Source organism: Jannaschia sp. R86511, assembly GCF_042466345.1.
GTDB lineage: Bacteria > Actinomycetota > Actinomycetes > Actinomycetales > JBBAYJ01 > Aquipuribacter.
Window position 1 is genome coordinate 903166 of sequence record NZ_JAXHCD010000001.1, and the last position, 55877, is coordinate 959042.

At 75.2% G+C, this 55877-nt stretch carries 56 protein-coding genes and 1 tRNA gene (2 of these 57 only partly in view); 31 read left to right on the forward strand and 26 right to left on the reverse strand.

The window, feature by feature from the left end; translation table 11 throughout:
- On the forward strand, positions 1 to 461 hold the final stretch of the coding sequence (locus SJY06_RS04495; protein ID WP_380165048.1) for a DUF2252 domain-containing protein. It extends 964 nt beyond the left edge of the window; only the last 461 of its 1425 coding nucleotides appear in the window; the start codon falls outside the window, past its left edge; its stop codon occupies positions 459 to 461.
- 466 nt (positions 462 to 927) lie between these two features.
- Positions 928 to 1848: an endonuclease/exonuclease/phosphatase family protein gene (locus tag SJY06_RS04500; protein ID WP_380165050.1), complete on the forward strand. Its 921-nt coding sequence runs from the start codon at positions 928 to 930 to the stop codon at positions 1846 to 1848.
- A 114-nt stretch (positions 1849 to 1962) separates the two neighbouring features.
- Here the strand turns inward: SJY06_RS04500 and SJY06_RS04505 are convergent, their stop codons facing one another.
- Together SJY06_RS04505 and SJY06_RS04510 are read right to left on the reverse strand one after the other, a co-directional pair.
- Positions 1963 to 2925, reverse strand: a complete 963-nt coding sequence (locus tag SJY06_RS04505; protein WP_380165052.1) for a TIGR03557 family F420-dependent LLM class oxidoreductase — start codon at positions 2923 to 2925, stop codon at positions 1963 to 1965.
- An 82-nt stretch (positions 2926 to 3007) separates the two neighbouring features.
- Complete coding sequence (locus SJY06_RS04510) at positions 3008 to 3595, reverse strand: HdeD family acid-resistance protein (RefSeq protein WP_380165054.1); 588 nt, start codon at positions 3593 to 3595, stop codon at positions 3008 to 3010.
- Between the two features lie 190 nt (positions 3596 to 3785).
- Here SJY06_RS04510 and SJY06_RS04515 point away from each other — a divergent pair, with 190 nt between their 5' ends.
- Positions 3786 to 5210 carry a sensor histidine kinase gene (locus tag SJY06_RS04515; protein WP_380165056.1) on the forward strand — a complete coding sequence of 475 codons (1425 nt, stop codon included), beginning with the start codon at positions 3786 to 3788 and terminating at the stop codon, positions 5208 to 5210.
- Positions 5211 to 5258: 48 nt separating this feature from the next.
- Here SJY06_RS04515 and SJY06_RS04520 read toward each other — a convergent pair whose 3' ends face one another.
- The 5 genes from SJY06_RS04520 to SJY06_RS04540 form a co-directional block, all read right to left on the reverse strand.
- Positions 5259 to 7073, reverse strand: coding sequence for a SpoIIE family protein phosphatase (locus tag SJY06_RS04520; protein ID WP_380165058.1), 1815 nt, complete (start codon positions 7071 to 7073; stop codon positions 5259 to 5261).
- Between the two features lie 40 nt (positions 7074 to 7113).
- A complete protein-coding gene (locus SJY06_RS04525; protein ID WP_380165060.1) occupies positions 7114 to 7686 on the reverse strand; it encodes a hypothetical protein in 573 nt (190 codons plus the stop codon).
- A 140-nt stretch (positions 7687 to 7826) separates the two neighbouring features.
- Positions 7827 to 8114, reverse strand: coding sequence for a DUF1905 domain-containing protein (locus SJY06_RS04530; RefSeq protein ID WP_380165062.1), 288 nt, complete (start codon positions 8112 to 8114; stop codon positions 7827 to 7829).
- Between the two features lie 9 nt (positions 8115 to 8123).
- Complete coding sequence (locus SJY06_RS04535; RefSeq protein WP_380165064.1) at positions 8124 to 9365, reverse strand: MFS transporter; 1242 nt, start codon at positions 9363 to 9365, stop codon at positions 8124 to 8126.
- A gap of 72 nt (positions 9366 to 9437) precedes the next feature.
- Positions 9438 to 10400: a DMT family transporter gene (locus tag SJY06_RS04540; RefSeq protein ID WP_380165066.1), complete on the reverse strand. Its 963-nt coding sequence runs from the start codon at positions 10398 to 10400 to the stop codon at positions 9438 to 9440.
- On the opposite strand from SJY06_RS04540, the gene SJY06_RS04545 reads away from it, so the two are divergent.
- Positions 10399 to 11808 (forward strand): PLP-dependent aminotransferase family protein, encoded by a 1410-nt coding sequence (locus SJY06_RS04545; RefSeq protein WP_380165068.1) that lies wholly within the window; start codon positions 10399 to 10401, stop codon positions 11806 to 11808. The two genes, SJY06_RS04540 and SJY06_RS04545, sit on opposite strands and share 2 nt — an antisense overlap.
- Here the strand turns inward: SJY06_RS04545 and SJY06_RS04550 are convergent.
- Genes SJY06_RS04550 through arsM form a run of 3 tightly spaced genes read right to left on the reverse strand, consistent with a single transcriptional unit; the run spans position 11789 to position 14117 of the window.
- Complete coding sequence (locus SJY06_RS04550; protein ID WP_380165070.1) at positions 11789 to 12217, reverse strand: arsenate reductase ArsC; 429 nt, start codon at positions 12215 to 12217, stop codon at positions 11789 to 11791. The genes SJY06_RS04545 and SJY06_RS04550 overlap by 20 nt on opposite strands.
- On the reverse strand, positions 12214 to 13353 hold the full coding sequence (gene arsB / locus SJY06_RS04555) for an ACR3 family arsenite efflux transporter (RefSeq protein ID WP_380165072.1): 1140 nt from the start codon (positions 13351 to 13353) through the stop codon (positions 12214 to 12216). The genes SJY06_RS04550 and arsB overlap by 4 nt, the downstream gene beginning before the upstream one ends.
- Positions 13350 to 14117 (reverse strand): arsenite methyltransferase, encoded by a 768-nt coding sequence (gene arsM, locus SJY06_RS04560; RefSeq protein ID WP_380165074.1) that lies wholly within the window; start codon positions 14115 to 14117, stop codon positions 13350 to 13352. Before arsM ends, arsB begins: the two co-directional genes overlap by 4 nt.
- A gap of 120 nt (positions 14118 to 14237) precedes the next feature.
- Here arsM and SJY06_RS04565 point away from each other — a divergent pair, with 120 nt between their 5' ends.
- From SJY06_RS04565 to SJY06_RS04575, 3 genes are read left to right on the forward strand one after another with little or no spacing between them, the layout of a single operon-like run.
- Entirely contained in the window at positions 14238 to 14585 is a 348-nt protein-coding gene (locus SJY06_RS04565) for an ArsR/SmtB family transcription factor (protein ID WP_380165076.1), read from the forward strand.
- A 54-nt stretch (positions 14586 to 14639) separates the two neighbouring features.
- Positions 14640 to 15473 carry a PH domain-containing protein gene (locus SJY06_RS04570; protein ID WP_380165078.1) on the forward strand — a complete coding sequence of 278 codons (834 nt, stop codon included), beginning with the start codon at positions 14640 to 14642 and terminating at the stop codon, positions 15471 to 15473.
- On the forward strand, positions 15470 to 16321 hold the full coding sequence (locus SJY06_RS04575; protein ID WP_380165080.1) for a hypothetical protein: 852 nt from the start codon (positions 15470 to 15472) through the stop codon (positions 16319 to 16321). Before SJY06_RS04570 ends, SJY06_RS04575 begins: the two co-directional genes overlap by 4 nt.
- 7 nt (positions 16322 to 16328) lie before the next feature.
- Here SJY06_RS04575 and SJY06_RS04580 read toward each other — a convergent pair whose 3' ends face one another.
- Genes SJY06_RS04580 through SJY06_RS04595 form a run of 4 tightly spaced genes read right to left on the reverse strand, consistent with a single transcriptional unit; the run spans position 16329 to position 19115 of the window.
- Positions 16329 to 17435: an NAD(P)-binding domain-containing protein gene (locus tag SJY06_RS04580; protein ID WP_380165082.1), complete on the reverse strand. Its 1107-nt coding sequence runs from the start codon at positions 17433 to 17435 to the stop codon at positions 16329 to 16331.
- Positions 17436 to 17442: 7 nt separating this feature from the next.
- Positions 17443 to 18132 (reverse strand): hypothetical protein, encoded by a 690-nt coding sequence (locus SJY06_RS04585; RefSeq protein WP_380165084.1) that lies wholly within the window; start codon positions 18130 to 18132, stop codon positions 17443 to 17445.
- A gap of 26 nt (positions 18133 to 18158) precedes the next feature.
- Positions 18159 to 18635: an HIT family protein gene (locus SJY06_RS04590; protein ID WP_380165086.1), complete on the reverse strand. Its 477-nt coding sequence runs from the start codon at positions 18633 to 18635 to the stop codon at positions 18159 to 18161.
- Positions 18636 to 18689: 54 nt separating this feature from the next.
- Positions 18690 to 19115 (reverse strand): VOC family protein, encoded by a 426-nt coding sequence (locus SJY06_RS04595; protein WP_380165088.1) that lies wholly within the window; start codon positions 19113 to 19115, stop codon positions 18690 to 18692.
- A 98-nt stretch (positions 19116 to 19213) separates the two neighbouring features.
- On the opposite strand from SJY06_RS04595, the gene SJY06_RS04600 reads away from it, so the two are divergent.
- The 5 genes from SJY06_RS04600 (at position 19214) to SJY06_RS04620 (ending at position 23440) form a co-directional block, all read left to right on the forward strand.
- Positions 19214 to 20689 carry a DUF5129 domain-containing protein gene (locus tag SJY06_RS04600; protein ID WP_380165090.1) on the forward strand — a complete coding sequence of 492 codons (1476 nt, stop codon included), beginning with the start codon at positions 19214 to 19216 and terminating at the stop codon, positions 20687 to 20689.
- Positions 20690 to 20780: 91 nt separating this feature from the next.
- Complete coding sequence (gene bla / locus SJY06_RS04605; protein ID WP_380165092.1) at positions 20781 to 21794, forward strand: class A beta-lactamase; 1014 nt, start codon at positions 20781 to 20783, stop codon at positions 21792 to 21794.
- A complete protein-coding gene (locus tag SJY06_RS04610) occupies positions 21779 to 21910 on the forward strand; it encodes a hypothetical protein (RefSeq protein WP_380165094.1) in 132 nt (43 codons plus the stop codon). Before bla ends, SJY06_RS04610 begins: the two co-directional genes overlap by 16 nt.
- A gap of 88 nt (positions 21911 to 21998) precedes the next feature.
- Entirely contained in the window at positions 21999 to 22754 is a 756-nt protein-coding gene (locus SJY06_RS04615) for a MerR family transcriptional regulator (RefSeq protein WP_380165096.1), read from the forward strand.
- Positions 22751 to 23440, forward strand: coding sequence for a GPP34 family phosphoprotein (locus SJY06_RS04620; protein ID WP_380165098.1), 690 nt, complete (start codon positions 22751 to 22753; stop codon positions 23438 to 23440). The genes SJY06_RS04615 and SJY06_RS04620 overlap by 4 nt, the downstream gene beginning before the upstream one ends.
- 25 nt (positions 23441 to 23465) lie before the next feature.
- Here the strand turns inward: SJY06_RS04620 and SJY06_RS04625 are convergent, their stop codons facing one another.
- Positions 23466 to 24377: a GGDEF domain-containing protein gene (locus SJY06_RS04625; protein WP_380165100.1), complete on the reverse strand. Its 912-nt coding sequence runs from the start codon at positions 24375 to 24377 to the stop codon at positions 23466 to 23468.
- Between the two features lie 182 nt (positions 24378 to 24559).
- Between SJY06_RS04625 and SJY06_RS04630 the strand changes: the two genes are divergently transcribed.
- Together SJY06_RS04630 and SJY06_RS04635 are read left to right on the forward strand one after the other, a co-directional pair.
- Positions 24560 to 25360: a GAF domain-containing protein gene (locus SJY06_RS04630; RefSeq protein ID WP_380165102.1), complete on the forward strand. Its 801-nt coding sequence runs from the start codon at positions 24560 to 24562 to the stop codon at positions 25358 to 25360.
- Positions 25361 to 25448: 88 nt separating this feature from the next.
- Positions 25449 to 26180 (forward strand): GAF and ANTAR domain-containing protein, encoded by a 732-nt coding sequence (locus SJY06_RS04635; protein ID WP_380165104.1) that lies wholly within the window; start codon positions 25449 to 25451, stop codon positions 26178 to 26180.
- A gap of 9 nt (positions 26181 to 26189) precedes the next feature.
- Here the strand turns inward: SJY06_RS04635 and SJY06_RS04640 are convergent, their stop codons facing one another.
- Positions 26190 to 26900 carry a DUF305 domain-containing protein gene (locus tag SJY06_RS04640; RefSeq protein ID WP_380165106.1) on the reverse strand — a complete coding sequence of 237 codons (711 nt, stop codon included), beginning with the start codon at positions 26898 to 26900 and terminating at the stop codon, positions 26190 to 26192.
- A 215-nt stretch (positions 26901 to 27115) separates the two neighbouring features.
- Between SJY06_RS04640 and SJY06_RS04645 the strand changes: the two genes are divergently transcribed.
- Positions 27116 to 28894, forward strand: a complete 1779-nt coding sequence (locus SJY06_RS04645) for an LVIVD repeat-containing protein (RefSeq protein ID WP_380165108.1) — start codon at positions 27116 to 27118, stop codon at positions 28892 to 28894.
- Between the two features lie 249 nt (positions 28895 to 29143).
- Here the strand turns inward: SJY06_RS04645 and SJY06_RS04650 are convergent, their stop codons facing one another.
- From SJY06_RS04650 to SJY06_RS04660, 3 genes are all read right to left on the reverse strand, one after another.
- The gene (locus tag SJY06_RS04650; protein ID WP_380165110.1) at positions 29144 to 29599 is read right to left on the reverse strand and encodes a hypothetical protein; all 456 of its coding nucleotides are present in this window, start codon (positions 29597 to 29599) and stop codon (positions 29144 to 29146) included.
- A 154-nt stretch (positions 29600 to 29753) separates the two neighbouring features.
- Positions 29754 to 30215 (reverse strand): hypothetical protein, encoded by a 462-nt coding sequence (locus tag SJY06_RS04655; protein ID WP_380165112.1) that lies wholly within the window; start codon positions 30213 to 30215, stop codon positions 29754 to 29756.
- 45 nt (positions 30216 to 30260) lie between these two features.
- Complete coding sequence (locus SJY06_RS04660; RefSeq protein ID WP_380169672.1) at positions 30261 to 30851, reverse strand: META domain-containing protein; 591 nt, start codon at positions 30849 to 30851, stop codon at positions 30261 to 30263.
- Positions 30852 to 31134: 283 nt separating this feature from the next.
- On the opposite strand from SJY06_RS04660, the gene SJY06_RS04665 reads away from it, so the two are divergent.
- A complete protein-coding gene (locus SJY06_RS04665) occupies positions 31135 to 33192 on the forward strand; it encodes a heavy metal translocating P-type ATPase (protein ID WP_380165114.1) in 2058 nt (685 codons plus the stop codon).
- On the opposite strand, the gene SJY06_RS04670 is transcribed toward SJY06_RS04665, so the two are convergent.
- Entirely contained in the window at positions 33189 to 33539 is a 351-nt protein-coding gene (locus tag SJY06_RS04670) for a hypothetical protein (protein ID WP_380165116.1), read from the reverse strand. The two genes, SJY06_RS04665 and SJY06_RS04670, sit on opposite strands and share 4 nt — an antisense overlap.
- A 201-nt stretch (positions 33540 to 33740) precedes the next feature.
- Between SJY06_RS04670 and SJY06_RS04675 the strand changes: the two genes are divergently transcribed.
- Both SJY06_RS04675 and SJY06_RS04680 read left to right on the forward strand, forming a co-directional pair.
- Entirely contained in the window at positions 33741 to 34160 is a 420-nt protein-coding gene (locus SJY06_RS04675) for an ATP-binding cassette domain-containing protein (protein WP_380165118.1), read from the forward strand.
- 24 nt (positions 34161 to 34184) lie between these two features.
- Positions 34185 to 35288 carry an ATP-binding cassette domain-containing protein gene (locus tag SJY06_RS04680; protein WP_380165120.1) on the forward strand — a complete coding sequence of 368 codons (1104 nt, stop codon included), beginning with the start codon at positions 34185 to 34187 and terminating at the stop codon, positions 35286 to 35288.
- A 3-nt stretch (positions 35289 to 35291) separates the two neighbouring features.
- Here the strand turns inward: SJY06_RS04680 and SJY06_RS04685 are convergent, their stop codons facing one another.
- Both SJY06_RS04685 and SJY06_RS04690 read right to left on the reverse strand, forming a co-directional pair.
- Positions 35292 to 35657, reverse strand: a complete 366-nt coding sequence (locus tag SJY06_RS04685) for a roadblock/LC7 domain-containing protein (RefSeq protein WP_380165122.1) — start codon at positions 35655 to 35657, stop codon at positions 35292 to 35294.
- Between the two features lie 261 nt (positions 35658 to 35918).
- A tRNA-Lys gene (locus SJY06_RS04690) sits at positions 35919 to 35991 on the reverse strand.
- A 142-nt stretch (positions 35992 to 36133) separates the two neighbouring features.
- On the opposite strand from SJY06_RS04690, the gene SJY06_RS04695 reads away from it, so the two are divergent.
- Entirely contained in the window at positions 36134 to 37135 is a 1002-nt protein-coding gene (locus SJY06_RS04695) for a hypothetical protein (protein ID WP_380165124.1), read from the forward strand.
- A 48-nt stretch (positions 37136 to 37183) separates the two neighbouring features.
- Here the strand turns inward: SJY06_RS04695 and SJY06_RS04700 are convergent, their stop codons facing one another.
- Together SJY06_RS04700 and SJY06_RS04705 are read right to left on the reverse strand one after the other, a co-directional pair.
- Positions 37184 to 37858 (reverse strand): response regulator, encoded by a 675-nt coding sequence (locus SJY06_RS04700; protein ID WP_380165126.1) that lies wholly within the window; start codon positions 37856 to 37858, stop codon positions 37184 to 37186.
- The gene (locus tag SJY06_RS04705; protein WP_380165128.1) at positions 37851 to 39086 is read right to left on the reverse strand and encodes a sensor histidine kinase; all 1236 of its coding nucleotides are present in this window, start codon (positions 39084 to 39086) and stop codon (positions 37851 to 37853) included. Before SJY06_RS04705 ends, SJY06_RS04700 begins: the two co-directional genes overlap by 8 nt.
- 102 nt (positions 39087 to 39188) lie before the next feature.
- Between SJY06_RS04705 and SJY06_RS04710 the strand changes: the two genes are divergently transcribed.
- Genes SJY06_RS04710 through SJY06_RS04720 form a run of 3 tightly spaced genes read left to right on the forward strand, consistent with a single transcriptional unit; the run spans position 39189 to position 43335 of the window.
- Positions 39189 to 40349 (forward strand): hypothetical protein, encoded by a 1161-nt coding sequence (locus SJY06_RS04710; protein ID WP_380165130.1) that lies wholly within the window; start codon positions 39189 to 39191, stop codon positions 40347 to 40349.
- Positions 40349 to 41941: a hypothetical protein gene (locus tag SJY06_RS04715; RefSeq protein WP_380165132.1), complete on the forward strand. Its 1593-nt coding sequence runs from the start codon at positions 40349 to 40351 to the stop codon at positions 41939 to 41941. The genes SJY06_RS04710 and SJY06_RS04715 overlap by 1 nt, the downstream gene beginning before the upstream one ends.
- Entirely contained in the window at positions 41938 to 43335 is a 1398-nt protein-coding gene (locus tag SJY06_RS04720) for an acyltransferase family protein (protein WP_380165134.1), read from the forward strand. Before SJY06_RS04715 ends, SJY06_RS04720 begins: the two co-directional genes overlap by 4 nt.
- A gap of 15 nt (positions 43336 to 43350) precedes the next feature.
- Here SJY06_RS04720 and SJY06_RS04725 read toward each other — a convergent pair whose 3' ends face one another.
- Positions 43351 to 45033: a cyclic nucleotide-binding domain-containing protein gene (locus SJY06_RS04725; protein WP_380165136.1), complete on the reverse strand. Its 1683-nt coding sequence runs from the start codon at positions 45031 to 45033 to the stop codon at positions 43351 to 43353.
- Between the two features lie 128 nt (positions 45034 to 45161).
- Between SJY06_RS04725 and SJY06_RS04730 the strand changes: the two genes are divergently transcribed.
- The 5 genes from SJY06_RS04730 (at position 45162) to SJY06_RS04750 (ending at position 52374) form a co-directional block, all read left to right on the forward strand.
- On the forward strand, positions 45162 to 48059 hold the full coding sequence (locus SJY06_RS04730) for a hypothetical protein (RefSeq protein ID WP_380165138.1): 2898 nt from the start codon (positions 45162 to 45164) through the stop codon (positions 48057 to 48059).
- Positions 48060 to 48491: 432 nt separating this feature from the next.
- Positions 48492 to 49478: a S1C family serine protease gene (locus SJY06_RS04735; RefSeq protein WP_380165140.1), complete on the forward strand. Its 987-nt coding sequence runs from the start codon at positions 48492 to 48494 to the stop codon at positions 49476 to 49478.
- A gap of 72 nt (positions 49479 to 49550) precedes the next feature.
- Positions 49551 to 50546 carry an endonuclease/exonuclease/phosphatase family protein gene (locus SJY06_RS04740; RefSeq protein ID WP_380165142.1) on the forward strand — a complete coding sequence of 332 codons (996 nt, stop codon included), beginning with the start codon at positions 49551 to 49553 and terminating at the stop codon, positions 50544 to 50546.
- Positions 50547 to 50706: 160 nt separating this feature from the next.
- Positions 50707 to 51195, forward strand: coding sequence for a nitroreductase/quinone reductase family protein (locus SJY06_RS04745; RefSeq protein ID WP_380165144.1), 489 nt, complete (start codon positions 50707 to 50709; stop codon positions 51193 to 51195).
- A 36-nt stretch (positions 51196 to 51231) separates the two neighbouring features.
- A complete protein-coding gene (locus tag SJY06_RS04750; protein ID WP_380165146.1) occupies positions 51232 to 52374 on the forward strand; it encodes a N(5)-(carboxyethyl)ornithine synthase in 1143 nt (380 codons plus the stop codon).
- Positions 52375 to 52437: 63 nt separating this feature from the next.
- Here SJY06_RS04750 and SJY06_RS04755 read toward each other — a convergent pair whose 3' ends face one another.
- Positions 52438 to 53577, reverse strand: a complete 1140-nt coding sequence (locus tag SJY06_RS04755) for an MFS transporter (protein WP_380165148.1) — start codon at positions 53575 to 53577, stop codon at positions 52438 to 52440.
- 66 nt (positions 53578 to 53643) lie between these two features.
- On the opposite strand from SJY06_RS04755, the gene SJY06_RS04760 reads away from it, so the two are divergent.
- The 4 genes from SJY06_RS04760 to SJY06_RS04775 all read left to right on the forward strand — a co-directional run.
- A complete protein-coding gene (locus SJY06_RS04760; RefSeq protein ID WP_380165150.1) occupies positions 53644 to 54330 on the forward strand; it encodes a TetR/AcrR family transcriptional regulator in 687 nt (228 codons plus the stop codon).
- Positions 54331 to 54502: 172 nt separating this feature from the next.
- A complete protein-coding gene (locus SJY06_RS04765) occupies positions 54503 to 55009 on the forward strand; it encodes a GNAT family N-acetyltransferase (protein WP_380165152.1) in 507 nt (168 codons plus the stop codon).
- Positions 55010 to 55094: 85 nt separating this feature from the next.
- Complete coding sequence (locus SJY06_RS04770) at positions 55095 to 55508, forward strand: hypothetical protein (RefSeq protein WP_380165154.1); 414 nt, start codon at positions 55095 to 55097, stop codon at positions 55506 to 55508.
- 127 nt (positions 55509 to 55635) lie between these two features.
- Positions 55636 to 55877 carry the 5' end (the start) of a hypothetical protein gene (locus SJY06_RS04775; protein WP_380165156.1) on the forward strand. It continues 1486 nt past the right edge of the window, so the window shows 242 of its 1728 coding nt (coding positions 1-242); it begins with the start codon at positions 55636 to 55638; the stop codon falls past the right edge of the window.

Here is a 55877-nt window from a genome sequence, read left to right on the forward strand (position 1 = left end):
TGGCCACCTACGGCGGCCAGCCCTACGACCTGCCGATCGGGCGCAGCGCCCCCGGCGTCGGCCGCGACGGGCGCCGGGTGGTCGCCGCCCAGCGCGTCCTGCAGGCCCAGTCCGACCCGTTCCTGGGCTGGTCCGGGCTGAGCGCCGACGAGGCGCCGGGCGGTCGGGCGCTGGACTTCTACTGGCGGCAGCTGCGCGACATGAAGGGCTCGATCGACACCCGGCACCTGCCCGCGTCGCTGTTCGAGGCCTACGCCGGGCTGTGCGGCACCCTGCTGGCCCGGGCCCACGCCCAGAGCCCCGCCTGCCCGGTGGTCGCGGCCTACCTGGGCCGCTCCGAGGCCTTCGACGACGCGGTCACCCGGTGGTCCGTGGCCTACGCCGACCAGGTCGAGGCCGACCATGCCGCCGTCACCGAGGCCGTCCGCACCGGCCGCCTCCCCTGCGACCCCGGCGTCTGACCCACCCGCCCGCCTTCGGGCCCGGCCGCCCGCGCCGCCTGGCCGCCTTGCGCACCGGCCTGAGGGCGGGCGTCGATCGACAACGTCTTGATCCTTGCCGTCGTCGACCGCCTGCAGGCCAGGTCCGGTCGACAACGTCTTGATCCTCGTCGTGGTCGATCGCATGCGGGCCAGGTCCGGTCGACAACGTCTTGATCCTCGTCGTGGTCGATCGCATGCGGGCCAGGTCCGGTCGACAACGTCTTGATCCTCGTCGTGGTCGATCGCATGCGGGCCGGGGGCGATCGACGACGTCTTGATCCTTGTCGTCGTCGACCTGCCCCGGAGGCGGGTCATCGTGGCCGCCCCGGCGTCGAGGCGGGGCGTAACCGAGGCATCACCGTCTGTTGTTCTGCCGGTCGACGGCTGGCCACCTCCCGCCCCTAGCGTCCGATACGTCCGTTTGACGCCGTCGGGAGGAACCCCCGTGAGAACTCAGCCGCCCCGCCCCGCCCTCTGGGGTCCGTTCGCCGCCGCGGTCGCCGCCCTGGCGCTGGCCCTCACCGCGATCGTCGCCGCCCCGGCCGCCGCCGCCCCGCCCGAGGACGACGAGCTGCGCGTCATGGCGTTCAACCTGCGCTTCGCCAGCGACACCGGGGCCAACTCGTGGCCCGAGCGCCGCCCCGTGGTCCGCAGCCTGCTGCTGCACCAGCGCCCCCACGTCATCGGCACGCAGGAGGGGCTGTTCGAGCAGCTCAAGGACATCCAGCAGGACCTGCCGGGCCGCTACGACAGCATCGGCCTGGGGCGGGAGGGTGGCTCCCGGGGTGAGGCCATGCAGGTGTTCTACGACACCCAGCGCCTGGAACCCCTGGAGTACGACCACTACTGGCTGTCCGACACCCCGGACGTGATCGGGTCCAAGACCTGGGGCGGCTGCTGCCCGCGGATGGTGACCTGGGTCCGGTTCCGGGACCTGGTCGACGGCGGCGAGCTGTACCTGCTCAACACCCACCTGGAGGCGTTCGACGCCACGACGCGGGCCCTGTCGGCGGACCTGATCCTGCAGCGCGCGGTCGAGGACTTCGACCCGGACCTGCCGGTGGTGCTCACGGGCGACTTCAACGAGCCGGCCGCCGAGGGCCGCACGGTCTACGACACGCTCGTCACCGACGGCCCGTTCGTCGACACCTGGCAGACCGCCGAGACCCGCAGCGAGCTGTTCGGGACGTTCCACGGCTACGGCCCGCTGACGCCCGGCGGCGACCGGATCGACTGGGTGCTGACCACCCCCGACGTCGTCACCCGGCACGCCGAGATCGACACGTACTCCCGTCGCGGTCAGCTGCCCAGCGACCACCTGCCCGTGGTGGCCGACCTCGTCCTGCCCGCTCCGCCGGTCGGCTGACCCGACGCCGGCCGTTCCGACGCAACGGCACTTTGCGTCGGGATCGTTCCGACGCAACGGCACCCTGCGTCGCATAGACCGACGCAGGGTGCCGTTGTGTCGAGCCCCGGGCGGTCAGGAGCCGAGCGCGCGGACCCGGTCGAGCAGGCCGTCGGAGGCGGCGTCGAGGAACGCGTGCGGGTCGGGGCCGACGTCCATCAGCACCAGCCGGTCGAAGCCGGCCTCGGCGAACGGGCGGGCCTTGTCCAGGTGCTGGTCCATGTCCGGCCCGCACGAGAACTGGCCCGTGATGTCGTCGGGGCGGACCGTCGAGCTGGCCGCGTCGAAGTTGACCGGGTTGGGCAGCTCGGCCATGACCTTCCAGCCGCCGAGGGTCCAGCGGCTGGTGCGCATGGCCTCCTCGGCGGCGGCCTCGACGGTGGGGGCGAAGGCGATCGGCACCTCGGCGTAGCGGGGCCCGGACCCGCCGGCCTCGCGGAAGGCCTCGACCAGGCCCGGGTCGGGCTCGGTGGCGAACAGGCCGTCACCGAGCTCGGCGGCGACCCGCGCGGCCGCGGGGCCGCCGGCGGCCACGGCGATCAGCGGCGGGGTCTCGGGCAGGTCGAACAGCCGGGCGTCCTCCAGCTGCAGGTACTGCCCGTCGTAGGACCGGTAGCCGCCCTGGAACAGCAGCCGGATGATCTCCAGCGCCTCCCTCATCATGCGCTGCCGGTGGTGCACCGCGGGGTAGCCCTGCCCGACCACGTGCTCGTTGAGGCGCTCGCCGGACCCGATGCCCAGCACGAACCGGCCCTCGGACAGCAGCGCCGTGGTCGCCGCGGCCTGCGCGACGACGGCCGGGTGGTAGCGCATGGTCGGGCAGGTGACGCCGGTCGCCAGCCCGATCCGGTCGGTGGCCTGGGCGAGAGCGCCGAGCACGGTCCAGGTGAACGGGCTGTGGCCCTGCTCCTCCAGCCAGGGGTGGAAGTGGTCGCTGAGCTCGACGAAGTCGAACCCGGCCCGCTCGGCGTGCTTCCCGAGCTCGACGAGCTCCGCGGGACCGTGACCTTCGGTGGCGAGCTTGAACCCGACCTGCATGTGACGTGACCTTCCGTCGTTCCTGATGGCGTACGGAGGTCGGGTACCCAGGATCGACCGGGCCAGCCCTCGCCGGGCCCGGTCAGGACGCGGCGGCGGTCCTCGTGGCCCCGCGGCGTGTGCTGGTCGTGGTGGTGGCGTCGTCCCGGACCGGGCGCAGCCGACCCAGCGCGATCAGCGTGATGCCCTCCACCAGGGCCTGCACCCCGAGCAGCACCCCGAGCAGCGTGAACGTCGCCGCCACGATGTTGAACAGGACCATGAGGCCCAGCGCGGCGGAGATCAGCCCGCTGACGAGCAGGACGAGCCGGCTCTGCGGGTGCTGGAACGACACCACGACGCGGGTCAGCCCCGTGGCCAGGAACATCGACCCCGCGACCAGCGTGATGGTCAGCGCGGTGACCGCCGGGTTGCGGAGCATGACGATCCCCAGCACGACCAGCAGGCCACCGCCGAGGGCCGCGGACCAGAACCCGTCCTTGCCGATCCGCAGCAGCCCCGACACCAGGAGCACGAGACCGGAGAACAGGGTGAACCAGCCGAGGACGCCGACCGAGAACGCCGTAGCGACGACGGTGTTCCCCAGCACGACGAAGCCGGCGACGACGAGCACCAGCCCCAGGATGACGTCCCAGGCGGTGCGGCGCTGCTCGAGGACGAGGCTGCTCATGATGACCTCCGAGGTGCGACGACGGGTCGGTGACCCGGACGGGGTACGGACCGGACGACCGTCGCAGCGTCGGGGGGCCGCAGCGTCACCCCGGCGGGGTGAAAGCAACCCGTGCGCATGAGCGGACTCTCATGCGCACGGGCTGGTCCCGACCCCCTGCCGAGGGCCCGGGTGATGCATGCTGACGCGCGTGCCGACCCCCCTGACGCGCCTGGCCCACCCGGGCGTGCGTGCCCGCGTCCTGGTCGCGGTCGTGGCCACCGTCGCGCTGGCGCTGGTCGGCTCGGTGGTCGTGCTGGAGCGGGTGCTGGTGGCCAACGTGGACCGTCGGGTCGACGAGGGCCTGCAGCAGGAGGTCGCCGAGCTGCAGCAGCTGGCCGACGGCGTCGACCCCGCCACCAGCCGGCCCTTCGACGGCAACACCCGTCGGGTGCTGGACGTGTTCCTGTCCCGCAACGTCCCCAGCGGGCGCGAGACGTTCGTGACCATCGTCGACGGTCGGCTGTACGACATCTCGCGCCGGTCCCTGCCGGCCCTGGAGCAGGACCCCGCACTCGCCCGGTGGGGGACGCTGACCGCACCCGAGCGCGACAGCCTGGACCTGGGCGACACCCGCTTCGAGTACCTCGCGGTGCCGCTGGTGGGGGCGGCCGACTCGCCCACGGCCACCTTCGTCGTGCTGTACGACTACACCGCGGAGCGGCGCGAGGTGGCGGCCGCAATCCGGCGGGCCGAGCTGGTGGCGGCCGGGTTCCTGCTGCTGGCCTGCGTGTTCGGGTGGCTGGCCGCCGGGCGGGCGTTGCACCCCCTGCGCGCGCTGACCACGGCCGCGCAGGAGGTGAGCGGCGACCGTGACCTCGACCGGCGGCTGCCGGACCCGCCGGGCTCGGACGAGGTCGCCACGCTCACCCGCACGTTCAACGGCATGCTCGACCGGCTGGAGGCCGCGTTCGAGGTGCAGCGGGACTTCGTCGCCGACGCCGGTCACGAGCTGCGCACCCCGATCACGATCGTGCGCGGGCACCTGGAGCTGATGGGCGACGACCCGGCGGAGCGGACGGCGACGGTCGCGCTGGTCACCGAGGAGCTCGAGCGGATGTCGCGGATGGTCGACGACCTGCTGGTGCTGGCCCGCTCGGACCGCCCCGACTTCCTGCTGCCGGGCCCGGTGGACCTGGAGGCGCTGCTGCGCCAGGTGGGCAGCAAGGCCGCGGTGCTGGGGGAACGGACCTGGCGCGTGCAGGGCCCGACCGGGCTGCTGGTGCAGGCGGACGAGCAGCGGCTGACCCAGGCGCTCATGCAGCTGGCGGCCAACGCGGTGGCCCACACCCGCGACGGCGGCGTCGTCGACCTGGGGGCCGCCGCGGCCGGCGACCGGCTGCAGCTGTGGGTGCTGGACGACGGCCCGGGGGTGCCGGTGGCCGACCGCGACCGGATCTTCGAGCGGTTCGCCCGGGCGGGCACCGGAGCGGCCCGCGCCGGCGGCTCGGGGCTGGGGCTGTCGATAGTGGCGGCGATCGCGCGGGCCCACGGCGGCCGGGTGGAGCTGCTGAGCACCGACGGCGCGGGCGCGGCCTTCGTGCTCGACCTGCCGTACCGGCCCGTCCCGGCCTGACGACCGCGAGGCCGACCGGTCCGGCGCGCAGGAGGTCGCGCCAGACGGTCAGTCGAAGCGGACCACCAGCAGCGCGGTGTCGTCGCGGCGACCGTCGGGCCGCTGCTCGCCCAGCAGGGCGTCGCAGACCTGCTCGGGGTGCTGCCCGCCGACGTCGGCCAGCTGGTCGCGCAGCCGGTCGATGCCCACCTGCAGCGACACGCCGCGGCTCTCGACCAGGCCGTCGGTGTACAGCAGCAGGGTCGAGCCGGTGGGCAGGTCCACCGTCAGGTCGCGGCGGTCGGTGGCGGGGTCGACGCCCAGCATCAGGTCGGCCGTCCCGTCGAGCACGCGCACGGTGCCGTCGGCCTCGCGCAGCAGCGGCGGCAGGTGCCCGGCGCTGGACCAGCGCAGCCGCCGGCCGCCCGGACCGGCCTCCACGTGGGCCAGGGCCGCGGTGGCCAGGGTGTCCAGGGCGAGCGCCCGCAGCGTCACGTCGAGGCTGGTGAGCAGCCGGGCCGGACCGTGGTCGGTGCTGAACGACAGCCCGCGGACCAGGCTGCGGACCTGGCCCATGGCCGCGGCGGCCATGGAGTCGTGCCCGCTGATGTCGCCGATGGCCAGGGTGGTGCGCCCGTCCGCGGTGACGAACGCGTCGTACCAGTCCCCGCCGACCTGCGCGGCGTGCGAGGCCGGCTCGTAGCGCACGGCGATGGTCAGGCCCGGCGGGTCCGCGGGCTGCGTCAGCAGGCTGCGCTGCAGCGTCTCCGACATGTGGGCCAGCGCCCGGTTGGTGCTGCGCTGCTCCTCCTGCCGCTGCAGCCGGTCCAGGGTCTGGGCGCACAGGGCCGAGAAGCCGTCCAGCACCGTCAGGCCCGAGGCCGGGAAGTGGTCGACGCCGGTCACGGCCGCCCCGACGGCCCCGACCACCCGCTGGCCGACGCGCATGGGCGTGAACGCCCACGCGCCCTCACCGGTGCGCCGGTACAGCTCGGCCATGGCGGGGGCGAACGCGTCGTGCGCCTGCCCGCGGGACAGCAGCACCGCCTCCCCGGTCCGGGCGGTGTGCAGGCCCGGCAGCCGGTCCTCGTCCGACAGGCTCCCGGTGCCGACCACGGTGCCGGTCTCGTCGACCACGCGGACCTGGCCGTCGGTGTCCGCGCGCACCAGCATCAGCCCGCCGGAGGCCCCGAGCGCCGGCAGCCCCTGGTGCAGCACGATGCGGGCCAGCGCCCCGGCGGAGTCGACCGAGCCCAGCAGCAGGGCGACCCCGGCCATCCGGGCCAGGCCGTGCTCCGCGGCGGCCACGACGTCCCGGCGGGTCTGCTCCCGCTCGGCCGCGAGGGTGTGGGTCATGACCGTGACGTGGGCCGACGCGGCCTCGGCCAGCACCCGCAGGGTGTCCAGCTGCGCCTGCTCCCACTCCCGGGGCACGGTGTCGACCACGCAGAAGCTGCCCAGCGCGTGCCCGTCGGCGGACATCACCGGGTAGCCCGCCCACGCCCGCACGCCCATGCTCCGCACCGACGGGTTGTCCCGGGTGCGGGGGTGGGTGCTGGCGTCGGCGACCACGAAGGGGGCGGAGTCGGCGATGACGTACTGGCAGAACGACTCCTCCACCGTGTTCTGGCGGGTGCCGTCGGTGACGCCGGCGCACGACGCCCAGTAGGACCGCTCGTCGTCGACCACGGTGAGGAACGCCAGCGGCGCCCCCAGCAGGGTGGCGGCCAGGTCGGTCAGGTGGTCCAGCGACCCGACGTCCAGGGCGTCCAGCAGGCCGGTCGCGCGGACGGCGTCGAGCCGGGCGGGATCGTGGACGGCCGCGGGTGACCGGCCGGGTGGCTCGGCACGGTTCTCGGTCCCGACGGCTGCACCTCGCTCCACCCCCTGATGATGCCAGCGCCCGCGGCCGCGCGTGGACAGCTCAGTCGTCGTCGGCGCAGACCTGCACCTCGACCCGGCCGTCGTCGATCTCGACCTCCAGGTCGAGCACGGTCCGGTCGTCGCGGCGGAAGTCGACCTCGACCTCGTCGGCGTCCTCGGTGTCCACGCGCGGGGTCCAGCCGTCGGCGGCCACGACGTCGCCCAGCACCAGGCGGTCGCCCTCGCGGGTGACGGTCGCGGTGCCGGCCTCGTAGACGGTGTAGACGCCGTCGGCGGCCTCCGGCAGGTCGACGCACTCATCGGCTGCCGGGCGGGCGGGCGCACCCGGGGCGGCCGTCGCGTCGCCGGTGGCCCCGGCGCCGGCGCTCGGGGCCGGGGCCGCGGTGTCGTCGGTGCCGGTGCCGGTGCCGGTGCCGGTGCCGGTGGCGCTGGTGTCGCTGGTGGTGGGCGAACCGGTGTCCTCGACCGCGTCGGGGGCGGGCTCGGTGGCCTCGGTGCCGACCTCGACGGCCTCGACACCCTCGGTCGTGGGGTCGCCACCGCAGGCCGACAGGGCGAGGGCGGCGACACCGAGCACGGTGGCGGGCAGGACGGCGCGGGTGTTCCAGGTCATGGGAGGTCCTTCCGGGACGGGATGCGGATCAGGTCGGTGCCGCCGTGGGGCGGCTCCGGGCTGCCTCAACCATGGGTCCCCCCGCTGACCCGGGTCTGAACCCAGGATGAGAGGACTGTCATCGTCCCCGGGCGGGGGCCTCAGCAGTCGAGGGTGAGGGCCAGCGTCACGGTGTCGCCGACCTCGACGTCCTCCGCGCGGCGGACCGCGTCCTTGAGCGGCACGACGTAGCCGCCGTCCTTGGGCCACAGCGACGTGGTCCAGGTGGTCGCGCCCAGGCGGACCTGCGCCGGCACCATGCCCCAGCCGTAGGTCACCAGGGCCGAGGCCTCCTTGAGCCGGTCCCGGACGTCGTCCGGGACGCTGACGAAGTGGAACGGCGCCGGGCCGCGCCAGTACCAGACCTCGCCGCTCAGCCCCAGCTCCATCCGGCCACGCTAGGGCGTGAGGTGGTCCTGCGGGAGGTCCGCGTCGCGCCGGCGGGGCGGCACCCAGCGCGCCAGGGCGCCCGCGGCGAGCAGGGCCACCACGGCCACCGACAGCGACGCCGGGCCCAGCGCGGTGGCGGCGGCCACGCCCCCCACCACAAGCGGGCCACCGGCCATCCCGACGTCGGACACCAGCCGCCACGCGCCCAGGTACGCCTGGCGCCCCACGTCGGGCGAGGTGTCGGCGCCCAGCGTCATCACCAGGCCCGCCCCCATGCCGTTGCCGACCCCCATGAGCACCGCGACGCCCAGCAGCCCCGGCAGCGACCCGGCCAGCGGCAGGACGGCGTGCGCCAGGCCGAGCACCAGCATCGACGGCACCCCGACCCAGGCCCGGCCGTGCCGGTCCATCACCGACCCCGCCGGGTAGAACAGCAGCATGTCCACCGCGCCGGACACCCCCATCACCAGGCTGATGGTCGCGACGTCCAGGCCCAGCTGCTCGCCCCACAGCGGCAGCACGATCTGCCGCGACTGCCGCACCGCCATCACGATCTGCCGCGACTGCCGCACCGCCATCACGAGCAGCGCCGCCACCCCCAGGGTGCGCAGCACGCCGAGGTGGGCGCGGGTGACCGACAGCACCGACGGGGTGGCGGTCCCGGGGGCGGGCCGGGCCGCGCCCAGGCGGGGGACGTCGGGCACGACCAGCACGAGCACGGCCGCCCCGACCGCGGTGAGGAGGAACAGCAGGTACGCCCCGTCCACCCCGTAGCGGCTGGTCACCAGCGCGCCCAGGAACGGCCCGACGAAGGTGCCGATGCGGTGGGTGCCACCCAGGGTCGACATGGCCCGCGCCCGCATCCGGACCGGGACCGCCTCGGTCAGGTAGGACTGCCGCGCCAGGCCGAACACCGCACCGGCCAGGCCCGTGAGCAGGACCGCCAGGCCCAGCACCGGCACCGACGGGGCCAGCACGCAGCCGGCCAGGGCGACGGCGGTGACCACGGACGCGCCGACCATGGCCCGGCGGTCGCCGACCCGGGCGGCCAGCGCCCCCGCGGGCAGGTCGCCCAGCACCTGGCCGATGCCCACCAGTGCGACGACGAACGCCGCCACCCCGACCGAGGCGCCCAGCTCCCGCGCGGACAGGGCGATGACGGGGTACACCGCCCCTTGCCCGATGCCGAACAGCAGGGCCGGGCCGAACGCCGACAGGGCGATCGGCCGCAGCGAGAAGTCGGCGCTCATCGTCGGTCATCCTGCGGCCTGCCCCGCCGGGCGGCGCGGTGGTCTCGTCCCGCGACCGCCGCGGCGGTCGGTTCACGTCGGGCGGCCGACCAGCTCCGGTTCCTCCGCCACCGGTGCCTGGCGCGCGGCCCGTAGCCGCGCGCGGACGGCGAGGCCGGCGAACGCGACCACGACGAGCCCGCCGACCAGCGTCGCCCAGGTGACCTGCTCGCCCAGCAGCAGCGCGGCCCAGCCGATGGACAGCACCGGCTGCACCAGCTGCACCTGGCTGACCCGGGTCATCGGCCCGATGGCCAGACCGCGGTACCAGGCGACGAAGCCCAGGAACATGCTCACCAGGGCCAGGTAGGCGAACGCCGCCCACTGCAGCGGGGTCCCGTCGGGCGGCTGCTGCAGCGCCGAGGCCGTGGCCAGCACCAGCATCACCGGGGCGCACAGCAGCAGCGCCCACGACGCGGTCTGCCAGGCGCCCAGCTCGCGCGACAGCAGCCCGCCCTCGGCGTAGCCCACCGCGGCGGCCACCACCGCCCCGAACAGCATCAGGTCCGCCGGTCCCAGCCGGCCGAACCCGCCCCCCTGGACCGACGCGAACCCCACCGCCGCCACCGCGCCCAGCGCCGAGGCGACCCAGAACGCGCGCGGCGGCCGCTCGTGGCCGCGGACCACGGCCATGACGGCGGTCGCGGCCGGCAGCAGGCCGATCACCATCGCGCCGTGCCCGGCCGATGCGGAGGCCAGGGCGTAGGAGGTCAGCAGCGGGAAGCCGATGACCACCCCGCCGGCCACCACCGCCAGGCGCAGCCACTGCCGCCCGCGCGGCAGACGCTGCCGGGTGAGCGCCAGCGCGGCCCCGGCGACCAGCGCGGCGACGACGGCCCGGCCCGAGCCGATGAACAGCGGCGACAGGCCGTCGACGGCGAACCGGGTGAAGGGCACCGTGAACGAGAAGGCCACGACCCCCACCAGGCCCCAGGCGAGACCGTGCCACGGTAGCGGCGAGCGGGTCGGGACAGTAGCGCTACTGTTGTCCGTCATGGATGACGATAGCAGCGTGCGGATCAGCGACGAGCTGCGCACCTGGGTGCGGGCCGCCGGCCCGGGCGCCCGGCTGCCGTCGACCCGCAGCCTGGTGCAGCGGCACCGCGCCGGTCCCGGCACGGTGCAGCGGGCGCTCGGCCGGCTGGTCGCGGAGGGTCTGGTGGAGAGCCGACCCGGCGTGGGCGCGTTCGTGCGCACCCCCCGCACGCTGCGCCCGCCCGACTACGGCTGGCAGACGGCTGCCCTGGGCTCGCCGCGGGCCCGGCTCCAGCGCGGCAGCACCATGCGCAGCGCGCCCGAGGGCGTGATCGGCCTGCACGGCGGCTACCCCGACCGCGAGCTGCTCCCGGAGCGGCTGGTGCGGGCCGCCCTGGGCCGCGCCGCCCGTGGCCCGGGGGCCCTGGCCCGGCCGCCGGTCGCCGGGCTGCCGGAGCTGCAGGCCTGGTTCGCCCAGGAGCTGGCCGAGGCGGTGCCGGCCGGGGTGGGCGCGCCGACCGCGAGCGACCCGATCATCCTGCCCGGCAGCCAGAGCGGGCTGAGCTCGGTGTTCCGCGCCCTGGTCGGGGTCGACCAGCCGCTGCTGCTGGAGTCGCCCACGTACTGGGGGGCGATCTCGGCGGCCCGGCAGGCGGGTGTCCGCCTGGTGCCGGTCCCGGCCGGGGCGGACGGCCCCGACCCGGTCGAGCTCGAGCGGGCCTTCGAGGAGACGGGCGCGCGGGCCTTCTACGCGCAGCCCGCCTTCGCCAACCCCACCGGCGTCCAGTGGTCGACCGAACGCGCCGAGCAGGTGCTGGCCGTGGTGCGCCGGCACGGGGCGTTCCTGGTGGAGGACGACTGGGCGCACGACTTCGCCATCACGGGGTCGGTGCGCCCGGTGGCCGCGCTCGACGACTCCGGCCACGTGGTCCACCTGCGCTCGCTGACCAAGAGCGTGTCGCCCGCCCTGCGGGTCGGGGCCGTGACGGCCCGTGGTCCCGCGCGGGAGCGGATCCTGGCCGACCGGGGCGCGGAGGGGCTCTACGTCAGCGGCCTGCTGCAGGCCGCCGCCGTCGACGTCCTCACCCAGCCCGGCTGGCGGACCCACCTGCGCGGCCTGCGCGAGCAGCTGCGGGCCCGCCGTGACCTGCTGGTCGCGAGCCTGGCCCGCTCGGCCCCGCAGGCGACGCTGGAGCGGGTGCCGGCCGGCGGGCTCAACCTGTGGGTCCGGCTGCCGGACGGCACCGACGTCGACCAGGTGGCCCGCCGCTGCGAGCGGGACGGCCTGCTCGTGGCCCCGGGGGACGAGTGGTTCCCCGCCGAGCCCGCCGGGCCGTTCGTCCGGCTCAACTACGCCGGACCCGACCCCGGGTCGTTCGAGGCCGGGGCCCGCGTGCTCGGCGAGGTGCTCACGGGGTCGGGGCGCTGACCACCCGGTCGGGCAGCAGCTCGGCCAGCAGGGCCTCGACCCGGCCGCGGATCTCGTCGCGGATGGGTCGGACGGCCTCGATGCCCTGCCCGGCCGGGTCGGCCAGGGCCCAGTCCTCGTAGCGGGTCCCGGGGAAGATCGGGCACGCGTCGCCGCAGCCCATCGTGACGACGACGTCGGACATCCGGACCGCCTCGTCGGTCAGGACCTTGGGCTGCGCCGCGGTGATGTCGATGCCGACCTCGGCCATCGCCGCCACCGCGACGGGGTTGATCCGGTCCGCCGGCATCGACCCGGCGGAACGGACCTCGACGGCCCCGCGGGACAGCGCCGTCGTGAAGCCCGCGGCCATCTGGGACCGGCCGGCGTTGTGCACGCAGACGAACAGGACGCTGGGGGAGTGGGTCATCGGGGGCCTCCGGCGGCGGGGACGGCGGGACTGGTGGGGACGGCGGGCACGGTGGGGTCACCGGGGAAGAACCGGCGCCCGGCCCACAGCGACACGTAGACCAGGCCCACCAGGACGGGGACCTCGATGAGCGGGCCGACGACCCCGGCCAGGGCCTGGCCGGAGGTGACGCCGAACGTGCCGATGGCCACGGCGATCGCCAGCTCGAAGTTGTTGCCCGCCGCCGTGAAGCTCAGCGTCGCGGTCCGGGCGTAACCGAGCCCGACCGCGCGGCCCAGCAGGAACGCACCGCCGAACATGAGCACGAAGTAGGCCAGCAGCGGCAGGGCGATCCGGGCCACGTCCCACGGCTGGGACAGGATCGCGTCGCCCTGCAGCGCGAAGAGCATGACGATGGTGAACAGCAGCCCGTAGAGCGCGACCGGGCCGATCTTGGGCAGGAACCGCTCCTCGTACCACTCGCGCCCGCGGGCGCGCTCGCCCAGCGTCCGGGTCAGGAACCCGGCGAGCAGCGGGATGCCGAGGAACACCAGCACGCTGCCGGCGATGGCCCAGACCGAGAAGTCGGCGCTGGTGGTCGACAGCCCCAGCCAGCCGGGCAGCACCTGCAGGTAGAACCAGCCCAGCCCGGCGAAGGCCAGGATCTGGAACACGCTGTTGATCGCGACCAGCACCGCGCCGGCCTCGCGGTCGCCGCAGGCCAGGTCGTTCCAGATCAGGACCATGGCGATGCAGCGGGCCAGGCCGACGATGATCAGGCCGGTGCGGTACTCCGGGTGGTCGGGCAGCAGCAGCCAGGCCAGCGCGAACATCAGCGCGGGGCCGACGACCCAGTTGAGCACCAGCGAGGCCACCAGCAGGGTCCGGTCCCCGGTGACGCTGCCGGTCTCGGTGTAGCGGACCTTGGCCAGCACCGGGTACATCATCAGCAGCAGGCCGATGGCGATGGGCAGGCTGACCGAGCCGACCTGGACGGCCTCCAGCAGCTCGCCGAAGCCGGGGGCCAGGCGGCCCAGCAGCAGGCCGACGGCCATGGCGGCGACGATCCAGACGGGCAGGAACCGGTCGAGGGTCGACAGCCGCGCCAGGACGGGCCCGTCGGGGCGCACGGGGTGCTCGTGGACCAGGTCGCTCACGCGGGCACCGCCGGTCGGGTGGCCCGGACGATCGCCCCGTGCAGGCCCGGGGCGACCTCGTGGGTGAACGTGACCGACGCGTCGGTGAACCCCGGGGCGGCCAGGCCGGCCAGGTACTCCGCCCGCGACAGCGCGCCGGCGACGCAGCCGACGTAGGTGCCGCGCTCGGCGCGCTCGGCCGGGGTGACGTGGTCCTCGGCCACCACGTCGGAGATGCCGATCCGGCCGCCCGGCACGAGCACGCGGAAGGTCTCGGCCAGCACGGCGGGCTTGTCGGTCGACAGGTTGACCACGCAGTTGGAGATGACCACGTCGACGCTGCCGTCCGGCAGCGGCAGGTCCTCGATGGTGCCCTGGCGGAACTCGACGTTGGTGGCCCTGGCCTCGGCGGCGTTGCGGCGGGCCAGGTCGAGCATCTCGGTGGTCATGTCCACGCCGTAGGCGAAGCCCGTGGGACCGACCCGGCGGGCCGACAGCAGCACGTCGATGCCCCCGCCGGAGCCCAGGTCGAGCACGCGCTCGCCCGCCCGCAGGTCAGCCACCGCGGTGGGGTTGCCGCAGCCCAGCGAGGCCAGCACCGCCTCGGTGGGCAGGCCCTCGGTGGACCCGTCGTCGTACAGGTCGGCCCCGAAGCGCTCGTCCACCTCGAGCGCGGCGGCGGGACCGCAGCAGCCCTCGTTCCCGGTGCCGACGGCCAGGGCCGCCTCGGCGTAGCGGGCGCGGACGTGCTCGCGGAGCCCGTCGCTGGTGTCGGTGTCGGTCATGACGTCTCCTCGGGCCGGCGGTCAGGGGGCATCGACCTGCGTCGATGCGCCGAGCCTGGCCCGGGACATCGACGGTTGTCAACATAGACGTAGGTGAATGTCTGGTGGCATGCTGTCCCGGTGCCGACCCCCACGCCCCCCGCCCCGGCCTGCTGCGCCCCGCTGGTCCGGGCGCCGCTGGGGGCCGAGGACGCGGCGGCGCTGGCCCGCACGCTCAAGGCCGTCGCCGACCCCGCCCGGCTGCGGCTGCTGTCGCTGGTCGCGGCCCACGACGGCGGCGAGGCCTGCGTCTGCGACCTGACCGAGCCGCTCGGCCTCAGCCAGCCCACGGTGTCGCACCACCTCAAGGTGCTGGTCGACGCCGGTCTGCTGACCCGCGAGAAGCGCGGCGTCTGGGCCTACTTCACCCTGGTCCCGGACGCGCTGGACGCGGTCGCCGACGTGCTGCGGACCGGCGCCGCGGTCTGAGGCCGGTCCGCCCGTCCGGCGGCGGGAGCGTGTCCGACCTGGTGGGATGGCCCCGTGGCGGGGGCGACGGTGCAGGTGCAGGGGCGGCGCTCGCCGTGGTGGACGGTCGGCTACGTGACCACGCTCGGCGGTACGGTCGTCACGGTGGGCGTCGGGCTGCTGGGTCCCTCGGACCCCGAGCTCACGCTGCTGACCGTGGCGCTCGGCCTCGCCGCCGGCTGCGTGTGGTGGCTGGACCGGCTGGGTCCTCGACGGATCACCGCCGACGTCGCCGCGCTGACGGTCTCCTCGCCCCGCCGTCGACGAACCGTCCGCTGGGACGAGCTGCGCCGGGTCCGCACCCAGGAGGGTCGGGGAACGCCCCACGTGGACGCGGCCCTGGAGCTTCGCGACGGCCGGCTGGTGTCGCTGCCGCCCGGCACGCCTGCGGGAACGGTCGAGGCCTGGCGCGACGGTCTGGGCGGGGGTGCGGCGCCGCCCGCCGAGCTGCCGCAGCGCTGGGTGGTGATCGAGGCGTCGAGCTGGTCCGTGGTGCTGTGGGGCGTCGCGGCGAACGTCGTGATCCAGCTCCTGTCCCGCCTGCTCGACCTGAGCCTGGTCGGCGTCCTCGGCCTCGGCGTGCTAGTGCTGGTGGCCGTGGTTCCGCTGACGGCCTGGGTCGTCCACCGACGCCCCCCGCGCCCGCACGTGGTCGCGGACGAGGACGGGCTGCGACTGGGCCGCGGTGGTCGCCGGCACGTGCCGTGGTCGGACGTGGTCGAGGTCCGGCCCCGCAGCCGGTTCGAGCCCGTCACCGTCCTGGAGCGTGGTGACGGTTCCGTGGTGACCGTCTCGGGCCCGCCGCCGCCGGTGGTGCAGGAGTGGCACCGGCTGGCGGGACGGGCATGAGCGACCAGCGCCGGCCGCCCGACGAGCCGCAGCCCCAGGTCGGCGACCTGGGGCACGACCACGCACCGGGGCGGGGCTGGCTGCTGACGGCGCTCGTGCTGACGGTGCTCGCCGTAGTCGCCGGCCTGGGGGCGTCGCTGGCACGGGTGCCGGCGCTGTGGGTGCTCGTGGGGCTGCTGCTGCTCGTCGCCGGGGTCCTGGTCGTCCACGAGGCCCTGGCCCCACGGGCGGTGCGGGGGACGGTCGACGGGGTGGCGGTCCGGGCGCGGTGGTGGAGGACGCACGTGCCCTGGGAGCGGTTGCGGCGGGTACGACTGGCCGACGAGACGTCCTGGTCGCGAGGTCGTGACGCCTGTCTGGACCGCGACGGCGGCCGGCTGGTCCGGCTGCCGGCCGGGCTGCCCAGCGGGACGGTGGAACGCTGGCGCGAGCAGGTCGGCGGGGCGCGTCCGGCCGAGACCCTGCCGCAGACGTGGCGACAGCCGCAGCCCGACCAGTGGGCGCTCGTGCTGACCGGGATCGCCATGGTGTTCAACCTGGCCTCGGCGGTCTCGCGCTCGGACCTCGTCTTCGGTCTGCTCTCCGGCGGGATCCTGCTCCTGACGGCGGTGGCCGGGGTCGCGCTGTGGCGGCGCGGTCCGCAGGTGCGGGCCGACCTTCGCGGGCTCACCGTCCGGGCGGTGCGCCGCCGTCACGTGCCCTGGTCGGAGGTCACCGAGGTCCGCCCGGCCGACCGCTACTACCGATCGGCGGTCGTGGTCAGGCCCGACGGCTCGACCCGCCGGCTGCTGTCCGTGCCGGTGGACGTGGTCCGGCACTGGCAGGCGCTGGCCGAGGGGCCGCGCTGACCGGCGTTCAGGCGGCGGCGCGCTCCTGCGCCAGGCGCAGCGCCGCCACCGCAGCCGCCCGCCCGGTGCGGGTGGCGCCCAGCGTGGACGCGCCCGGGCCGTAGCCGGCCAGCTGCACCCGCGGGTCCCGGACCACCGTGGTGCCGTCGAGCGTGATCCCGCCGCCGGGCTCACGCAGCCGCAGCGGGCCCAGGTGGTCCAGGGCGGGCCGGAACCCGGTGGCCCACAGCACCGCGTCGGCGTGCTGCTCGCTGCCGTCGGCGAAGCGGACCCCGTCCTCGGTCAGTCCGGTGAACATGGGCCGGGCGACCAGGACGCCGGCCTCGACCCCGCGCCGGTACTCCTCGGTGGCCGGCAGGCCCGTGGCCCCGACCACGCTCAGCGGCGGCAGACCCGCCTCGACGCGCTCGCGGACCCGGCGCTCGACGTCCCGGCCCCACTCGGTGTCGAACGGCCGGTCGACGAAGCGCGGCGGCCGGCGGGTCACCCAGGTCGTGCGCGCGCCGGTGTCGGCCAGCTGCCGCAGGAACTGCACCGCCGAGGTCCCGCCGCCCACCACCACCACGTCCAGGCCGGCGAGCTCCTCGGCCGAGCGGTAGTCGTGGGTGTGCAGCTGCCGGCCGCGGAAGCGCTCCCGGCCCGGGTAGTACGGCCAGTACGGCCGGTCCCAGGTCCCGGTCGCGCTGACGAGCGCGCGGGTGCGCCAGGTGCCCGCGTCGGTGGCCACCAGCAGCGGTCCGTCCGGCCCGTCGGGCGAGGTCACCGAGCGCACCCGCACCGGGCGGCGGACCGGCAGGTCGAAGGCGGCCTCGTAGCGGCCGTAGTAGTCGGCCACCACCTGCGAGGCCGGCACCGTCGGGTCGGGGGTGCCCAGCCGCAGGCCCGGCAGGTCGTGGATGCCGTGCACGGCGCCGAGCGTCAGCGACGGCCACCGGTGCCGCCAGGCGCCGCCCGGGCCGGGGTTGGCGTCCAGCACGACGAAGCCGGAGTCGGGGTCCAGGCCACGACGGCGCAGGTGGTGGGCCGCGGCCAGCCCGGCCTGCCCGGCGCCGACCACCACGACCGCGACGTCGTCGTCGGTCTGCGGGTTCGGCGGGGCGGTCTGCTGCGGCACGTCCGCGTCAACGGCGCCGCGACCGGTCGTCATCCCGGGCCGGCACCTCGGCCGGCGGCGCGTCCGCCCCACCGTCCGCCCCGCCGTCGCCGCTCAGCTCGTTGCGGACCACCACGAACGTCGCGACGCCCAGCACCAGGCCCGCCAGCACCACCACCACGGTGGAGGTCGCGGACTCGCCGAGCAGGTCCTGCAGCAGCAGCCGGGAGCGGCTCGTCGGGTCGCTGAGGACGATGACGACGAACACCGCCACGACCAGGCCGGGCACGACCGTCACCAGTCGCCGCAGTCGCGACGAGCCGCCGTGCCGACGCCCCAGGGCGCGCGCGGCGGACACGATCCGGCTGGCCCGCAGCAGCCGCAGCGCGCCGAGGGCCCGGACCAGGCGCAGCAGCTGCAGCGGACCGACCGCGAGCACGACGGCCAGCAGCACGAGCAGGCTGAGCAGGACCAGGAGCCAGTTGTCCCGCAACCACCGGTGCTTGTCGCGGCTCACCACGAACAGCACGGCGGTCTCGCCCAGCAGGACCGCCCCGCTCAGCGCGTTGGCCACCGTCCCGGCCGTCGCGTACGGCTCGTCCAGCAGGGTCAGGAACACGGCCGGCACGCTGACCAGCGCCGCCACGACGACCGGGAGGGCGAGGCGCTCCTGCCAGTGCTGCTCGCGCTGGTCCGCGGGCACGGCCGGTCCACTCATCCCGGCCCAGGCTAGCGACGCCGGTGTCAGCCGGTGGCCGTCGTCAGCGCCGCGCGGATCCCGGCCGCCACCGTCGCCGCCTCGGCGTCGTCGCGGTAGCGCTGCCGCGGTCCCAGCCACAGCCGCAGCCCGTCGCCGCGGTGGCGGGGGATGACGTGCTGGTGCACGTGCGGCACCGACTGACTGACCACGTTGTTGACGATCAGCAGCGCTCCCTCGGCGGCCGTGGCCCGCTCCACCGCGCGCTGCAGCTGCTGGCTGGCGCGCAGCCACGGCTCGGCCAGCCCCGACGGCAGCTCGTCGTGGGTCTGCACGTGCACCGTGGGCACCAGCAGGACGTGGCCGGGGAACAGCGGGTGCCGGTCCAGGAAGGCCACGACGTCGTCGGTGCGCAGCACCTCGTGCGCGGGCGACCTGCCCGCCACGATGTCGCAGAACACGCACGGCCCGGTCAGCCCGCGCGGGGTGTAGTCCTGCCGTCCTCGTCCAGCGGTGTCAGCCACCCGGGCACTGTGCCGGTGCCGCGGGCCGCGCGCGATCCGGGGCGGCGGACCGGTTCACCCCTCGGCCGGGGCCCCACCGATGTTGACCATCCACTGGATGCCGAAGCGGTCGGTCAAGGTGCCGAACTCGTCGCCCCAGGGCGCCACGGCCAGCGGCTCCTGGACCTGGCCGCCGTCGACCAGCGCGGCCCAGCAGCGGCGCAGCTCCTCGGCGTCCTCGGGGCCGCCGGACAGCGACAGGGCGTGCCCGCTCGGCCGGTGGTCCATCGGGGTCGGCGTGTCCGAGGCCATGAGCACCCAGCCGTGGTCGGTGACCAGCTGGGAGTGCATGGTCTTGTCGGCGTCGGCCGGGTCCTGCGCCATACCGAACTCGGCGTACGTGCTGCGGGTGAGCGTCCCGCCGAAGATGCGCTGGTAGGCCCGAATGGCGTCGTGGGCGTCGTCGCGGAACATCAGGTACGTGTTGAGGGAGGCGGTCATGCCGGGTGGGACCGCCGCCGCCGACCGAACTCATCGCCGGTGGGAGCATGGTCGGGGCGGGTGCGGGGCCCGTCGCCGACGACGAGAGGGGTTCGGGGATGTCGATCCGTCGACGCGTGCTCATCGGAGGGGCCGCGACGCTCGCGGTGGGGGGCGCGAGCCTGGGCTGGTTCCTGGCCGCCGCCCCGCAGCACGAGGCGCTCGAGGTCCAGGTCGAGGACACCGCGGAGGTGCTGTACCCGCCCGACCTGCTGGCCGGGCTGGACGGCACCCGCTTCCACGAGCCGACCACGGTGGCCGTGTTCACCCACCGCGGCGGCCAGGCCGCGCTCACGGACGACCGCGCCCTCAACGACGCCGTCCTCGAGCACGCCCGGCAGGAGCGGACCGACTGGCTCAGCGCCGACGAGCAGCGCTGGGCCGACGGGCTGTTCGTGCTCGCCGTGGACCCCGAGGGCCGGCTGGTCGGAACCTACTTCGGCGACGACCGCGAGGTCGGCGAGGGGGCCCAGCTGGCCATCCAGGACGCGGCCAAGCCCGACTTCCAGGCCGGTCGCTGGACCGAGGGGTCGGTGGCGGGGGTGCAGGCCGCCGCGGACCGGATCGGCGCACCGGTCATCCGGCAGACCGGGGGCGCGGTCGTCGCGGCCCTCGCGTCGCTGCTGACCCTGGCCGGGGCGGGCACCTGGGTCGGCGTGGGCCTGCACCGGGTCAACCGCTGCCGCCGCCACCGCGAGGTGGGCGACGCCGCGATGGCGGCCGTGGTGCGCGACCACGACCTCACCCGGCTGCACGCGACGGTCCTGCCCGAGTCCTCGCGCTACGGCGGGCTGATGCTGCAGCGCCACGACGACTACACGCGCGGCTTCCGCGAGATGGTGGAGCTCGGGGACGAGGTGCGGGCCTTCGCCGAGCGCGACCTCGACTCCCGTCGGGCCGTGCAGCGACACGCCGCGTACGAGCAGCGGGCCACGTCGCTGGACCACCTGGACGACGTCATCGCCGACACCGCGGCCTTCCTCAACCGCGACAGCGGCTGGGCGGCGGCCTGGGACCGCCAGGTGGCCCCGGTGCGGGCCGACCTCGAGGGCGTCGACGGCCTCGTCGAGCGGGACCTCCGGGCGAAGCTGCGGGGCCTGCCCGAGGTCCAGCAGCTGCGGGCGCTGGCCTCGGCCGGGCTGGTCGACCTGGACCGGCTGCGCGGTGACCTGGACCGGCAGGCCATCAGCCCGGACGACGCCCTGGACCGGCTCCGGGCCACCCGCGACTCCCTCAGCGCCCAGCTGGACGCGCTGGCCGCCGCCACCGCCCGTGAGTTCGGCACGAGCGAGTCGGAGCGGACCACGATGCGCGACGCGATGCACGAGCAGCGTCGCGCCCGTCCGCACGAGCCGACCATCCTGGCCACCGCCGACCCGACGTGGTTGTGGTTCGGCACCGGCATGTTCCGCTCGGGTCTGTCCACCGGCACCAGCCAGGTCGAGCAGTCGCGCTCGTCGTCCTCGACGGGGGCCACGTCGGGCTACAGCGGCGGGGGCAGCTTCAGCGGGGCGGGCAGCTCGTCGCGCTTCTGAGACCGGCGTCGGGAGGTCGGCTTGACCCTGCCCCAGCGGCACGGTCTGGAGTACGGCCGTCGGTGAGCGGGTGACGGGGAGGACGGCAGCGGTGGGACGGACGACGACGGCGGGCGGCAGGTCCTCGGGCGCCAGGTCCTCGGGCGCCAGGTGGTCGGTCGGCCGGTGGTCGGGCGCCAGGTGGTCGGTCGGCCGGCGGGCGGGTGCGGCGGCGCTGGGGGCGGCGGCCCTGGTCGTGACGGCGTGCGGCGGCACCGACCCCGCACCCGCCGCGTCGGGGTCCGCGGCGTCCACCGCGGCGTCCACCGCGGGGTCCACCGTGGACCCCGAGGTCGTCGCGGAGCCCGGCGCCGTGCCGCCGGAGGCCACCGCCGACGGGACCGGACCGTCCGGGGCCGCGAGCCCGGCCGCGGCTCCCCTGGACCTGGCCGACGTCGAGGCCGAGGCGGCCGTGCGGGTGGGGGTCCATGCCGTCGACACGGGCACCGGGCGGGCCGTGGCGTGGCGGCAGGACGAGCGGTTCGCCTACGCGTCGACCATCAAGGCGCTGGCCGCGGCCGTGGTGCTGCAGCGCACCGACGAGGCCGGGCTCGACGAGGTCGTCACGTACTCCGCCGACGACCTGGTGCCGTACTCCCCGGTGACGGAGGACCGCATCGAGCAGGGCCTGCCGCTGCGGGACGCGGCGGCCGCCGCGGTCGAGGTCAGCGACAACACGGCGGGCAACCTGCTGTTCGAGCAGGTGGGCGGCCCGGCCGGGCTGGACGCCGCCCTGCAGCAGGTGGGTGACGACGTCACCGAGGTGGTCCGGGACGAGCCGGAGCTCAACGAGGCGGCCCGCGGCGACACCCGCGACACCTCGACCCCGCAGGCCCTGGCCCGCACGCTGCGGGCCTACGCCGTCGACGACGCCCTCGACGCCACGGACCGGGAGCAGCTGCTGGCCTGGCTGCGCGGCAGCACCACCGGGGACGCGCTCGCCCGCTCCGTCGTGGCCGACGGCTGGACCGTGGGCAGCAAGACCGGCACGGGCGGGTACGGCACGCGCAACGAGGTCACCGTCCTCACCCCGCCCGAGGCACCGCGCCGGTGGTCCTGGCCGTGATGTCCGACCACGACGAGGCCGACGCCGAGCCCGACGACGCCGTGGTCGCGCGCAGCACCTGCCTGGCCCTGGTGGCCCTCGACGTGCCGGTCCGCGACCCCGCCTGCGGCGGCTGAGGGACCCTGCCCTTGACCCTGCCCCTGGGACATGGTCTGGACTGGTCCCGTCGGCGGTCCCGCCGGCGCGCGAGGAGAGGAGCAGCACGTGGCGTGGAGCACCCGTGAGGTCGCGGAGCTCGCCGGCACCACCGTCAAGGCCGTCCGGCACTACCACGAGGTCGGCCTGCTGGAGCAGCCCGAGCGCGCGTCCAACGGCTACAAGCAGTACGGCGTGCCGCACCTGCTGCGGGTGCTGCAGATCAAGCGGCTGGTCGAGCTCGGGGTGCCGCTGGCGCAGGTCGCGACCATGGGACGTGCCGACGAGGACCCGGACGAGGCGCTGCGGCTGCTCGACGCGGACCTGGCGGCCAGCATCGAGCGGCTGCAGCGGGTGCGCGCCGAGCTCGCCGTCATCCTGCGGCACCGCGCCCCGGTCGACCTGCCGCCCGTGTTCAGCGACGTCGGGGTCGGCCTGACCGAGACCGACCGCAGCATGCTGACGATCTACGCCCGCGTGCTCGACGACACCTGGCAGGAGCAGATGCGCCAGGTGCTGGCCGACCAGCCCCGCACCCCCGTGGACGCCGAGTTCGACGAGCTGCCGGCCGACGCCGACGAGGCCACCCGGCAGCGCATCGCCGAGGGCCTGGCCCCGGCCGTGCGGCGCCAGGTCGAGGAGCACGCCAACCTGTCCGACTTCGCCGCCCACGCCGCGCGCAGCCCGGCCGAGGCGGAGAGCACGGTGCTGGCCGCGCTGCGGGAGCTGTACAACCCGGCCCAGCTGGACGTCATGCACCGCACCAACCTGATCCTGCAGCAGCAGGACGAGCAGCGGACGACCGACGAGGGGACCCGACCATGACCACGACCGACGAGGCGCCGCTGCTGGTCGAGGACCTCATGCTGCTGCTGTTCGACCCCCGGTCGGGCACCATCGCGGGCGAGGGGACGCTGTTCTACACCCTCGCCGGGGCCTTGCTGACGGACCTCGCCCTGCAGGACCGGGTCGCGGTCGACGAGGGGCGCCCGATCGTCGGGCCGAAGGTGCGGGCGGTCGGGGACGAGCCCCCGGCCGACGACCTGCTGCGCGAGGTCTGGCAGCAGATCAAGGACAAGCCGCGCGGCGTGCAGACCGTGCTGGCCGCCGCCGGCCCGACGCTGCGCGAGCCGGTGCTGGAGCGCCTGGTGCAGGCCGGTCACGTCGACCGCACCCGCGGCAAGGCGCTGGGGTTCATCCCCACGACCCGGCTGTCCGACGGCGGGTCGGGCCGCCGGGACGAGCTGCTGGCCCAGGTCCGTCCGGTCCTGGTCGACGGCGCCGAGCCCGCGCCGCGCGTGGCCGTCCTGGCGGCGCTGCTGTCCGCGAGCGACAGCCTGCCGGCCCTGCACCACGACATCCCGTGGTCCGGGGACGTGTACACCAACGGCAAGCGGCTCGAGCGCGGCGACTGGGGGGCCGCCACGGTCGGCGAGGCCGTGACCAGGACGGCCGTCGCGGTGGCGATGTCGAGCGTGAGCGTGGCCATCGCCGTCAACCCCGGGCACTGACCCGGCCGCTCCGGGGTACTGGTCGTCAGCGGCTGCGGCGGCGCTTGGCGGTGTACATGGTGCTGTCGGCCCGGTCCCACGTGTCGCTCAGGCCCTCGTCGGCGCGTCGGACGGCCACGCCGACGGACGCCGCGACGCCGCTGCGCGACAGCTCGTCCTCCAGCCGTACGGCCAGCGCCTCGATGTCGGGCGGGGCGAGGTCGACGGCCAGGACGGTGAACTCGTCACCGCCCGCGCGGGCGATGACGTCGGTGCGCCGGCAGGTCCGTGTCAGCACGCGGGCCGTGACCCGCAGCAGCTCGTCGCCGCCGGCGTGGCCGAGGCGGTCGTTGACCTGCTTCAGCTCGTCCAGGTCGAGGGCGATGACCCCGGACGGGGTGTGGGAGCGCGAGGCCCGGGCGTCCTCCCGGGCCAGTGCCGTCAGCCAGCCCCGCCGGTTGCTCAGGCCCGTGAGCGCGTCCACGTCCGCCTGGCCGCGTGCCGTCAGCAGGTCCCGCCGCAGCCCCCGAGCGCGGGCGTCGGCGCTGCGGCGGGCGGTCTCGGCCGCCAGCAGGGCGGACAGCAGCGCCCCGAGCAGGTGGACGAGGGCCGACGCCTGGCCTACCCGGGGGTCGTGGGCCCGGTCGGAGTACCCGCTGATGCTCCCCCAGAGCTCGTCGTCACCGCAGAGCAGCGGCACCCCGGTGTAGCCCTGCACGGCCGACCAGTGCCCGGACGCCACCGCGGCGTACCGCGGGTCGGTGCTCACGTCGTCGCAGGTGCCTGGCGAGGTGCCGGCGGCCATGTGCAGGCCGAACGAGTCGACCCACGGCATCACCGCACCCACCGGGGTCCGCGCGGACCACGGCCCGTCGGCGGCCAGGACGACCTGGTCGGCCTGCTTCACCTGCGTCACCAGCCACAGGTCGAGCGGGGCGTGCCGCCCGAGGTAGGCCACGGCGGACTCCGCAGCCTGGGCAAAGGGGGACGAGGTCGTCCGCGTGCGGGGCGAAGGACCGGCCACGCGACCTCCTGGGCACGACGACGGTGGGGGCGCCGGGTCCGGGGCGGGTTCGTGCGTGCTCCAGGCGGAGCACGCTTGCACGGTACCGGCCCACGCGCCGCTATGGTCGGTCTGCGGTGACTACCCGGCCGCGCTGGAGCCTGCTGCCCATGACGTCGCTGCGCGTGGCCAGGATCCTGTCGGGGCTGGTCGAGCCCCGGAGCGGGTCGCCGTCGGACCTCCCGCAGCGGCTCGTCGACCGGTGCGCCGCCGCGGTGGAGGTCAGCGGCGTCGGCATGGTGCTGATGACCGAGACCGGTCCGGCCGGTGTCGTGGCCGCCTCCGACGGGCCCGCCACCGTGATGGAGGAGCTGCAGTTCACGCTCGGGGTCGGCCCGTGCGTCGACGCCTCGCGGACCGGGCGGCCGGTCCTCGTCGCGGACCTCGAGCGCGCCGGGACGGAGCGGTGGCCCGCCTTCACCGCCGGCGCCCTCGACATGGGCATCCGCGCGATATTCGCCTACCCCCTGCGGGTCGGCGCCATCCGGCTCGGGGTGCTCGACCTGTACCGCGACACCCGCGGGGCGCTCGACGCCGACGAGCAGCAGGTGGCGCTGGACCACGCCGACGCGGCCACGTCGGTGCTGCTGCACCTGCAGTCCCGCACCCCGGGTCCCGACGGCGGTGCGGGTGAACCGGGCGGGGCGCCCCTGCTCGACGTGATCGACCAGCGGGCCGAGGTGCACCAGGCCTCGGGGATGGTGGCCGTCCAGGCGGAGGTCGGGCTGTCCGCGGCCCTGGTCCTGCTCAGGGCGCGCGCCTACGCGACCGCTCGCCCGGTCCTGGACCTGTCCCGCGACGTGCTGGCCGGACGGGTGAGCTTCGCTGACACCGGGGCCGACCCCCCGGACGAGGCCCGCCCGGGGGGCCGGCCGTGACACGACGACCGGACCCACCACGGCCGCAGCCCCCGGCGGCAGGACACGGACGACTCGGACCGCACGGACGAGACAGGAGTGAACGTTCATGAACGAACCCACCCGACTGGCCGAGGTGTTCGTCGAGCTCGCCGACACGCTCGTCGCCGACTTCGACACCGTCGACTTCCTGCAGATGCTGACCGAGCGCAGCGTCGAGCTGCTGGGCGCGGACGCGGCCGGGCTCATGCTCGCCGACGAGCGTGGCGGCCTGGTGCTGATGGCGTCCACGCTGGAGCGGATGCGCCTGCTGGAGCTGTTCGAGCTGCAGGTGGAGGAGGGCCCCTGCCAGGACTGCTTCCGCTCGGGCGAGCCGGTCGTCAACGTCGTCATCGCCGAGGCGGAGGGACGCTGGCCCAGGTTCACCGTCGCTGCGGCCGAGGCCGGGTTCGGGGCCACGCACGCCCTGCCGCTGCGGCTGCGTGGGCGCGTGATCGGCGCCCTCAACCTGTTCAGCGACGAGCCGCGGCCGCTCACGGAGGAGGACGTGACCATCGGTCAGGCGATGGCCGACGTCGCCACCATCGGCCTGCTGCACGAGCGCAACCTGCACGAGAAGACGGCCCTGTCCGAGCAGCTGCAGACCGCGCTGCACAGCCGGGTGCTGATCGAGCAGGCCAAGGGCATGCTCGCGGCCCGTCTGGACGTCGGCGTGGACGAGGCCTTCGTCCTGATGCGGCGCCTCGCGCGGGGGCGGGGCCTGCCGCTGGGCGACGTGGCCCGGCAGGTCCTGGAGGGCAGGGCCGAGGTCGACCTGCTGCGGCCGCCCGACCGGTCCTGACCGGGGCCCTCAGCCCTGCGGCAGCTCCGCGTACATCCGGGCCATCCGGTCGATCTCGATCCGCTGGTCGGAGTCGACGTGCTCGGCGAACTGGAACAGCCGGGGGTCGGCCGCGGCGGCCTCGTCGGTGAACAGCTCGCCGACCATGGCCAGGGCGCCCTCGTGGTGCCGGCTCATCCCGACCAGGAACAGCCGGTCGAACTCGTCGCCCTCGGCGGCCTCGAGCTCGGCCAGCTGGTCGTCGCTGAGCATGCCCGGCATGTCGCTGTGGTCGCCGTCGCCGCTGTGCCCGTCGTGCTCCGACTCGTGGTCCGCCCCGTGGTCCTCGCCGCCGCCGCGCCGCACGGCCTCCTCGTGCTCGGCCAGCATCCGCTCGAGCTGCTCGAGCTCGCCCTCCTGCGAGGCCTCCATGCGCTGCACGAACAGGCGCAGGTCCTCGTGCTCGGAGCGCTCGTCGACCATGGCGGTCATGGTGAGCGCCTGCTCGTGGTGCACCTCCATGTCGCGCATGAACGCCACGTCGGCGGCGGTGAACACCGAGCCGGGGAAGACCTCCTCCGGCGGCGCCTCGGTCAGGACCTGGTTGGGCTCACCCGGGTCACCGGGCTGCAGGTGGACCACCTCGGGGTCGAGCGCCTGCGTGCTCCCGGACGCCGAGCAGCCCGCCAGCAGCAGGGCTGCGGCGGCGACAGCGAGGACAGAACGGGCAGGTCCGGGCACTTCTTCCCTCTCGACCGGTCGTCCGGTTCCAAAGCCTTGCCACTCCGGACGGTGGACGCGATATTAACCCGATCAGGCTACGAGGACGTCGGGTCCCGGACTCTCCGCACCGCAGCGCCGGACGCGTCGTCCGCAACCCAGGACAGAGGAAGCAGATGCCCCCACGTTCCTCCCATCTCCCGTTCCCCAGACTCCGGGCGGCCACGCTCGCCGCCGTGCTCGCCGTCACCCTCCTGCCCGCGGCCGCCGCATCGGCCCAGGCGGAGCCCGACCCCCGCGAGGGCCTGACGCCGGGGACCCAGACCAACTCCGACGGCGCGGCGTTCACCGACCCGCTGCGTGACGCCGAGACCGCGTCGCAGGGCATGGAGCTGCTGGCCGAGCGGTCCAAGCCCGCCTACACGGGCGTGGCCGGGGCCTTCAACTACAGCAACATCAACTCCGACCTGGCCTTCCAGGGCGACTACGCGTTCAGCGGCAACTACCGCGGCTTCGGCGTCTACGACGTGTCCGACCCGGGCGAGCCCGTGCTGCGGACCACCGTCAACTGCCCCGGCGGCCAGGGTGACGTGTCCGTGCACGGCGACCTGCTGTTCATGTCGGTGGAGTCCGGCTCGGCGCGCGTGGACTGCACGACCAATCCGGCGTCCACGGTGTTCCGCGGCGTGCGCATCTTCGACATCAGCGACCCGCTGGCGCCGGTGTACGTGACCGGCGTGCAGACCTGCCGCGGCTCGCACACCCACACCCTGGTCACCCAGCCCGACGTGACCGACAAGGTCTGGGTCTACAACTCGGGCACGTCGTCCATCCGGGCGGCCACGCAGCTGGCCGGCTGCACCCCCAGCTCGACCACGAACCCGCTGACCTCGGCCTACAGCATCGACGTCATCGAGGTGCCGCTGGCCGACCCCGCCGCCGCGCGGGTCACCAGCAGCCCGCGGCTGATGGCGAGCGAGACCAGCATCGCCGGGCTCAACCCCGGTGGGACGCAGGCCACCCTGCCGGCCGACGACCCCCGTGCCTCCGAGCCCGGCAGCAACGCCGGTGGCCAGCGGGTGTCGTCGACGTCCGCCTGCCACGACATCACCGCCTACCCGGCCGTCGGTCTCGCGGCCGGCGCCTGCCAGGGCGACGGCATGCTGCTGGACATCTCCGACGCCGCCAACCCGGTGCGCGTCGCGAACGTCACGGACCCCAACTTCGCGTACTGGCACTCGGCGACGTTCAACGACGCCGGCACCAAGGTCGTCTTCACCGACGAGTGGGGCGGCGGCGTGGGGGCTCGCTGCCGACCGACCGACCCGACCAACTGGGGCGCCAACGCCATCTTCGACGTCGTCCGCGACGCCGACGGCACCCCCTCGCTGGACTGGAAGAGCTACTACAAGATCCCCAACGTCCAGGCCAGCAACGAGACCTGCGTCGCGCACAACGGCAACCTGATCCCGGTGCCGGGCCGCGACGTCATGGTGCAGGCCTGGTACGAGGGCGGCACGTCGGTGTTCGACTTCACCGACTCGGCCGACCCGCAGGAGATCGCGTTCTTCGACCGCGGCCCCTACGACGCCACCACGTTCCACCAGGGCGGCTACTGGTCGACCTACTGGTACGACGGCAACGTCTACGGCAACGAGATCTTCCTGGGCTTCGACAGCTGGGGCCTGACGGCCACCGACGAGCTGTCCGCGAACGAGATCCAGGCGGCGAAGGACGCGAAGGTCGGCGAGCTCAACGCGCAGCTGCAGGAGCCGATCGTCCACGACCCGAGCTTCACGCTGGTGCGGGCGACGTTCGACCAGGCGGTGCGGGCCGACGCCCTGACCGCCCGGGAGGCGGCGAACGTCACCAAGTTCGTCGACCGCGCCGAGGAGCAGGCCGTGCGTCGCGGCGAGACCGCCTCGGCCACGCTGCGGGCCCAGGCCCGTCAGCTGCGCGACGCCGACCAGCAGCCGCTGGCCGACGAGCTGCTGCGCCTGGCCGAGGACCTCTGAGCCGCGGCTGAACCGCCACCGACCAACCGACGGCGGCCGTCGCACCTGCGGGTGCGGCGGCCGCCGTCGTGCTGCGGTGCGCATGGCGCGAGCGGATCGTCGCCACGGGGGGAGCACCCCAGTGCGTACGACACCCGGCCGGCCGGCCGGCCGTACGCGGTCAACCAGGGCGACCTGCCCATCGCCCGGGTCGAGGCGTCGTCACCGTTGTGGGCGGTGGGCCTACGAAGGATGCGGAGGACCCTCCCGCTACCTGACGACCAGCGTGGACACGACCGCGCCCACCAGGCCGGCCGCGAGCAGAGGGCTGGTGGGCATGTCGGTCCACCGGCGCTCCGCCAGCTTGATGAGGGCGACGTAGCCCGCACACATCAGGCCCAGCGCGCTGACCCACGGGTGCAGCCCGAGACCGCCGGCGGCCGCACCGACCAGAGCCGCCGCCTTGACGGTGCCGAAGCCCAGCATCCCGGGCCGGGTGAACTCGTGCGCGAGACCGAAGGCGAACATGGCCGCGGCGCCGACGAGCGCCCCGATGAGGGGCTGACCGCTCGCGGTGAGGACGGACACGGCCGCCGTGACGGTCAGCGTGGCCATCAGGCCGCCCAGGGTGAGGACGTCACGAAGGCGGTGCGTCCGGAGGTTGTCGACCAGGAGGACCGCGACGGCGATCGCCGCCACGACGAAGCCTGGCCACCCCCCGGTCACGGTGACGAGGCTAGCCGTGGAGGTCCGGTCGACGGCGGTGCTGCGGTGAACCTGTGGACAGCCTCGGGAGGACGCACTGCAGGAGCCGCCCGTGCCGAACAGGGGGGCCCGGCCGCGGCCCGGACCACGAGGGCCCCGACCCCGGCCGCACTACTCACGTCGGGAGCAGGGCCACGACCAGCGCCGCCACCAGGCCCACCGCGATCGCGGGGCCGCTGGGCACTCCCGACCGGGTAGGCAGGCGTGGGCCCAGCAGCCCGATGGCGACGATCCCGACGACGAAGCCGCCCAGCCCCGCGACCCAGGCGTCCAGACCCAGCCCGCCGGCCGCGGCCCCGAGCAGCGCCGACGCCTTGACGGTGCCGAAGCCCAGCATCCCGGGGCGGGCGAACTCCGCCAGGAAGCAGAGCGCGAACAGGGCGGCGGCGCCCGCCAGGGTGCCGACCAGCGGCTGCCGATCGTCACCGGCCAGCGACACCGCGGCGGTCACCGCGACCGTGACGGCCAGGCCGCCGATGGTGAGGACGTCGCGCAGGCGGAGGGTCCGGACGTTGTCGGCGACGAGCAGGGCGACGACGACCGCGGCCACCACCGCCCCTGGCCACCCCCCGGTCACCCGGCGAGCGTAGCGCCGCCGGTGTCGGGGGAGACCCCGCGCGGCCTACTGGTAGACGAGCCCCCGGTCACCGACGCTCAGCAACGTCAGGCGGTCGGCGTCGACGCTCACCCGGAACCCGTCGCCCAGCACCTCCACGACGTGGCCGTCCTGGAGGGCGAGCTCCTCGGGGCACTCGCCGTCGGCCGCGAGGTCCGTGAACAGGACCTCGTCCCCGTTGACCACGTACGCACCGGTCAGCCTCCGGCACCCGGTCGACCCGGCCAGGGTCCCGTCCTCGTCCAGCCGCAGGGTCGCGGGCTCACCGGCGGCGCGGGCCGCGGTCCCACCGTCCAGCAGGCTGTCCAGCGTCCACGTGGTGCCGACCAGTGCCTCGGTCGGGACCGGTGGCTCGAGCGTGAACCGCAGCTCGACGCCGTCGCCGCCCAGCGTCAGGTCGGCGTCGTCGCGGGCGCCGCGGTCCACCCGCGGCAGCGCCGTCAGGTAGGCGGACTCCGCGGCCATGACGTCGGGCTCGCAGCCCATGCTCGTGCCCGCGATGTCGCCTCCCACCTCGACCCGGTCGCCGTCGGTCCGCCACGAGGTGCCGTGGGAGTTGCAGGCCGACGTGCCGCCGACCTGGTCGCCGTCGACCAGCTGGGGTGATGCGGTGCCCGGCCGGCACGGCGAGGGGTTCGCCGTCCACGGTGCCCTCGACGAGGGTCCAGGTGTCGCCGCCCACGTCGAGCCGGGCGCCCGGAGCCGCCGGGTCGCCGCAGCCGGCCAGCAGCATCACGGCCGCGGCGACGAGGGCCAGGTCTCGGGCGGGGCGGCGGGCGGCCATGCCGGTTGGACGCGGGGGAGCGGGGGGGTGGTTCCGGGTTGCCACGACCACGACAAGGGCGTATACCCCTAGGGGGTATCAACGGAGGAGGTCGGGATGAGCGGTGCGGACGTCACGCAGTCTGAGCGCACGAGCCACGAGGGCCACGAGGGTCACGGGGGTCACGGGGGTCACGGGGGTCACGGCGACCACGCGGCCCAGTTCCGGGACCGGTTCTGGCTGACGCTGGTCCTGGCGGTGCCGGTGGTGGTCTGGTCCCACCACGTGCAGATGCTGCTCGGCTACTCGGCCCCCGCCGTGCCGGGGCAGGACCTGATCGGGCCGGTGCTGGGGTCGGTGATCTTCTTCTACGGCGGCTGGCCGTTCCTCACCGGAGGCCTGGGCGAGCTGCGGTCACGGGCCCCCGGGATGATGCTGCTGATCAGCCTGGCGATCACCGTCGCCTACGTCGCGTCGACGGCCACGGCCCTGGGGGTGTTCGACCAGGAGGTGTGGTGGGAGCTGGCCCTGCTCATCGCGATCATGCTGCTGGGGCACTGGATCGAGATGCGGGCGATCGGCCAGGCCCAGGGCGCGCTGGCGGCGCTGGAGGACCTGCTGCCGGACGAGGCGGACCGGGTGCTCGACGACGGCCGCACCGAGACGGTGCGCAGCAGCGAGCTGGAGGCCGACGACGTCGTCCTGGTGCGCCCCGGGGCCCGGGTGCCCGCGGACGGTGCCGTCGTGGACGGCAGCGCGGACGTGGACGAGTCGATGATCACGGGGGAGTCGACCCCCGTCAGCCGGTCCACGGGCGACACCGTGGTCGCGGGCACGGTCGTGGCGGGCTCGAGCCTGCGGGTGCGGGTCACCGCCACCGGCGACGACACGTCCCTGGCCGGTATCCGCCGCCTGGTCGAGCAGGCCCAGTCGTCCCGGTCCCGGGCGCAGGCCCTGGCCGACCGCGCGGCGGCGCTTCTGTTCTACGTGGCGTTGGGGTCGGGGTTGCTGACGGCTCTGGTGTGGACGCTGCTCGGCGAGCCCACGCTCGCCGTCGACCGCACCGTCACGGTGCTGGTGATCGCCTGCCCCCACGCGCTCGGGCTGGCGATCCCGCTGGTCACCGCGATCTCGACCGCGAAGTCGTCGCGGTCGGGGATCCTCGTCACCGACCGGGTGGCGCTGGAGCAGATGCGGACGGTCGACGCCGTGCTGTTCGACAAGACCGGCACGCTGACGCACGGCCGGCACCTGGTCGCGGCCGTCGGCGCGGCGCCCGGCCACGACGAGGCCGAGGTGCTCCGGCTGGCCGGGGCGGTCGAGGCCGACTCCGAGCACCCGCTGGCCCGGGCGGTCCACGCCGCCGCGGTCGAGCGGGTCGGTGCCCTGCCGGCGGCCACCGGGTTCCGGTCCCTGACCGGTCGCGGCGCGCAGGCCGACGTCGACGGCGCCACCGTGGCCGTCGGTGGACCGGCCCTGCTGCGCGAGCAGGGTGTGGCCGTGCCCGACGAGCTGGCCGCCTGGTCCCGGCCGTGGACCGAGCGCGGGGCGGCGGTGCTGCACGTGGTCCGGGACGGCCGCGCGGTCGGGGCGATCGCCCTGGAGGACCAGGTGCGTGAGGAGTCCCGCGAGGCCGTGCGGGCGCTGCAGCAGCAGGGCGTCACCGTGGCGATGGTCACCGGTGACGCCCGTACGGTCGCCGACGCCGTCGGCCGCGAGCTCGGAATCGACGAGGTCTTCGCCGAGGTCCTGCCCCAGGACAAGGACGCCAAGGTCGCCGAGCTGCAGGCACGCGGCCTGCGGGTCGCCATGGTCGGTGACGGCGTCAACGACGCCCCCGCGCTGTCGCGCGCCGACGTGGGGATCGCGATCGGCGCCGGCACCGCGGTCGCCGTGCAGTCCGCCGGCATCGTCCTGGCCTCCGACGACCCGCGGGCCGTGCTGGCCATCCGCACCCTGTCGGCGGCCACCTACCGGAAGATGGTGCAGAACCTCTGGTGGGCCGCGGGCTACAACCTCCTCGCCATCCCGCTGGCCGCCGGTGTGCTCGCCCCCGTCGGGTTCGTCCTGCCCATGGCGGTCGGGGCGGTGCTGATGAGCGCCTCGACGGTCGTGGTGGCGCTCAACGCCCAGCTGCTGCGCCGGGTCCGGCTCGAAGGCCTCGGCGACGCCTAACGGTGCTCGGCGCGGTACCGGTCCAGCAGCCGGTCCAGCAGGGCGCCGAGCTCCTCGGCCAGCTCGTCGTCCAGCGACGAGAACGAGAACGTCGCCCGGCCGGTGCGGCGGGCCTGCAGCGCGGGCGAGGCCACGGCGAGGTCCTCGGGGTAGCGGTCGGCGAGGATCAGGTACAGCCCGACCTTGGTGCGGCTGCGCTTGAGCGCGGCGAAGTAGTCGTGCCCGGTGGCGCCGGGCCACACCAGCGACGGGACGCCGTAGATGGTCCCGTCCACCAGCTCCGGGCGGTAGCGGTCCAGCAGCGCGCGGATCCGCTGCTCGACGCTCGCCAGGTCCGTCGCGGCCACGGGTCCAGCGTAGGACGCCGGCCGGGGCGGGCTCAGGCGCCGTCGACGGCGGGCACGACCTCAGGGCCGTACGGCTCCATCGCCGCGGTTCCGGGAACGCCGTGGTACCGGACGGGGTTAAGGTCTGCCGTGCACAAGGGGTCAGACACCCCGCGTCCGCGGCCAGGAAACCAGGCGGGCCCAGATGAGGGGAACGAGACCATGCTGCTCGAGATCGTCGACCTGCACCAGTACCGGGGCCAGCGCCACGTGCTCAAGGGCATCGACCTGACCATCGACCGGGGCGAGATCATCGGGCTGATCGGCCAGAACGGCTCGGGCAAGTCCACGCTGATCAACGCCATCACCGGTGCGGTCCGACCCCGGTCCGGCATGATGACCCTGGACGGTGAGCCGTACCGGCCCGCTTCGGTCGACGAGGCCCGTGCGGCGGGCGTCAGCGTCATCGAGCAGGACTTCCGGGCGCCGGAGGACCTGACCGTGCTGCGGAACATGTTCCGCAACACGTTCATGGCCGACATGGACGAGCAGGTGGTCCTGGAGCGGGCGCAGGAGATCCTGGCCCGTACGCAGTTCACCCTCGACCTGTACCTGACGATCGGCGGGCTCGACCCGGCCTAGAAGTCGCTGGCGGAGGTGCTCCGGGTGCTGGCCGAGGAGGCCCAGCTGGTCATCTTCGACGAGGTCTCGTCGCTGCTCAACGACCTGGAGATCGCCCAGTTCCACGAGGCGGTCCGGCACCTGCTGTCGCAGGGCTGCTCGGTGGTGCACATCGCCCACCGGCTGGAGGAGATCACCGCCCTGTCCGACCGCGTGGTCGTCCTGCGCGACGGCCAGGTGGTGCACGACGTCCCCGCCCGCACCGTGTCGACCGACGACCTGGCCCGGGCGATGCTCGCCCGCGAGCTGCGGGTCGCCTCCCGCGAGCGTCGCCAGCACGGTGAGCAGGTGTACGCCGTGCGTGGCCTGACCGTCCCCGACCAGGTCGCCGGCATCGACCTGACCCTGCACGCCGGCGAGGTGCTCGGTCTGATCGGCATGCGCAGCTCCGGCGTGCTCGCGCTGGTGGAGGCGGTCGCGGGGCTCGTCGAGTCCAACGCCTCCTCCGTCGAGGTGGGCGGGGTCGTGATCGACTCACCCGGCCGGCACGAGGGTCGCGTGGCGTACGTGTCCGGCCCGGACGAGCAGATGCTGCAGGGCAACATGGCCGAGCTGCTCACCCCGGGGCAGGAGGACAGCCCCGAGATCCAGCGTCTGCGCAACGCCGCGGCGGCCGTCACGCACCTGGGCGTCAGCACGTCCTACATCCAGGGGACGGTGTCGACGCTGTCCGGCGGCGACCGGCAGAAGGTCGTCCTCGCCTCGGTGGCCGAGACGACGGCCGACGTCGTGGTGTTCGCCTACCCGACCCGGGGCATCGACATCGGGGCCAAGGAGCAGGCGTACGAGATCATCGACGGCCTCGCCGAGCGGGGCAAGGGCGTCGTGCTGCTGGGCACCGACGTCACCGAGCTGCTGCGCCACTGCGACCGGGTCGCCGTGGTGCACGAGGGGGTCCTCGCGGCGGTCGTCGACGCCGACGGGGCCGACGAGGACGTGGTGATGGGCTACGCGTTGACCGGGACGCGGCGCAGCCGGGAGATCCCGCCGGAGCCGGTCGAGGACGCCCAGGGCCCGGGCGACGTGCCGGCGCACGACGACGCCCCTGTGTTCGAGACCCGCAAGGCCCGGCGGTTCGCCTGGTTCTGAGGCCTAGACGGAGACGTCCGCCGTCAGGGCGTTGAGCCGGAACCGGGCCAGCGCGAGGTTCGCCCGGGTCCGGTCGAGCACCAGGTAGAGGAACAGCCCGCTGGTCGCGGCCGACGCCAGCACCTTGATCAGGTGGTACTGCCCGTCGAGGGTGATGAGGATGTCGTCGATCCGCCCCTCCAGGCCGATGTCGCGCATCGTGTTCATCTTCGCGCGCACCACCATGGAGTTGCCGGCTGCCGCGAGGCCCAGGTCGAAGCCGGGGTCACCGCCCTGGCCCAGCGCCATGCCGGACTCCAGGTCGATCACCGCGGCGCCCTTGGCGCCGTCGATGGCGAGCATCTGCTGGATGGTGGCGTCGATGGCCATGACGATGTCCCTTGCTGGTCGGTGGGTGTCCGGGGGCCGCGTGGCACGGTCGACCGGCGTCCCGCGCGGGACTGGAGACGGTCGGTGCGTGGCGCGGGCGCGTTCGCACACCCCCTGCCTCGCACCCCTGGCGCGCCGTCATCCTGGCTGACGGGAAGGGGTGGAACAACCCCTCGCCGGATGAATGACTGTGCGTGCAGGCGGGATCGACGCAGGGGCAGCGTGCCGACGCAGTCGCTCATGGTCAGCGGGCGATGACGGTGGGCCCCGTGGGGCTCGAACCCACAACCCGCGGATTAAAAGTCCGCTGCTCTGCCAGTTGAGCTAGAGGCCCGGTCGCTGCGAACCGACTGTACTGGCGCCGATGGCGCCGCCGTCCCGGCCGCAGACGTAAGACGGGCGTAATGGTTTTCGCGGTCGCCTCGGGCGAGGGTTCAGGGAGCACCCCCGCGCCCCCCTGACCCCAAGGAGCCCACATGTCCCGTCGAACCCTCCGGCCGACCCCTCGCCTCACCAGCGCCCTGGTCGCGGGCGCCGTGCTGGTCGCCTCGGCGGTCACCGGCGCGGCCGGTGCCCAGGCCGCCACCCCGGCCACCGCGCCCGTCGCCACCCCCGTCGCCGACAACGAGACCACCGCGCTGCGCATCGGCGGGGCCGCCATCGGGGGCGCGACCAGGATCCCGGCGGGCCGGACCCTGACCCCGGTCCACCTGACCACCTCGGACCCCGCCACGTCCGTCACCGACGGGACGGGGCTCGGCGGGCCGGTCCCGGGCGTCCGCACCAAGCGGTTCACCGTGCCGGCCGTCCCGGCGGAGCAGGTCACGTTCCGCGTCGACGGCGCGGTCGTGGCGACGAGCGTCCCCGAGCTGCGGATCACCGGGCTGCAGACCGACGCCGGTCTGGTCTCCGGGGCGCTGCTCACCACCGGCGGCACGTCCTACGTGATCCCCCGGGGGCCCGTCGACGACGTGACCCGGACGGTGGCCCGGTCCAACGTCAACACGGTCCCGCTCAGCCAGCTGCTCACCTACCAGTACGGGCTGCTGCCCGTGGGGGCGGAGCCCCGCGTCGGCCGCGCCTTCCAGCAGGCCACGTCCGGCTCGACCGTCATGAACACGGGCGTCGGCACGCACACGGTGTACGACGCCGACGCCGTGCGCGACAACGCCGACGCCCTGGCCGAGGAGCTGGTGCTGATCGGCCGGCCCCCGACGACCATCGACACCTCGCGCCTGGTCACCCCGGGCACCGAGGTGCTGGCCACGGTCACGCTGCGGTCGGGCGCGTTCCTGACCGTCCGCGGGATCCGTTACCGCACCGACCAGCCCTACGGGTTCGGCGTCACGACCTGGGCCTTCGACCGGGCCGCACTGGCCGCCGCCGGTGCGACGGTCGACGACGTCACCGACGTCATCTCCTTCGCCACGACCGACCATGACCTGACCTGGCCGGACCTGGGGTTCGACCTGGTCTGAGTGAGGACCGACGGGGCGGCGCCCGGACCGGGCCGGGCGCCGCCGCCGTCAGTCCTTGTCCAGCCCCCGCTCCATCGCGAAGCGCATCAGCTCGTAGCGCGACGACAGCCGCAGCTTGCGCAGGATGCTCTGCACGTGGTTCTGCACCGTCCGCACGCTGATGACCAGCCGCTCGGCGACCTCGCGGTAGGCGTAGCCCTTCGCCACGTGGCGAAGGATCTCGGTCTCGCGCTCGGTCAGTCCGGTGCCCTCGGGCACGGTGGCACCACCGGCGGCCACCCGGCGGAACTCGCCCAGCACGAGCGCGGCGAGCGACGGCGAGAACACCGGCTCGCCCGCCACCACCTGACGGACCGCGTCCAGCAGGGCCGCCGACGTCGCGCTCTTGAGCAGGTAGCCCGCAGCACCCGCGGTGACGGCGGCCAGGACGTCGGCCTGCTCGCCCGAGGCGGACAGCACCAGCACGCGGGTCTCGGGCAGGCGCGCCAGGACCTGCGCGGTCGCCTCGCTGCCCGACCCGTCCGGCAGCGACAGGTCCATCAGCACCAGCTCCGGGCGGTGCCGGCTGACGACCTCGACCGCCTCGGCCACGCTGCCGGCCTGCCCGACCACCAGGAACCCGCCGTCGCGCTCCAGGTCCGCGCGCACGCCGTCGCGCCACATCGGGTGGTCGTCGACGACCACCACCCGGACGGGACGGGGTCCGCTCGCCTGCTCAGCCATGCCCGCCATGCTCGCGCCCCTCGCCGTCGCCCGTCAGCGGGACACGCAGCTCCAGCTCGGTGCCGCGGCCGGGGGCGCTGTCGACGACGACCTGACCGCCCAGCTGCTCGACGCGGCCGCGGATGCTGCGAAGCAGCCCCATCCGGCCCGCCGCGCGCAGGGCGTCCTCGTCCAGGACGAAGCCCCGGCCGTCGTCCCGGACGGTCAGCACGAGCAGGCCGTCGTCCACCTCGGCGAACAGCCACGCCCGCGGCGTGCCGGCGTGACGGGCGACGTTGCCCAGCGCCTGGCCGACGGCGGCCACCAGCGGGCGCACCAGGGGCCCCGGCAGCACGAGCTCGCCGACGGTGCTCACCTGCACGTCCAGCTCGGGCTGGTGCCGGGCCGCCTCCTGCAGCGCGGCCGTGAGCGACACCTGGTCGTCCTCGTCTGGAGGTGCGGAGCCGGTGCCCAGGCCGTCGGGGCGCAGGACGAGGTCGCGCAGCTCGCGCTCCTGCGCCGCGGCCAGGTCGGCCAGCGCCGCCACGGCCCGCGGGTCGACGACGGGGGAGTCGGCGAGCTCGCGGCCGCGCTTGTGCACCAGCGACAGCACCTGCAGCACCGAGTCGTGCACCTGCCGGCCCAGCTCCTCGCGCTCGGCGAGCCGGGCGGCCTCCTCCCGCGCCCGCAGCCGGTCGGCCTGCGCCGCCTGCAGCGCCGCCGCCGAGCGCTGCAGCAGCGTCGACACCAGGCCCACCCCGGCCCCGGCCAGCACCAGCGAGAACGCGGTCCCGAGCACGTCGAGCAACCGGTCGTCGAGCCGGTCCAGCACCAGCCCTTGCACCACGTGCGCGCCGACGTACACCGCCCCCAGCAGCGCCCCGGCGACCGCGCCGCCGCGCAGCCCGCGCCGCGCCCCCCACGACAGCGCGGCCGCGACCGGGTAGACCGTGGCCAGCGCGGGGGCGAGCGTCGCGACGACCAGCAGCGCCCCGCAGACCAGCAGGTCCACCAGCAGCACCCGGGTGCCATAGGTCGGCCGGGCCAGGGCCAGCCAGGCCGTCCAGCCGCCGGTCAGGACCACCGCGACGGCCGCAGCCGCGGGCTGGGCGGCCCCCGGCCCGCTGATGACGACCACCACCAGCCAGACCAGGACGCACCAGCGCACCACCAGCACGCCCCGCAGCAGCGCGTCCGGCCGCTCGGCCGAGGCGAGCAGGCTGCGCCCGAGGTAGGTAGTCGTACTCATGCCGACCGGGTACCCGTGCGCGCGAGGTCGGGTACGACGACGCTGCCGCCGACCCCGGGCCGGCGGCGACGGTGGTGGCACACCCCACCGGAGGAGACCGCCATGCCGACCACGACCGCACGCAGCCGCACCTCGGCCACGACCCGCCCCGCCGAGCCCGCGACGGAGCAGCCGTCGCCCTGGCCGTCCATCGCCCGCACCGTGCGCCGCACCCCGACCCCCCACAACACCCAGCCGCTGCACCTGCACGTCACCGGCCCGCTGGAGGCCACGGTCCTCTTCGACCGCACCCGCGCGCTACCCGCCCACCCGCTCGGCCTGCTCTTCGGACACGTCACGGTGGGCATCCTGCTGGAGTCGGTGAGCATCGCCGCGCACGCCCTCGGCCACGACGTCGAGGTCGACCTGGTCCCCGGTGACGTGCGCCCGCTGCCGCCGGCGCCCGCCGGGCCCGGCGCCGTCGACCCGGCCGACGCCCGGTTCCAGCCCGTGGCCCACGTGCGCCTCACGCCGGCCGGTCCCTTCGTGCCCGACCTGGACGCCGGCCTGCTCGCCGTCCGCCGCACCAACCGGCTGCCCTACGACGGTCGTGACCTGCCGGTGGCCGTGCTCGCCGAGCTGGCCCAGGAGTGCGCGGTCGCCGGACACGGCTTCGGCAGCACCGACAGCCGGCACCTGGTGGCGCAGGTCGTCGACCTCAACCAGCGCACCCTGTTCGACGACCTGGCCACCCCGCCGGTGCGCGAGGAGCTGCGGGCGTGGATGCGCTACACCCGCCGCAGCGCCGACACCCGCGCCGATGGCTTCTCGGCCCGGTGCCTGCACACCCCGGGCCCGCTGCTGCGCTCGGTGTTCGAGCACCCCCGGCTGTGGGCGACCCGACCGATGCAGACCCTGTCGCGTCTGGTCTACCTGCGCTCGATGCACGGCACGCCGCGCGTCGCGTGGGTCCGGGGCCCGATGGGGTCCACCGCCGACGCGGTGGCCGCCGGGCGCCTGCTCATCCGGCTGTGGCTGCGCCTGGCGGCCCACGGCGTCGCCGTGCACCCGCTCGGGTCCCTGGTCACCAACGCCACCTCGCTCGCGGAGGTCGACGACGTCGTCGCCCGCGCCACCGGCGAGACGACGCCCGCGGCCGGGCTGACCTGGATGGTGCTGCGGCTGGGCTACGGCCCCGTCCCGCCGCAGAGCCGACGCGTCCCGCTGCACGACCGGCTGCACCTCGCCGACGCGGTGGCCGGCGCCGACGAGGGGGTGCGTTGATGTTCTTCTCCGCCGTCCCCCGCCGCGTCCTCCGCACGCTCGTCGGTGCGCTCGCCGGGCTGCTCGCCCGCACCGCCGCCGACGTGCTCGAGCTGCTGCTGCACATGCTCGGCCGTTCCGAGCGCCTCGTCGTCCTGCCGCTCGCCCCGGGGCTGGAGGCCGTCCGCTGGCACGCGGGCCGGCTGCGCGCGCGCCGGACCGCCGAGACCGCCGCCCGCGAGGTCCCCGCCTACCGGGACCTCTTGGCCGCCGGCCAGACCGCACTGCACCGCACCGACCCGACCGGTCTGACGGGGCTGCCGGTGCTCGACCGGCTGCCCGTGACCGACAAGACGAGCTACGTCACCGGCTTCCGCCTGGAGCGGCTGTGCCGCGGCGGCCGGCTGCCCGCCCGCGGCCTGGTCCTGGACGAGTCGTCCGGCAGCAGCGGAACCCCCACCAGCTGGGCCCGGGGCCGCGCCGAGCGCCGCGCCACCTCGGTCCTGCTGCGGGCCACGTTCCGGCGCAGCACCCGGGTGCCCGCCGTGGCCGGGGTGGCCGTCGTCGACGACGTCCCCGTCGTGCTCAACGCGTTCTCGCTCGGCGCGTGGGCCACCGGGATGAGCGTGACGTCGGCGCTGGCGGGCACCTGCCGGCTCAAGTCCGTCGGCCCCGACCGCGACAAGGTCGTCTCGACCATGCTCGAGCTCGGCCCGGGCTACCGCTACGTCGTGCTCGGCTACCCGCCGTTCCTCAAGGACGTCGCCGACGACCCCCGCATCGACCTGACCCGCTACGACGTGACCGCCGGGTTCGGCGGCGAGGGCATCAGCGAGAACATGCGCACCTACCTGCTGCGGCGCTACCGCCGCGTCGTCGGGTCCTACGGGGCCTCCGACCTGGAGAGCAACCTGGCCGCCGAGACGGACATGACGATCGCCCTGCGCCGTCGGATGGCGGCCGACCCCGCGCTGCACGCCGCCGTCACCGGCCGCTGCGACGGCCCGCTGCCCATGGTGTTCCAGTACAACCCGCTGGACTACGTGCTCGAGACGACGGCCGAGGGCGAGCTGCTCGTCACCGTCGCCCGTCGGGCCAGCCTGTCGCCCCGGCTGCGCTACAACATCCACGACCTGGGCCGCGTGATCCGCACGCCCGAGCTGCGCCGGCTGCTGGCCGCGCACGGCGCCGAGGACGTGCTCGACGGCGCCCTGGACCTGCCGGTGCTGCTGCACGGCGGGCGCTCCGACGCCTCGGTCGACTTCTACGGCGCGGTCGTCACCGTGGACGAGGTGCGTGAGGCCCTGTACGCGCAGGAGCCGCTCGCCTCGGCCATGCGGTCCTTCCGGCTGGTCCGGGCCGAGGACCCCGAGGCCGCCGCGCCGCTCGTCGTCGCGGTCGAGCTGCAGCCCGGGGAGGTGAGCAGCGACCACGACGCCCGCGCCCTCGGCTCGGCCGTCCTGGCCCGGCTGCGCCGCCGCAACGGCGACCTCGACAACGCCTGCAAGGGCGGGGGCGCGGCCCTGCCGACCCTCGAGCTGCACGCTGCGGGCACCGGCCCGTTCGCCGACGGCGAGGCTCTGCTCAAGCACCGCTACGTGGCCGCGGCATGAGCGCGACGACGGTCCTGCCGGCCCGCCCCGCCCGCGAGTCCGTCCCGACCCGGCCCGGGTTCCGGGCCCGGGCGGCGGCCCTCGACGCGGCCACGCCCGCCGGCCGCGACCGGTTCGTCGACCTGGTCCGGCTGGTGTCGCTCGTGGTGGTCGTGGCCGCGCACTGGGTCCTGGTGCCGCTGGTGGCCGACGGCACCGACGTGGTCGGCCGCTCCCCGTGGGCCCGGGCGGCGACCTGGCTGCTGATGGTCATGCCGCTGTTCTTCGCGGTCGGCGGCTACGTCCACCTGCGGACCCTGGGTCCCGCCCACGGCCCGGCCGCCACGACCTTCGTCGTCGCGCGGGCCGAGCGGCTGCTCGGTCCGGTCGTCGTCCTGCTCGCGGTGTGGCTGGGGCTGGCGGCGGCCGTCGACACGGTGCCGCTGGGCGGGCTCACCGACCCGGTGGCCGTGGCGGTCGACCGGGCCACGACGCCGTTGTGGTTCGTCGCGGTGTACCTGGTCGTCGTCCTGCTGGCCCCGCTGACCGTCCGGCTGCACCGCCGCCACGGCCTGCGTGCCGTGGCCGGCGGCGTGGTCCTGGTGGCGGCGCTGGACGCGGCCCGCGCGCACGGTCCCGCCTGGTCGCAGCCGGTGGCCGTGGTCGCCAGCCTGCTCGGGGTGTGGCTCGTCGTGCACCAGCTGGGGCACCTGTGGGGCGACGGCGTGCTGGACCGCCGCCGGGCCCGGGCCCTGCTGGCCCTGACCGGGTGGGGGAGCGCCCTGCTGCTCACCGTCGGCACCGGCTGGTACCCGGTCGACATGCAGGGCCTGCCGGGCAGCGAGGCGTCCAGCTTCACACCGCCCACGCTCGCGTTGCTGGCCCAGGGCGCGGGCCTGCTCGGCACCGTGCTGCTGCTGCGCGAGCCCGCCACGCGGCTGCTGCACCGACCGGCCGTCTGGGCGGTCGTCGCCACCGGCGGGGCCGTGATGATGACGGTGTTCTGCTGGCACCTGAGCGCGGCGTTCGCCGTGTGGGGCGTGCTGCTGCTCGCCGGTCCGGTGCTGCCCGCCGTGCCCGCGGCCGCGACGCCGCTGTGGTGGGCGCTCGTGCCCGTCTGGCTGCTGGTCTGCCTGCCGGTGCTCGTGGTGCTGGTGCGGGTGGCCCGGCCCGCCGAGCGCTGGCGCGTGCTGCGCGGCGACGGTCGGGGGGCCGAGCGCCGGGTGGCGCCCGTCGCGGTGGTGGCGGGCACCGGGCTGGTCGCGGTGGCGACGTACGCGGTGTCGCAGCTGGGGGTGGACGGCTGGACGGACGGTGCGACCGAGCCGCTGCTCGGGGCGGCGTTGCCGGTCTGGCCCGCCCTGCTCGCCTTGATGGTCGGCGTGCTCCTGCTGCGTGGTCGCGGAAGGCAGTAGAAGGTCGCCTCCCGGTCACGGCGTCGGTCGTGGCTCCCCGCCCGCCCGCCGCTCGTCGGACCGCCGCAGGGCGTCGACCGCGTCCCGCGCCTGCGCGTCGGAGCGGCGGTGACCGGTCACCACGGCGACGAAGGTGTCGGCGTCCAACGCCAGCAGCCGACCGGGCCAGGTGGCCACGACCGAGGCGGTGCGGGGGACCGCCTCGAGCAGGGCGATCTCGCCGAAGGAGGCACCCTCGCCCAGCGTGGCGATGGTGCGACCGTCCTGGCGGACCTCGAAGCGCCCCTCGATCACGACGAAGAACGTGTCCCCCGGATCCCCCTGCCGGACGACGACGTCGCACGGCGCGACCGTCAGCTCCGTCGCCCCCCGCGCGAGACGGTCGACGGTGATGGCCGACAGCGGGGCGAGCACGGTGACCTCCTGCAGCACCGGGACGAACGGGTGGATGGCGTCGAGCGTCTCCTGCAGCCGGCGCAGCCGCGACCACGCCACCAGCGGCAGGAGCGCGCCCAGCGCCCCGGCCATGCCCATGGCCCAGCCGAACCCGACCCACGCGACCAGCGGGGCGACCAGGAGCGATCCGCAGGCGGCGGCCACCGCCCCGGCGCTCTGCAGGGCACCCCAGCCGCGCCCGGCGAGGTGGTCCGGCAGCAGCCGGCCGACGACGCTGTAGCCGTGCACCTCGTTCGCGGCGGCGCCGAGGCCGAACACCGCGAGCGCCCCCGCGGCGACCAAGGGCTGCGGGAACACGCCGATCAGCACCGACGAGGCACCGCACGCGACGACCCCGCCCACCAGCCAGGCCGTGGCGCGGGCGGGTGACCGGCTCCCCACGACGGACAGGGCCGCCAGGAGGCCACCTGCGCCCAGGGCGGCGTACAGGCCGCCGAGCAGCCCTTCGCCGGCACCCATCACCTCCAGCGCCAGCACGACCACGGCGGTCCCGACGAACCCCGTCAGCAGCGTGCGCAGGAGCAGCACGCCGACCACGGCCCGGGCCCCCGGCCGGGCCAGCACGGCGGCCCCGGCCAGGGTCTGCGACCCCCGGCGGGTCCGGACGCTCCGGCGGACCGGACGGGCCTCGGTCCGGACGAGCAGCGCCACCACCGCCCCGACGGCGAACACCGCCGCGACGAGGAGCAGCACGGTGCCCCGGCCGGTGGTGGCCAGCAGCAGCCCGGTCGCGGCCGGTCCCGCCACCGTGGCCGCTCCGGACACCGTCGTGTACGCCGACGTGGCGCGGATCAGCTGCGCCGGGCTGCTCGCCAGCTGCGGCAGCAGGCCCTGCAGGCAGGGCCTGATCAGGGACCCGGCCACCGAGCCCAGCGCCAGGACCGCGTACCAGAGGGCGAGCGGCCCGCTCACGGCCGTCAGCTCGGCCAGCAGCAGCGTCAGGACCGACCAGGCGAGCAGCGCCGCGGACAGCACGCGCGGTCGGGGCCACCGGTCCGCCAGCCCCGACACCACCCCGGACAGCAGCGCGCCCGGGACCACCCGCAGCGCACCCACCACGCCCACCGCGGCCGGCCCGCCCAGGTCGAGAGCCACCACCGACAGCGTCACGACGAGGGCCCAGTCGGCGACCTTGTACAGCCCCCAGGCCAGCAGGAGCAGCAGCAGGCCGGGACCGCCCCCGCGTGGTCGGTCGCGCCCGGGGGCGACCACCTGCGGGCGCCGGCGTCCCCCCAGCCTCATCGGGGGAGCATGGCACCGCAGCCGACGGCGCCGAGAAGAAGTCGCCCCAGACCGACACCGGCGCGAAACGCCCCGGAAAACAACCGCGGAAACACTGCGGCTTCCACGACCCTGCCCTGGAGGCCCACGTGCCGAACGCACGCCCCCGCCACTTCCTCGTCCTACCCACCCTGTGCGCCCTCGTCGCCGCGACGCTGGCCGCCCCGGCGCAGGCGGCTCCCCCCGACGCCGGCAGCGCCTCCGGCCCCAACTGGACCGTCGACACGGTGCCCGGTGGCTACGAGGTCACCGTCGAGCTCGACGCGCCCCTGCCCGTCCGTGGCGACGCACCGACGATCGTCGTCGACGGCGAGCCGCTTGGTCTGGCGAGGGAGGCGGAGGACGCCCGGTCCCTCACCGTCGTCACCACCGACCCCACCGTGCTCGACGCCGACGCGGTGCGCGCCGGCTGGGCCAGCGAGTCCGCCCCGGGCGCGGCCCGCAGCCGCCCGGTGGACGTGCCGGAGGCCACGCTCGAGGCGCTGTCGGACGACCCGACCGCCCTCGGCGGGTACGAGTGGACCGAGTCCATCTACAAGTTCGGCGAGCAGGCGATCGACCTGGCCGCCATCGGCGGCGTGCGGGGCGAGCTCGAGGGCAAGATCTACCTGCCCGACGCCGGCGGCCCGCGACCGACGGTGCTGATCATGCACGGCCGGCACTCCTCCTGCTACGGCGCCGGTGCGGCCAACCCGGCCCGCTGGCCCTGCGCCGCGACCCCCGACGCCGTCCCCGCCCGGTTGTCCATCCCCAGCTACCTGGGTTACGACGGCACCGCCCGGGCCCTGGCCAGCCACGGCTACGCGGTCGTCTCGGTGTCCGCCAACGCGATCAACGCCAACGACAACCAGCTCGCCTCCGACCAGGGCGCGCAGGCGCGCGGCCAGCTGCTGCTGGACACCCTGAGCATGCTCGAGGACGCGAACAGGGGTCGTCAGGTCTCCTACTACGACGCCTGGAAGGGCCAGGACGTCAGCCTCGACCAGGCCCTGCGGGACGGCACCACGGCCCTGGCCGAGCGCGCGGACGGCTTCGTCGACGGGGTAGACCCGCTGGACACCGTGACCGCGGCGGACCTGCGCCGACGCTTCGACCTGAGCAGCATCGGGATGATGGGCCACTCGCGCGGTGGCGAGGGCGTGACGTCGGCGGCCGTGCTCAACCAGGCTCTGGCCGACCCGTGGCCCATCGACTCCATCCTGCCGCTCGCGCCGGTGGACTTCGGCCGGATGAGCGTGCCGGACGTGCCGATGAACGTCATCCTCCCGTACTGCGACGGCGACGTGTCCAACCAGCAGGGCCAGCACATGCTGGACGACTCGCGGTACGCGTTCGACGACGACGTGCTGCGCAGCGGCGTCTGGATGATGGGCGCGAACCACAACTTCTACAACACGGTCTGGACGCCCGGGAAGTACCTGTTCAGCGTCAGCGACGACTGGGGCAGTGCGGCTCGCCGGGTGGAGCCGACGTGCGGCACCGACCCGTCCGTCGCCGCCACGTCGATCCGCCTCAGCCCGCAGGAGCAGTACGACGCCGGCACCGCCTACATGGCGGCCTGGTTCCGGCTGACGATGGGCGGTGAGGAGCAGTTCCTGCCCATGTTCGACGGCTCGCCCAGCGTGCCCGCGGTCCTCGGCGACGCCGACGTCCGCAGCGTGTCCACCGCCCCGGCCAGCGCCCGCCGGACGGTGACCTCGTTCGAGTCCGCGTCCCCGTCGGTGAGCACCTCCGGGGCCGCGACGGCCGAGGTGTGCGCCAGCCTGGCCGGTCGCACCGTCGCCCAGGAGCTGCCGGCCTGCGCCGTCAGCACACCGAGCTCCGCGGCCCCGCACTGGACGCCCGCGTCCAACGGCGGCAACGTGCCCGCCACGCCGATGACCCGGATGACCTGGACGGGTCCGGAGGACGGCCTGGCCGTCGCCGTCCCGCCGCGGACCACCGCCGGACGCTACGACCGGTTGTCGCTCAAGGTCGCGGCCGACGAGTCGGTGACGACCGGGACCGACCTGCTCGTCACCGTCACCGACGCGCGCAACAGGTCCTGGAGCGCCCCGGTGTCCGAGCTCAACCCCTTCGCCCTCGTGCGCATGCCGACGTCCGACACCGCGTCGGCCGCCAGCACCCTGAAGAAGATCGTCCTGCAGCAGGTCGACGTCCCCGCGGCGGACCTCGCGGCCGCCGGCCTGGACACCAGCCGGCTCGCCCAGGTGCGGTTGAGCGGGGCGACCGGCCTCGACGGGTCGACGGCCGGCGCCGCGTACGTCTCCGACCTGGCGCTGGAGACCTCCGCCGTCGGTCGGGCCCGTGACCGGCGGTGGAACACCGTCGACGTGTTCGCGCCGAACGTCGCCGAGGGTGACACCACCGCCCCCGTCGAGGTCGCCGCCTACCTGTCGCGCCCGTCCTCGGTCCCCGTCGTCGGGTACGTGTCGGTCCTCGGCTCCACCACCAGCCGCGCCGGCGCCACCATGCAGAAGGTGACGTTCGGTCCGGGCGAGACCTGCAAGGTCGTCACCGCGACCGTGCAGGGCGACACCCTGCCGAGCAGCTCGGCCACGACGTCGGTCAAGGCGAGCGTCATCAACACCTCCGGTGCGGTGATGGGCGCGAAGGCCATCGTGTTCACGCAGATCAGCGAGGACGACGGGGTGACCGGCAGCGCCCAGCCGGCCCCTGCGTACGGCACGCCCGGCCCGGTCTGCAGCGAGCTGGCGCGCAACCAGGCCGGCACCCGGTTCTCGATCGCCGGGACCGCCAGGCCCGGCGCGGTGGTCCAGGCGACGGCGTCCGGCTTCCGCGCCGGGGAGTCGGTCGCCGTGAGCGTCGGCGACCTCACCCCCGTCGAGGCGATCGCCGACGCCTCGGGGGTCGTCACCCTGCCGATCGAGGTCCCGGCGGGAGCACGAGGCCGGGTGCCTGTCCGTGGGGTCGCCGCGGGCACCGGGCTGGTCGCCACCGGCCAGCTGGTGGTCGGCGTCCGGTAGTCGGTACCAGGAGCGCCGGACGGGTCCCGTGGCAACCGCCACGGGACCCGTCTCGGTTCTGACGGGGGCGCGTGGTCGTGGCTGCGGCCCCGCCACGCCCGCCCGCCTGCCGAAGCAGGTCATCGAAGCCAGGGACAGGAATCACCCGGATGGCCTAGCGTTCCGGCAACCGACGTCCCCCGGGGGGCAACCGTGTCGCACACCTCGACCCTCGCCCGAGCCGCAGTCCGGGCGTCAGGGGCTGCCACCACCCTCTCGTTGGCCGTATGCCTGTCGGGATGCTCGCTGCTCGGTGCCGGTGACGACCTGCCGACGGAAGGGGCCGTGACCGCCGTGCCCGAGTCCTCGTCCAGCACCTCGGCAGGACCGGCGCCAACGGCCGGACCCCAGCCGACCGGGTGGCCGGTCCTGTTCGACGACGTGTCAGGCGGCGTGGGCAGGATCGCCGTCGTCACCTGCGAGGGGGGTGGGTCGGGCTCCGGTTTCCTGGTGGGCGCGGGCACTGTGGCCACGGCCGCCCACGTGGTGGAGGACGCGACGTCCATCTCGCTGCGCTTCGGACCCGACGTGTTCCGCGGGAACGTCGTCGAGCTGGACGAGGAGAACGACCTGGCGCTGCTCAGCGTCGACGGGACCCCCGGGTCGCACCAGTTCGATGTTGCCGACGGCCCGGCCCGGGTGGGGACGGACGTCGCCGTCCTCGGGTATCCCGGAGGACGACCGCTCGCGATGACGCAGGGCGCCGTCACCTCGGTCGACCTGCGCGTGGACGTCGAGGGCAAGGACCGGCGAGGGCTCTTCCGCACCGACAGCGCCATCAACCCCGGCAACAGCGGCGGCCCCGTGGTCGACAGCCAGGGAGTCGTGGTGGGGGTGGTGACCGCCGGTTCGTTCGCGCCGGGTGAGGGGTTCGCCGTGTCCCAGCCTGCGCTGCAGGCCCTTCTGGACGGGTGGGACGGCGACATCGAGTTCACGGACACGCCGGAGTGCGAGGACACGGGCGCAGACCCGTACTCGATCCCCGTCGAGGTGAGCATCAGCAGCACCTCGCCGGAGGCCCCCTCGATCGCGCAGACCATGCAGCTGTACGCGCAGGGCATCAACGACCGCTACCACGACCAGACCTGGAACCTGCTGACCGCGGCCATGCGCGAGCGGATCGGGAGCTACGACGCCTACGCCGAGGGGCTGCTCTCGAGCTCCTGGCTCACCATCGACGTCGTCGAGGTGCAGGCCGTCGACGAGGTCTCCAGTGAGGCCGTCGTCGCCTTCCGTACGACTCAGGACGCCGAGTTCGGACGTGATGGCGCCACCTGCTCCGACTGGCTGGTCCGGTACACCTTCGCCCTCGACGAGGGTTTCTGGCAGATCGACGGGGCCGCCCTGGAGGACGGGCCCCAGCGACCCTGCTCGGACTAGAGCACGACCCAGCTCACGGTCGGCCCACTGCTCGCCCTCCGGGTGGTTCTGCCGATGTGCTTTCGTGGCCCGATGGCGACGGCGGGCGGCCCGCAGACAGGGCGGCGCCGCACCGGGCGGGTCCTGCTCGCCGTCGGCGTCCTGCCGGCGGTGGGCGCGCTTCCGGTCACTCTGGTCCGGCTGCTGGGGCGTGACGGGGTCACGCCGGTCGCGCAGGTGGTGGGGCTGACCCCGTTCGCCGGCCTCGTGCTGCTGGTGGCGGTCCTGCCGCTGCTCGTCGTCGCGTTCCCCCTGCGCGGGCCGCGCTGGCCGGCGGCCGTGGTCGTGTGCGCGTTGCTGCTGCACGGCTGGTGGCTGGTGCCGCGCGACGTCCCTGCGGCCCCCGCCGACGGCACCTCCGTCACCGTCATGTCGGTCAACGCGCGCTTCGGCAACGCTGACCCTGGGCGGGTGGTGGAGCTCGTGCGGGACAACGGCGTCGACGTCCTGCTGGTGCAGGAGCTCACGCCAGGCCTGGCCGCGGGGCTCGAGGCGTCCGGGCTGACCGGTCTGCTGCCGGAGGCCGTCACCACCGTGCGGCCTGGACCTGACGGGACGGGCACCTTCACCCGGTGGTCCCAGGACCGGCTGCCGGCTCCCGCCACGACGTTCGCCACCGTCCGCAGCGTCGTGACCGTGCCCGGCGCCCGACCGCTGACGCTCACCAACGCGCACACCTGGCCGCCCCTGCCGGGGACGGTGGACCGGTGGCGCGACGACCACCGGCTGCTCCTGGAGGCCGTCTCGGAGGGTCCCGACCCGCAGGTCCTCGCCGGTGACCTCAACGCCACCCGTGACCACGCCCGGTTCCGCGCCCTGACCGCGACAGGTCTGCGTGACGCCGCGGCCCGTCAGGTGTGGGCGCGCACCTGGCCCGCGAACCAGCTCTGGCCGCCCCTGCTCGCGCTGGACCACGTGCTGGTCGACCCCGCCACCGGGGTCGATCAGGTCCAGCGGTTCCCGGTGGACGGGACCGACCACCTCGCGGTGGTGGCCGAGCTCACCGTCGCTCGACCGCCGGGCGCGTGAACGCCCCCCGCCCGTGCGGAACCGCTCGACCGGCACGCGACGCTCCTCCAGGCAGACCGACGGTGGCGGGAGCAGGCTGCGCCGCCAGGGGGTCAGCCCCCGGCGCGGACTCGGGTCGGCCGGGGCGCCAGAGGTGTCGGGTGCTCCCTACCGTCGTGACATGACCGAGGCCACGACCGCCCCGCGCACCCCACCACCGTGGTTCGTCCACACCGCCTGGCGGGTCCACCGGGTCCTGCACCGGCTCAGCGGCGGCCGCTTCCTGTGGACGCCGTCCAACCGGCGCGGCTGGGGCGCGCTCCGCCTGACGACCACCGGGCGGCGGACGGGCCGGCCCCGCGACGTCATCCTCGGCTACCTCGAGGACGGCGATGACCTGGTGCTGCTGGCCATGAACGGCTGGGACGAGGGTCACCCGGCCTGGTGGCTCAACCTCCAGCAGCACCCGGACGCCTCGGCCACGACGGCCCGCGGCGGAGCCCGCCCGGTCCGGGCCCGGGTCGCCACCGGCGACGAGCGGGAGCGGCTGTGGCTGCGCTGGGTCGCCGTCGACACGAACCTGCCCGCCCTCGCCGACCACCGCGCGACCGACACCCCCGTGGTCGTCCTGGAGGCCGCACCGGCGCCGGACCCGCGAGCGGTGGCCTAGCCTCGGGGCCCCAGCAGTCCGACGAGCGAGGACCCCATGGAACGACTCACCATCGGCGTGGTCGGCACCACCCGCAAGCAGGACGAGCACCGCCGCCCCATCCACCCCGCCCACCTCGAGCGGATCGACCCGGACGTGCGGGCCCACCTGCTCGTCGAGCAGGGCTACGGCGCGCACTTCGGGGTGGACGACGACGAGATCGGCCGCTGGGTCGCCGGGGTCGTCGACCGCGACGAGCTGCTGCGCCGCTCCGACGTGGTGCTGCTGCCCAAGCCCGTGGCCGCGGACCTGGCCGAGATGCGCGACGGGCAGACGCTGTGGGGCTGGCCGCACCTGGTGCAGGACCGGCAGCTCACCCAGCTCGCCGTCGACAAGCGGCTGTCGGTGATCGCGTGGGAGGCCATGAACCACTGGCACTCCGACGGCTCGTTCTCGCTGCACGTGTTCCACCTGAACAACGAGATCGCCGGCTACGCCTCGGTCGTGCACGCGATGCAGCTGCGCGGCACGACCGGCCACTACGGCCGGCCCCTGCGCGCGGCGGTCATCTCGTTCGGGGCCACCGCCCGTGGCGCGGTCCGGGCGCTGAACGCCATGGGCGTGCACGACGTCACCGTGCTGACCCAGCGCGACCGCTCGGCCGTGGCCGCGCCGTTCTCGGGCGTCGTCATCGAGCAGTTCGAGCGCCTGGAGGACGACCCCAGCCGCACCCACGTGCTGCGCGAGGAGGGACCCAAGGACACCGCGGAGCTGCTGGCCGAGCACGACGTGGTCGTCAACTGCATGCTGCAGGACACCGACGCCCCGCTGGTGTTCGTGCAGGACCCGGCCACGTTCGCGCCGGGCACGGTCGTGGTCGACGTGTCCGTCGACGAGGGGATGGGCTTCGGCTGGGCGCGGCCGACGTCGTTCGCCGAGCCGATGTTCGAGGTGGGGGACCGGGTCCACTACTACGCCGTCGACCACACGCCGTCGCTGTACTGGGAGTCGGCGACCTGGACCATCAGCGAGGCGCTGCTGCCGTACCTCGACCTGGTGCAGCAGGGCCCGGACGCCTGGGCCGAGCACGTCACGATCGACCGCGCGGTCGAGATCGAGGCCGGCCAGGTGCGCAACGACCGCATCCTCGCCTTCCAGGACCGCGAGGCCACCTACCCGCACGCCGTCCGGGAGGGCTGAGCACCAGGCGGCCCCCTCGGGGGCTCGGGCTGCCCGTCCCGGCCTGGGCCTGCCCTCGGGGCGTCAGGCCGGGGCGCGGGCCGGGTCCCGCCGGGGCAGCACCCCGGCCGCACCCAGCAGCACCACCGCGCAGACCACGAACGCCGCCGGCGCCCCCAGGGCCTCGGCCAGCAGGCCGGTCGCCACCGCGCCGACCGCCTGACCGCCGGTCAGGGCCACGAACAGGGTCGCCGTCGCCTGACCGGCCGCCGCCGGGTGCAGCGCGCCGGCCCAGGCGATCAGCACCCCGCTGAGCGCGGTGTACGCGCCCCCGAACAGGGCCCCCGCCGCCCCCGCCACCAGCAGGTGGCCCGGGGCCAGCCCGAGCGCGAGCGTGCCGAGCGCCGAGGCCGCAGCGGTCAGCGCCCACGCCCCGCGCAGGCCCAGCACGCGCACCGCGTCGCCGCTGAGCGCGCCCAGCACGGCCGCCACCCCCAGCAGGCACCACAGCGCCGCCGTGGTCCGCTCGGACAGGCCCCCGGCGGTGATGAGGTCCCGGCCGAACGTCCACACGGCCGCGCTGCCCGTACCGGCGACGGCCGCGGCCAGGACCGGGCGCCGCATCGAGCGGTCGGGTCCGGTCCGGCCGGGGCCCCCTTCGCCGCCCGACGTCGCGCCGGTCGGGGTCGGCCACGGCGTCCGGCGGTCGACCACCACGGCCGTGAGCAGGGCCAGCGCCGCGGCCCCGACCCAGACCGGGCGCCAGGCCTGCGGCGCGCTCAGCACCGCCGCCCCCGCCAGCGCGACGCCCAGGCCCGTGCCCGCGTTCACCACGGCCTGCGACCGCGCCACCAGGCCCGGCCGGACCGTCGTACCGACCGCCACCACCAGGGCGGGGGACGCCGCCCCGGCCGCCCCGCCGGCCACCAGCACACCGAGTGCCAGCACCTCGGCCGACCAGGCCACCGCCACCAGCAGCGCACCACCGGCGGCCAGCGCGGCGGCCAGCCACAGCACCGCGCGGGCCCCGCGCCGGTCGATCACCCGCCTGGCCACCAGGGCGGCCAGGCAGTACGCCACGAAGCTGCCCGACGCGATCAGGCCCGACGTGCGCGGGGACAGGTCGAACTCCGCGGCCAGGGTCGGCAGCTGCAGCCCGAAGCCGTACCGGACGGCCCCGTAGGTGACCGCGATCAGGCCCGTGGCCGCGGCGAGCAGGCCCACCGGGGTCGCCTGCGGTGCGGCGGAACGTAACGATCGTTTCAGCATAGTGGTCGTTACAGTACGACCATGACGGCAACGAGCGCCAGGTCACCGGCACGGGAGCGGCTGCTGCAGGCGGCTGAGCAGCTGTTCTACGAACGCGGAATCGCGGCTACCGGCGTCGACGCGGTGCTGCGCCGGGCCCAGGTCGCGCCCGCGACGCTGTACGCGCACTTCGGCGGCAAGGACCACCTGGTCGCGGCCTACCTGGAGCGCCGCCACGAGCGGTGGCGCCACGCCTGGGACGAGGCGCTGGAGCGGGCCGGTGACGACCCGGTCGCCCGGGTGCTGTCGGTGTTCGACGCGCTGGCGGACTTCCACGGCGACGAGGCCACGCGCCGTGGGTGCGCGTTCCTGGCCGCCGCCGTCGAGGTCACCGCCGCCGAGCACCCCGCCGCCCGGTGGCTGGCCGCGGACACCGCCCTGCTGCGCGAGCGGCTGCACGACCTGGCCGTCGGGGCCGGCGCCCGGGACCCGCACGCCCTGGCCGCCGAGCTGCTGCTGCTGTACGACGGGGCACTGGCTGCTCGCACCCGGACCCTGCTCGTCCCGGTGCCGGCCGACGAGTCCCGGTCCGGCGGGTCCCCGACCGACGAGTCCCGGTCCGCCGGGTCCCCGACCGAGGGGTCCACGTCCGGCGGGTCCTCGACCGCGACGCCGCCGGTCGTCCGTGCGCTGGCGGCCGACGCCGTGGCCCGGCACCGCGCCGGTTAGGTCGACCCGTCGGGCCGGGCGTGGCGCTCTCGCCGCCCGGACCCCGGCGCGTGCGGTCGCGCGGCCGGTGCGTCACGATCAGCGACGTGGTCGAGCGCTGGACGGACGAACGCACCCGGATCGTCGCCGCCCACGCGGCCGCGGCCGAGCGGGGCCTGGGCAGGAGGCGGCCGTGAGCAGCGACGAGGGACCCGCGCCGCCCGTTCCCGGTCTGCGGCTCGCCCGGTTCGCCGAGCCGGACGCCGGGGAGCTGCTGGTCCTGCAGCGGTGCTGCTGGGTCCAGGAGGCGATCGCCAACGACACCCTCGACATCGCCGCGCTGCACGAGGACCTCGACGAGGTCCGGTGCTGGGCCCGGTCGTGGCTGACGCTCGTCGTGCGGCTCGACCACCGGCTGGTCGCGGCCGTCCGGGCCCGGGCCGTCGGTCCCGTCTGGGAGGTGGGCCGGCTCATGGTGGCGCCCGACCTGGCGGGGCGCGGCACGGGTCGGTGGCTGCTGGCGACCGTCGAGGCCCTGGCGCCGACGGGCACCACCCGGGTCGCGCTGTTCACGGGTGCCCGCAGCCGGCGCAACCTGCGGATGTACGCCACTGCTGGGTATGTCGTCGACGAGCAGGCGCAGCAGTCGACCGCGCACGTTCCTGGGACGGTCGCGCTCGTCAAGACGGTCGACGCGTGACAGCCACGACCGCTGGGCGCGGGTCGGGCCGGTAGCTGCGCGCCCTCCCGTGCACCTCGGGCGCAGGTGCGCCACCATCGGCGTCGTGGAGGACTGGACCGAGGAGCGCTCGCGGATCATCGCGGCCCAGGCGGCGGCCGCCGAGCGCGCGGCCGCCAAGGAGACCGCCCAGGCGCAGGCGCTCGTCGACGAGTTCGTGGTCGAGGCGCGCCGCCGCGGGGTCGAGCCCGAGCCGCTGCTCGCGCCGGGACGGCGCCCGGGCGCGCGCCGCTACCGGACCGGCCTGACCGGCTGGTACCTGTCGAGGGACGACCGGGTCGCGGTGGACACCGACGGCCGCTACTACGTGCTGCGGGCCCAGGGCGGTCTGCGTGAGCGGCTGCTCGGGGCGGCGGTGGAGCCCACCGACCCGCCGCTCGTGGTGGGCCGCGGTGCCCGGGACGGGGAGTCGATCGACCTGACCCGGCTCCTGCGGCGCCGGCTCGACGGCACGGACTGACCGGCGCACCCGAGGCGCTGACCGTCCCGTCGGTCCGTCCCGCCCGTGGCCCCGCCGACGACGCCCGTCGGGTGACACCTCTCGTTCCGCCCCCGCGTCCGGCGGTGCGCCTCTAGCGTCGTCCCTCGTGACAGCAGTGGACGCGGCCGCCACGCCCGGCCCGGGCGGGACGCGGCCGGTGCACCGGGGCGAGGTCGACGGGGTGCCGCTGCTCTGGTGCGACGCGCCGGGACCGTTGCGGGCCCACCTGATGCTCCGGGCCGGCTGGGCGGACGAGACCCTGCCCACCCGGGGCTGGACCCACCTGGTGGAGCACCTCGCCCTGGCCGGGGTGGGTCGCCCGGGGGAGCACTCCAACGGCCGCACCGG

What these genes read in the sequence shown, in the direction of transcription:
- SJY06_RS04750 (WP_380165146.1), top strand. Translation starts at nt 51,232, where the DNA reads ATGGAACGACTCACCATCGGCGTGGTCGGCACCACCCGCAAGCAGGAC.
- SJY06_RS04525 (WP_380165060.1), bottom strand. Translation starts at nt 7,686, where the DNA reads ATGACCTGGAACACCCGCGCCGTCCTGCCCGCCACCGTGCTCGGTGTC.
- SJY06_RS04720 (WP_380165134.1), top strand. Translation starts at nt 41,938, where the DNA reads ATGAGCGCGACGACGGTCCTGCCGGCCCGCCCCGCCCGCGAGTCCGTC.
- SJY06_RS04530 (WP_380165062.1), bottom strand. Translation starts at nt 8,114, where the DNA reads ATGGAGCTGGGGCTGAGCGGCGAGGTCTGGTACTGGCGCGGCCCGGCG.
- SJY06_RS04710 (WP_380165130.1), top strand. Translation starts at nt 39,189, where the DNA reads ATGCCGACCACGACCGCACGCAGCCGCACCTCGGCCACGACCCGCCCC.
- SJY06_RS04740 (WP_380165142.1), top strand. Translation starts at nt 49,551, where the DNA reads ATGGCGACGGCGGGCGGCCCGCAGACAGGGCGGCGCCGCACCGGGCGG.
- SJY06_RS04595 (WP_380165088.1), bottom strand. Translation starts at nt 19,115, where the DNA reads ATGACCGCCTCCCTCAACACGTACCTGATGTTCCGCGACGACGCCCAC.
- SJY06_RS04745 (WP_380165144.1), top strand. Translation starts at nt 50,707, where the DNA reads ATGACCGAGGCCACGACCGCCCCGCGCACCCCACCACCGTGGTTCGTC.
- arsM (WP_380165074.1), bottom strand. Translation starts at nt 14,117, where the DNA reads ATGACCGACACCGACACCAGCGACGGGCTCCGCGAGCACGTCCGCGCC.
- SJY06_RS04620 (WP_380165098.1), top strand. Translation starts at nt 22,751, where the DNA reads ATGACCACGACCGACGAGGCGCCGCTGCTGGTCGAGGACCTCATGCTG.
- SJY06_RS04675 (WP_380165118.1), top strand. Translation starts at nt 33,741, where the DNA reads ATGCTGCTCGAGATCGTCGACCTGCACCAGTACCGGGGCCAGCGCCAC.
- SJY06_RS04600 (WP_380165090.1), top strand. Translation starts at nt 19,214, where the DNA reads ATGTCGATCCGTCGACGCGTGCTCATCGGAGGGGCCGCGACGCTCGCG.
- SJY06_RS04545 (WP_380165068.1), top strand. Translation starts at nt 10,399, where the DNA reads ATGGATGACGATAGCAGCGTGCGGATCAGCGACGAGCTGCGCACCTGG.
- SJY06_RS04540 (WP_380165066.1), bottom strand. Translation starts at nt 10,400, where the DNA reads ATGACGGACAACAGTAGCGCTACTGTCCCGACCCGCTCGCCGCTACCG.
- SJY06_RS04695 (WP_380165124.1), top strand. Translation starts at nt 36,134, where the DNA reads ATGTCCCGTCGAACCCTCCGGCCGACCCCTCGCCTCACCAGCGCCCTG.
- SJY06_RS04725 (WP_380165136.1), bottom strand. Translation starts at nt 45,033, where the DNA reads ATGAGGCTGGGGGGACGCCGGCGCCCGCAGGTGGTCGCCCCCGGGCGC.
- SJY06_RS04575 (WP_380165080.1), top strand. Translation starts at nt 15,470, where the DNA reads ATGAGCGACCAGCGCCGGCCGCCCGACGAGCCGCAGCCCCAGGTCGGC.
- SJY06_RS04585 (WP_380165084.1), bottom strand. Translation starts at nt 18,132, where the DNA reads ATGAGTGGACCGGCCGTGCCCGCGGACCAGCGCGAGCAGCACTGGCAG.
- SJY06_RS04505 (WP_380165052.1), bottom strand. Translation starts at nt 2,925, where the DNA reads ATGCAGGTCGGGTTCAAGCTCGCCACCGAAGGTCACGGTCCCGCGGAG.
- SJY06_RS04700 (WP_380165126.1), bottom strand. Translation starts at nt 37,858, where the DNA reads ATGGCTGAGCAGGCGAGCGGACCCCGTCCCGTCCGGGTGGTGGTCGTC.
- SJY06_RS04550 (WP_380165070.1), bottom strand. Translation starts at nt 12,217, where the DNA reads ATGACCCACTCCCCCAGCGTCCTGTTCGTCTGCGTGCACAACGCCGGC.
- SJY06_RS04715 (WP_380165132.1), top strand. Translation starts at nt 40,349, where the DNA reads ATGTTCTTCTCCGCCGTCCCCCGCCGCGTCCTCCGCACGCTCGTCGGT.
- SJY06_RS04535 (WP_380165064.1), bottom strand. Translation starts at nt 9,365, where the DNA reads ATGAGCGCCGACTTCTCGCTGCGGCCGATCGCCCTGTCGGCGTTCGGC.
- SJY06_RS04760 (WP_380165150.1), top strand. Translation starts at nt 53,644, where the DNA reads ATGACGGCAACGAGCGCCAGGTCACCGGCACGGGAGCGGCTGCTGCAG.
- SJY06_RS04510 (WP_380165054.1), bottom strand. Translation starts at nt 3,595, where the DNA reads ATGAGCAGCCTCGTCCTCGAGCAGCGCCGCACCGCCTGGGACGTCATC.
- SJY06_RS04685 (WP_380165122.1), bottom strand. Translation starts at nt 35,657, where the DNA reads ATGGCCATCGACGCCACCATCCAGCAGATGCTCGCCATCGACGGCGCC.
- SJY06_RS04665 (WP_380165114.1), top strand. Translation starts at nt 31,135, where the DNA reads ATGAGCGGTGCGGACGTCACGCAGTCTGAGCGCACGAGCCACGAGGGC.
- SJY06_RS04705 (WP_380165128.1), bottom strand. Translation starts at nt 39,086, where the DNA reads ATGAGTACGACTACCTACCTCGGGCGCAGCCTGCTCGCCTCGGCCGAG.
- SJY06_RS04635 (WP_380165104.1), top strand. Translation starts at nt 25,449, where the DNA reads ATGAACGAACCCACCCGACTGGCCGAGGTGTTCGTCGAGCTCGCCGAC.